General features: G+C 37.1%; 54 protein-coding genes (1 of these 54 running past the window's edge). 3 read left to right on the top strand and 51 right to left on the bottom strand.

What is annotated here, in order from left to right; translation table 11 throughout:
• Positions 1-45: 45 nt before the first annotated feature.
• The 20 genes from ACLIBH_RS03115 to smc all read right to left on the bottom strand — a co-directional run bounded on the left by ACLIBH_RS03115 (position 46) and on the right by smc (position 21,068).
• Entirely contained in the window at positions 46-351 is a 306-nt protein-coding gene (locus tag ACLIBH_RS03115; protein WP_439315231.1) for a hypothetical protein, read from the bottom strand.
• Positions 352-964: 613 nt separating this feature from the next.
• On the bottom strand, positions 965-3,043 hold the full coding sequence (topA, locus tag ACLIBH_RS03120; protein WP_439315232.1) for a type I DNA topoisomerase: 2,079 nt from the start codon (positions 3,041-3,043) through the stop codon (positions 965-967).
• Positions 3,044-3,627: 584 nt separating this feature from the next.
• Positions 3,628-4,521: a DNA-processing protein DprA gene (gene dprA, locus ACLIBH_RS03125; protein WP_439315233.1), complete on the bottom strand. Its 894-nt coding sequence runs from the start codon at positions 4,519-4,521 to the stop codon at positions 3,628-3,630.
• A gap of 85 nt (positions 4,522-4,606) precedes the next feature.
• Positions 4,607-5,509 (bottom strand): succinate--CoA ligase subunit alpha, encoded by a 903-nt coding sequence (gene sucD / locus ACLIBH_RS03130; RefSeq protein ID WP_439315234.1) that lies wholly within the window; start codon positions 5,507-5,509, stop codon positions 4,607-4,609.
• Positions 5,510-5,558: 49 nt separating this feature from the next.
• Positions 5,559-6,722 carry an ADP-forming succinate--CoA ligase subunit beta gene (gene sucC / locus ACLIBH_RS03135; protein ID WP_439315235.1) on the bottom strand — a complete coding sequence of 388 codons (1,164 nt, stop codon included), beginning with the start codon at positions 6,720-6,722 and terminating at the stop codon, positions 5,559-5,561.
• A 94-nt stretch (positions 6,723-6,816) separates the two neighbouring features.
• Entirely contained in the window at positions 6,817-7,089 is a 273-nt protein-coding gene (locus ACLIBH_RS03140) for an EscU/YscU/HrcU family type III secretion system export apparatus switch protein (protein ID WP_439315236.1), read from the bottom strand.
• Complete coding sequence (locus ACLIBH_RS03145) at positions 7,086-8,825, bottom strand: hypothetical protein (RefSeq protein ID WP_439315237.1); 1,740 nt, start codon at positions 8,823-8,825, stop codon at positions 7,086-7,088. The genes ACLIBH_RS03140 and ACLIBH_RS03145 overlap by 4 nt, the downstream gene beginning before the upstream one ends.
• Positions 8,812-9,615, bottom strand: a complete 804-nt coding sequence (locus tag ACLIBH_RS03150; protein ID WP_439315238.1) for a ribonuclease HII — start codon at positions 9,613-9,615, stop codon at positions 8,812-8,814. The genes ACLIBH_RS03145 and ACLIBH_RS03150 overlap by 14 nt, the downstream gene beginning before the upstream one ends.
• Before the next feature lie 536 nt (positions 9,616-10,151).
• Positions 10,152-11,000 (bottom strand): ribosome biogenesis GTPase YlqF, encoded by an 849-nt coding sequence (gene ylqF / locus ACLIBH_RS03155; RefSeq protein WP_439315239.1) that lies wholly within the window; start codon positions 10,998-11,000, stop codon positions 10,152-10,154.
• A gap of 8 nt (positions 11,001-11,008) precedes the next feature.
• Complete coding sequence (gene lepB / locus ACLIBH_RS03160; RefSeq protein ID WP_439315240.1) at positions 11,009-11,542, bottom strand: signal peptidase I; 534 nt, start codon at positions 11,540-11,542, stop codon at positions 11,009-11,011.
• Between the two features lie 173 nt (positions 11,543-11,715).
• Positions 11,716-12,060: a 50S ribosomal protein L19 gene (rplS, locus tag ACLIBH_RS03165; protein WP_439315241.1), complete on the bottom strand. Its 345-nt coding sequence runs from the start codon at positions 12,058-12,060 to the stop codon at positions 11,716-11,718.
• A 247-nt stretch (positions 12,061-12,307) separates the two neighbouring features.
• Complete coding sequence (trmD, locus tag ACLIBH_RS03170) at positions 12,308-13,042, bottom strand: tRNA (guanosine(37)-N1)-methyltransferase TrmD (protein WP_439315242.1); 735 nt, start codon at positions 13,040-13,042, stop codon at positions 12,308-12,310.
• Positions 13,042-13,545, bottom strand: a complete 504-nt coding sequence (gene rimM / locus ACLIBH_RS03175; RefSeq protein WP_439315243.1) for a ribosome maturation factor RimM — start codon at positions 13,543-13,545, stop codon at positions 13,042-13,044. Before rimM ends, trmD begins: the two co-directional genes overlap by 1 nt.
• Before the next feature lie 11 nt (positions 13,546-13,556).
• Complete coding sequence (locus ACLIBH_RS03180) at positions 13,557-13,946, bottom strand: YlqD family protein (RefSeq protein ID WP_439315244.1); 390 nt, start codon at positions 13,944-13,946, stop codon at positions 13,557-13,559.
• A 140-nt stretch (positions 13,947-14,086) separates the two neighbouring features.
• Positions 14,087-14,314, bottom strand: coding sequence for a KH domain-containing protein (locus ACLIBH_RS03185; protein WP_439315245.1), 228 nt, complete (start codon positions 14,312-14,314; stop codon positions 14,087-14,089).
• A gap of 14 nt (positions 14,315-14,328) precedes the next feature.
• On the bottom strand, positions 14,329-14,601 hold the full coding sequence (gene rpsP / locus ACLIBH_RS03190) for a 30S ribosomal protein S16 (protein ID WP_439315246.1): 273 nt from the start codon (positions 14,599-14,601) through the stop codon (positions 14,329-14,331).
• 78 nt (positions 14,602-14,679) lie between these two features.
• Positions 14,680-16,023 (bottom strand): signal recognition particle protein, encoded by a 1,344-nt coding sequence (gene ffh, locus ACLIBH_RS03195; protein ID WP_439315247.1) that lies wholly within the window; start codon positions 16,021-16,023, stop codon positions 14,680-14,682.
• Positions 16,024-16,037: 14 nt separating this feature from the next.
• The gene (locus ACLIBH_RS03200; RefSeq protein ID WP_439315386.1) at positions 16,038-16,370 is read right to left on the bottom strand and encodes a putative DNA-binding protein; all 333 of its coding nucleotides are present in this window, start codon (positions 16,368-16,370) and stop codon (positions 16,038-16,040) included.
• Positions 16,371-16,481: 111 nt separating this feature from the next.
• Positions 16,482-17,474, bottom strand: a complete 993-nt coding sequence (gene ftsY / locus ACLIBH_RS03205) for a signal recognition particle-docking protein FtsY (RefSeq protein ID WP_439315248.1) — start codon at positions 17,472-17,474, stop codon at positions 16,482-16,484.
• A 33-nt stretch (positions 17,475-17,507) separates the two neighbouring features.
• Positions 17,508-21,068, bottom strand: coding sequence for a chromosome segregation protein SMC (smc, locus tag ACLIBH_RS03210; protein ID WP_439315249.1), 3,561 nt, complete (start codon positions 21,066-21,068; stop codon positions 17,508-17,510).
• 508 nt (positions 21,069-21,576) lie between these two features.
• Between smc and ACLIBH_RS03215 the strand changes: the two genes are divergently transcribed.
• Positions 21,577-21,801: a DUF1128 domain-containing protein gene (locus ACLIBH_RS03215; protein ID WP_439315250.1), complete on the top strand. Its 225-nt coding sequence runs from the start codon at positions 21,577-21,579 to the stop codon at positions 21,799-21,801.
• Positions 21,802-22,165: 364 nt separating this feature from the next.
• Here the strand turns inward: ACLIBH_RS03215 and rnc are convergent, their stop codons facing one another.
• The 9 genes from rnc to ACLIBH_RS03260 all read right to left on the bottom strand — a co-directional run bounded on the left by rnc (position 22,166) and on the right by ACLIBH_RS03260 (position 31,681).
• A complete protein-coding gene (rnc, locus tag ACLIBH_RS03220; RefSeq protein ID WP_439315251.1) occupies positions 22,166-22,852 on the bottom strand; it encodes a ribonuclease III in 687 nt (228 codons plus the stop codon).
• A 147-nt stretch (positions 22,853-22,999) separates the two neighbouring features.
• Positions 23,000-23,233 (bottom strand): acyl carrier protein, encoded by a 234-nt coding sequence (locus ACLIBH_RS03225; protein ID WP_439315252.1) that lies wholly within the window; start codon positions 23,231-23,233, stop codon positions 23,000-23,002.
• A gap of 60 nt (positions 23,234-23,293) precedes the next feature.
• Positions 23,294-24,034, bottom strand: coding sequence for a 3-oxoacyl-[acyl-carrier-protein] reductase (gene fabG, locus ACLIBH_RS03230; protein WP_439315253.1), 741 nt, complete (start codon positions 24,032-24,034; stop codon positions 23,294-23,296).
• Positions 24,034-24,966 carry an ACP S-malonyltransferase gene (gene fabD, locus ACLIBH_RS03235; protein WP_439315254.1) on the bottom strand — a complete coding sequence of 311 codons (933 nt, stop codon included), beginning with the start codon at positions 24,964-24,966 and terminating at the stop codon, positions 24,034-24,036. The genes fabG and fabD overlap by 1 nt, the downstream gene beginning before the upstream one ends.
• On the bottom strand, positions 24,963-25,967 hold the full coding sequence (gene plsX / locus ACLIBH_RS03240; protein ID WP_439315255.1) for a phosphate acyltransferase PlsX: 1,005 nt from the start codon (positions 25,965-25,967) through the stop codon (positions 24,963-24,965). Before plsX ends, fabD begins: the two co-directional genes overlap by 4 nt.
• A gap of 7 nt (positions 25,968-25,974) precedes the next feature.
• On the bottom strand, positions 25,975-26,544 hold the full coding sequence (gene fapR, locus ACLIBH_RS03245; protein WP_439315256.1) for a transcription factor FapR: 570 nt from the start codon (positions 26,542-26,544) through the stop codon (positions 25,975-25,977).
• Positions 26,545-26,628: 84 nt separating this feature from the next.
• On the bottom strand, positions 26,629-28,662 hold the full coding sequence (gene recG / locus ACLIBH_RS03250; RefSeq protein WP_439315257.1) for an ATP-dependent DNA helicase RecG: 2,034 nt from the start codon (positions 28,660-28,662) through the stop codon (positions 26,629-26,631).
• A gap of 962 nt (positions 28,663-29,624) precedes the next feature.
• Positions 29,625-31,286, bottom strand: a complete 1,662-nt coding sequence (locus ACLIBH_RS03255; RefSeq protein WP_439315258.1) for a DAK2 domain-containing protein — start codon at positions 31,284-31,286, stop codon at positions 29,625-29,627.
• Positions 31,287-31,318: 32 nt separating this feature from the next.
• Positions 31,319-31,681 (bottom strand): Asp23/Gls24 family envelope stress response protein, encoded by a 363-nt coding sequence (locus ACLIBH_RS03260; protein WP_439315259.1) that lies wholly within the window; start codon positions 31,679-31,681, stop codon positions 31,319-31,321.
• A 272-nt stretch (positions 31,682-31,953) separates the two neighbouring features.
• Between ACLIBH_RS03260 and rpmB the strand changes: the two genes are divergently transcribed.
• Positions 31,954-32,142 carry a 50S ribosomal protein L28 gene (rpmB, locus tag ACLIBH_RS03265; RefSeq protein ID WP_439310981.1) on the top strand — a complete coding sequence of 63 codons (189 nt, stop codon included), beginning with the start codon at positions 31,954-31,956 and terminating at the stop codon, positions 32,140-32,142.
• Between the two features lie 299 nt (positions 32,143-32,441).
• Here the strand turns inward: rpmB and spoVM are convergent, their stop codons facing one another.
• The 15 genes from spoVM to ACLIBH_RS03340 all read right to left on the bottom strand — a co-directional run bounded on the left by spoVM (position 32,442) and on the right by ACLIBH_RS03340 (position 49,467).
• A complete protein-coding gene (gene spoVM / locus ACLIBH_RS03270) occupies positions 32,442-32,525 on the bottom strand; it encodes a stage V sporulation protein SpoVM (protein WP_439315387.1) in 84 nt (27 codons plus the stop codon).
• 51 nt (positions 32,526-32,576) lie between these two features.
• A complete protein-coding gene (locus ACLIBH_RS03275) occupies positions 32,577-33,230 on the bottom strand; it encodes a thiamine diphosphokinase (protein WP_439315260.1) in 654 nt (217 codons plus the stop codon).
• Positions 33,231-33,241: 11 nt separating this feature from the next.
• The gene (gene rpe, locus ACLIBH_RS03280; RefSeq protein WP_439315261.1) at positions 33,242-33,898 is read right to left on the bottom strand and encodes a ribulose-phosphate 3-epimerase; all 657 of its coding nucleotides are present in this window, start codon (positions 33,896-33,898) and stop codon (positions 33,242-33,244) included.
• Positions 33,899-33,900: 2 nt separating this feature from the next.
• On the bottom strand, positions 33,901-34,782 hold the full coding sequence (gene rsgA / locus ACLIBH_RS03285) for a ribosome small subunit-dependent GTPase A (RefSeq protein WP_439315262.1): 882 nt from the start codon (positions 34,780-34,782) through the stop codon (positions 33,901-33,903).
• A complete protein-coding gene (gene pknB / locus ACLIBH_RS03290; RefSeq protein WP_439315263.1) occupies positions 34,783-36,762 on the bottom strand; it encodes a Stk1 family PASTA domain-containing Ser/Thr kinase in 1,980 nt (659 codons plus the stop codon).
• Positions 36,756-37,517 (bottom strand): Stp1/IreP family PP2C-type Ser/Thr phosphatase, encoded by a 762-nt coding sequence (locus ACLIBH_RS03295; RefSeq protein WP_439315264.1) that lies wholly within the window; start codon positions 37,515-37,517, stop codon positions 36,756-36,758. The genes pknB and ACLIBH_RS03295 overlap by 7 nt, the downstream gene beginning before the upstream one ends.
• A gap of 59 nt (positions 37,518-37,576) precedes the next feature.
• Entirely contained in the window at positions 37,577-38,932 is a 1,356-nt protein-coding gene (rsmB, locus tag ACLIBH_RS03300) for a 16S rRNA (cytosine(967)-C(5))-methyltransferase RsmB (RefSeq protein WP_439315265.1), read from the bottom strand.
• Entirely contained in the window at positions 38,933-39,868 is a 936-nt protein-coding gene (fmt, locus tag ACLIBH_RS03305) for a methionyl-tRNA formyltransferase (protein WP_439315266.1), read from the bottom strand.
• 353 nt (positions 39,869-40,221) lie between these two features.
• Positions 40,222-42,630, bottom strand: a complete 2,409-nt coding sequence (gene priA / locus ACLIBH_RS03310) for a primosomal protein N' (RefSeq protein WP_439315267.1) — start codon at positions 42,628-42,630, stop codon at positions 40,222-40,224.
• Positions 42,630-43,835: a bifunctional phosphopantothenoylcysteine decarboxylase/phosphopantothenate--cysteine ligase CoaBC gene (gene coaBC / locus ACLIBH_RS03315; protein ID WP_439315268.1), complete on the bottom strand. Its 1,206-nt coding sequence runs from the start codon at positions 43,833-43,835 to the stop codon at positions 42,630-42,632. Before coaBC ends, priA begins: the two co-directional genes overlap by 1 nt.
• A gap of 434 nt (positions 43,836-44,269) precedes the next feature.
• Entirely contained in the window at positions 44,270-44,467 is a 198-nt protein-coding gene (gene rpoZ, locus ACLIBH_RS03320; RefSeq protein ID WP_439315269.1) for a DNA-directed RNA polymerase subunit omega, read from the bottom strand.
• Entirely contained in the window at positions 44,448-45,083 is a 636-nt protein-coding gene (gene gmk, locus ACLIBH_RS03325; RefSeq protein WP_439315270.1) for a guanylate kinase, read from the bottom strand. The genes rpoZ and gmk overlap by 20 nt, the downstream gene beginning before the upstream one ends.
• A 16-nt stretch (positions 45,084-45,099) precedes the next feature.
• Positions 45,100-45,360, bottom strand: coding sequence for an extracellular matrix/biofilm regulator RemA (remA, locus tag ACLIBH_RS03330; RefSeq protein ID WP_439315271.1), 261 nt, complete (start codon positions 45,358-45,360; stop codon positions 45,100-45,102).
• A gap of 102 nt (positions 45,361-45,462) precedes the next feature.
• Positions 45,463-46,341 carry a YicC/YloC family endoribonuclease gene (locus ACLIBH_RS03335; protein ID WP_439315272.1) on the bottom strand — a complete coding sequence of 293 codons (879 nt, stop codon included), beginning with the start codon at positions 46,339-46,341 and terminating at the stop codon, positions 45,463-45,465.
• Positions 46,342-46,806: 465 nt separating this feature from the next.
• Positions 46,807-49,467 (bottom strand): cation-translocating P-type ATPase, encoded by a 2,661-nt coding sequence (locus ACLIBH_RS03340; RefSeq protein WP_439315273.1) that lies wholly within the window; start codon positions 49,465-49,467, stop codon positions 46,807-46,809.
• A 114-nt stretch (positions 49,468-49,581) separates the two neighbouring features.
• Between ACLIBH_RS03340 and ACLIBH_RS03345 the strand changes: the two genes are divergently transcribed.
• Entirely contained in the window at positions 49,582-51,300 is a 1,719-nt protein-coding gene (locus ACLIBH_RS03345; protein ID WP_439315274.1) for an Rqc2 family fibronectin-binding protein, read from the top strand.
• A 160-nt stretch (positions 51,301-51,460) separates the two neighbouring features.
• On the opposite strand, the gene ACLIBH_RS03350 is transcribed toward ACLIBH_RS03345, so the two are convergent.
• From ACLIBH_RS03350 to ACLIBH_RS03380, 7 genes are all read right to left on the bottom strand, one after another.
• The gene (locus tag ACLIBH_RS03350) at positions 51,461-52,321 is read right to left on the bottom strand and encodes a LysR family transcriptional regulator (protein ID WP_439315275.1); all 861 of its coding nucleotides are present in this window, start codon (positions 52,319-52,321) and stop codon (positions 51,461-51,463) included.
• Between the two features lie 267 nt (positions 52,322-52,588).
• Positions 52,589-53,203, bottom strand: coding sequence for an orotate phosphoribosyltransferase (pyrE, locus tag ACLIBH_RS03355; RefSeq protein ID WP_439315276.1), 615 nt, complete (start codon positions 53,201-53,203; stop codon positions 52,589-52,591).
• Complete coding sequence (gene pyrF, locus ACLIBH_RS03360) at positions 53,193-53,900, bottom strand: orotidine-5'-phosphate decarboxylase (protein WP_439315277.1); 708 nt, start codon at positions 53,898-53,900, stop codon at positions 53,193-53,195. The genes pyrE and pyrF overlap by 11 nt, the downstream gene beginning before the upstream one ends.
• Positions 53,872-54,810, bottom strand: coding sequence for a dihydroorotate dehydrogenase (locus tag ACLIBH_RS03365; protein ID WP_439315388.1), 939 nt, complete (start codon positions 54,808-54,810; stop codon positions 53,872-53,874). Before ACLIBH_RS03365 ends, pyrF begins: the two co-directional genes overlap by 29 nt.
• Complete coding sequence (locus ACLIBH_RS03370; RefSeq protein ID WP_439315278.1) at positions 54,810-55,565, bottom strand: dihydroorotate dehydrogenase electron transfer subunit; 756 nt, start codon at positions 55,563-55,565, stop codon at positions 54,810-54,812. The genes ACLIBH_RS03365 and ACLIBH_RS03370 overlap by 1 nt, the downstream gene beginning before the upstream one ends.
• 29 nt (positions 55,566-55,594) lie before the next feature.
• Positions 55,595-56,875, bottom strand: a complete 1,281-nt coding sequence (locus ACLIBH_RS03375; RefSeq protein ID WP_439315279.1) for a dihydroorotase — start codon at positions 56,873-56,875, stop codon at positions 55,595-55,597.
• On the bottom strand, positions 56,829-57,671 hold the 3' portion of the coding sequence (locus ACLIBH_RS03380) for an aspartate carbamoyltransferase catalytic subunit (RefSeq protein ID WP_439315280.1). The gene runs 87 nt beyond the window's last position; only the last 843 of its 930 coding nucleotides appear in the window; the start codon falls outside the window, past its right edge; it ends in the stop codon at positions 56,829-56,831. The genes ACLIBH_RS03375 and ACLIBH_RS03380 overlap by 47 nt, the downstream gene beginning before the upstream one ends.

A 57,671-nucleotide genomic window follows, 5' to 3' on the forward strand; every position in this document is an offset into this window, starting at 1 on the left:
AAGATTCAATTATTTCACTAAATGAAAAATGTCTACGCTTATTCGTTAAAATAAGCCAAGCTTTCGTATCTTTGCTTTTGTTTCAGTTGTTCCCAAATGATAAATTCGTTCATATACAGTGCGGAGGTTGCGATCATATTTATTTCTCTCTCTATCGACTGATCTCTCATTAAATGGCTTGAAAATATGTTTTAATGCTTCCTTTGATTCGTTTTCCATATTTACAAACATATTGTTGATTTCTTGCACTTCGTTTTCTGTTGCTAAAATCGCATAATTTGTTCCGTCTGGCAAGGGTTCCTTTCGTATCTCTTTTTCTTCAATTTTTACATAATATTTATGACGATTCATTTTAATTACCTCCATGATGAATAAATCATGCTTCTTGATATATTATTCCCTTCCATATTGAAAACAAAACGTCTTGACTCTCTCGATACGTAATACAAAATGGAGTCGGTACATACTTTCCGGTCAATAGTGGGGATCCTTTTTTAATCAGATTTTTACCTTCTCTTTTGATTGAGTCAAGTATTTGTGGGTGTTATTTTAAGAAGTTAAAAAACCTCTCTATGTATTCGTTAATTTTAGTATTGATTCCTACCGACCGCAGTAGATATACACGAAGACTCCAGTGGGAATAGCACGAGTCCGAAGACCCCGCAGAGTGGTTTTCTTCCGAAGAGGCTGAAGCCGTGCCCGCGGAAAGCATCCACCTGCAGTGAATATCAACGGTGTTATTCATGTGTATATCGTTCGAAGTAAAATTGATCACATATTATCTAGTTAGATTCGTGCATCTGTTCCCTCACAAACACTTTACGCATACTTCTCTTTTTATATAGCGTATCGCTCTTAATCGTATATCTATAGACATACAAAAAAGGGATCAACCATCAAAAATTACGTCGATCGATCCCTTTTTGGGTTTTACGTGAGCTATGTTGCTGTCTTTTGTCTTTTCTTATGTTTGAGTATCTTCCTTATAATCACAAGACGTGCATTTAACTTGCGTTTGTTTTTTATTTTTCTTCTCTACTAGAAAAGATTCGCAAACTGGACATGCTCGAGCAATTGGTTTATCCCAAGAAACAAAGTCACAGTCTGGGTACGTATCACACCCATAAAAGGTACGTTTCTTTTTTGACTTGCGTTCAACGACATCCCCTTTTTTACATTTTGGACACGTTACGCCAATCTTTTTCAAAATGGGCTTTGTATTACGACAGTCAGGGAAATTTGAACACGCTAAAAACTTTCCATATCTCCCCATCTTATAAACCATTCCGTGACCACATTTTTCACAGTCAATTCCGGCTGGTTCATCTTTAATTTCAATTTTTTCCATTTCTTCTTCGGCTTTATCTAATCGTTTATGGAAGTCTTTATAGAAGTCATCAATAATTCGAATCCATTTTGTTTTACCTTCTTCAATAGAATCAAGATCGCCTTCCATTTTTACAGTAAAATCTACATCTATAATTTCCGGAAAATATTTTTCTAATATCTCTATAACTATCGCACCTAGCTCTGTTGGCACAAAACGTCGATTGTCCATGCTTACATATCCACGCCGTTGTATTGTATCCAATGTCGGTGCATAAGTTGACGGGCGTCCGAGTCCTTGTTTTTCCATCGTACCAACTAAAGTTGCTTCAGTATATCGAGGCGGTGGTTGTGTAAAATGCTGTTTTGGTATAATTTCCGTTGCATCAACTACCATACCTTCTTCTAGTTCCGGTAAAAACTTTTCTTCATCTTTTTTCTGGCCATCATTTCCTTCAATATATACCTTCATAAATCCTTTAAACTTTATTTTTGAACCCGTAGCGCGGAACTCAACTCCATTATTTTCAAGCTGAACAGTCATCGTATCCATAACAGCTGGTGCCATTTGACTCGCTAAAAAGCGATCATAAATTAATTTATACAACCGATATTGATCCCGAGATAAGATCGCTTTTAACGATTGAGGATTGTTTGAAACAGACGTTGGTCGAACGGCTTCATGGGCATCCTGTGCGCCTTGCTGATTTTGTTTCTTTTGTTGTGTAGCACTATACTCCTTACCATACGTATCTTCTATATACTTTTTAGCGTCTTCTTTCGCTGAAGCAGCTATCCGTGTAGAATCTGTACGCATATATGTGATTAAACCAGTAATTCCACCTGATTTTTTACCGAGATCAATACCTTCATACAGTTGCTGGGCAATCATCATCGTTTTACGAGCTTTAAAATTCAGTTTGCGTGCTGCTTCTTGTTGTAATGACGATGTGATGAAAGGTTTTGCAGGGTTACGTTTTCGTTCTCGCTTTGTCACCTTTTTAATTGTAAACTTTTTATCCTGAACCTTTTCTAAAATTGCCTTCACATCTGCTTCTTTTTTCAGTTCTTGCTTTTTACCATCTATTCCATAAAATGTACCTTCAAATGAATCCTTTTCTCTTTGAAATGCAGCTGCAATCGACCAATATTCTTCTGGCTTAAAGTTTTCTATTTCCTTTTCCCGATCAATAATCATCTTTACAGCAACAGATTGAACACGTCCAGCACTTAATCCCTTTTTAACCTTTTTCCAAAGAAGTGGGCTAATATTGTATCCTACAAGACGATCGAGAATTCTTCTCGCTTGCTGTGCATCAACTAAGTCGTGATCTATTGCACGAGGGTTCTTAAAGGATTCTTTTATCGCATCCTTTGTAATTTCATTAAAGACTACGCGACATTCAGATGCCTCATCTACTTGCAATGCGTGGGCTAAATGCCAAGCTATTGCTTCCCCTTCTCTGTCGGGGTCAGCTGCTAAGTATACTTTTTTTGCTTTTTTTGCTTCTTTTTTTAATTCCTTTAATATATCGCCTTTTCCACGTATTGTAATATATTTTGGCAAAAAACCGTTTTCTACATCAACACCCATTTGACTTTTTGGTAAATCAATAACATGGCCCATGGATGCTTTAACCTTATATTTCTTACCTAAATATCGTTCAATCGTTTTCGCTTTTGCAGGTGATTCTACAATTACAAGATAATTTGACATATGATTTCCTCCCCAAATGAGGTGACATTATATACTTTATATAAAAAAATTAAAATGACAAGAACGTTCTAAATTAAAAATGGAAATCTCCACTAATAGTAAGTACAACGAATGCTTTTGTCAAATTTACAAACACTTTTCTAGTTTATAAACATCTAAAAAGGGGTCTATTATACTTATCATTATGAGCTTTGAATACCAAATGGATACTATAATTCATCTATTTTTAACATAGATTACAATTTGTAGATGTTTAAAATTGTGGATAGGTCTTATATTGGAAAATAAATAATTAATACTCGTCAAGGATCTGCTTCATTAAAATTAAACGTAATTAAAAGTAGTTGACGTGGCTGAATCAATTTTTTACGTAAAAAAAACGGTAAATTAAATCAATTGTATTTCAAACAATTGCTCACAGTATGCTATTGTATTATTACGTTCATTTACTACCTTTCATGCATTCATAAAGTGAACCGAATGGAATACTTGACGACACTTGTCTGTACGGACGAGTAAGACTGCCTCCTTTATAGTCTTGTTCTTGTTATGAAAGGCAAGGACAGAAATTTCACTATTTTCATTTACGGATGCATATGCTTTCCCATTCTTAACCAATCATCATTTATATCATCTGCCTCCATTACGAGCTTTGCACCATCTTGAATCATTTGATGACAGCCACGTGTTTGCGATGCTAATAGAGACCCTGGCAACGCGTATACTTCTCTTCCTTGATCTAAAGCTTGATCAACGGTAATCATTGTACCACTTCTTTCTTTTGCTTCAACTACCAATGTGCCAAAGCTTAACCCACTAATTATTCTATTGCGTTCTGGGAAATGATATTTTCTCGGAGGTGTAGCTGGGGAGTATTCACTGAGGACAAGTCCTTTTCTTCTAATCTCTTGAAAAAGTTCAATGTTTTGCTTTGGATAAATATTTTTAAACCCACTACCCAATACAGCGATCGTCCGCCCATTATGAGCTAATGCGAGTTTATGCGCATAGCTATCCACCCCGGTCGCCATTCCACTGACGAGCAACCAATTGTTTTTAATAAGTGGTGGGAGGACAATCTCCATTTTTTGGAATGCTTCATCACTCGGCTTCCTTGTTCCGATTACACTTAGAGACGGCTCATGATTTAATAGGGCTTTGTTTCCTAAGGCAAATAAAATGAGAGGAGGATCAACAATATTTTTGAGTAAAGCTGGGTAAATGGGATCCAATATTGTAATAATTGAAGTTGTTTTTTCGGCGTTTTTAATTTTTTCAAAACGTTGCTTATCGTGAAGATCTTGATAGAAGAGTGTAGATTGATAAGAAGAAAAGTTTAGATAACGACTAATTTCAGTAGGGGCTAACGTATAGATAGCAGTCAAATTAGAATCGTACTGCATTAGTCGAAAGAGCCTTTTTCTAGTCATTCCTCGACAAAAATATAAAGAAATGAAACGTTCTCGCAGCGTTTTCAAGGATAAGCCTCCCTTATTTTATAGTATATTAATGAAGAACCTAAAAGTGATATGCTTCCTTTTAGGTTCTTCTTGTTGTCAACGATTAATGTGTTTTACATTTTTCAATTAAGTTATTTTCTTCAAGCAATTGAATCATTGTTTTTCCCATTTTTGCAGGGGACTCAGCGACTTGAATTCCACACTCTTTCATAACACGTTTCTTCTCAGCAGCAGTACCTTCGCCACCAGAAATGATCGCTCCGGCATGACCCATTCTTTTTCCAGGAGGGGCAGTTGCACCACCTATAAATCCTGCAACTGGTTTCGTCATGTTCTCCTTTATCCATCGTGCTGCATCTTCTTCTGCTGTTCCACCAATTTCACCAATCATCATTACAGCATACGTATCCGGGTCTTCATTAAATGCTTTCAGCACATCGATAAAGTTCGTCCCGTTAACTGGGTCGCCGCCTATTCCAACAGCCGTTGACTGACCGTAGCCTTCCTTAGAAAGCTGATGTACAGCTTCATACGTTAGCGTCCCTGATCGCGATACGACACCGATATGTCCTTTTTTATGAATGTATCCTGGCATTATACCGATTTTACATTCTTCTGCAGTAATTACGCCCGGGCAGTTAGGACCGATTAATCGAGTCTTTTTCCCTTCCATATATCGTCTTACTTTTATCATGTCTAAAATTGGAATATGCTCTGTAATACAAATTGCTAAATCCAATTCAGCGTCCGTTGCTTCTAAAATTGCATCTGCTGCAAATGGAGCTGGAACATAAATAATGGAAACTGTGGCTCCTGTAGCTTCTACAGCTTCTTGAACTGTGTTAAAAACTGGAACACCAAGAATCTCGGTACCGCCTTTAGCCGGTGTAACCCCTCCAACAATTTTAGTTCCATATTTCAGCATTTGTTCTGTATGGTATTTACCAGCGGAGCCAGTAATCCCTTGAACAATTACTTTTGTATCCTTATTAACATATATACTCATTTTCGTACGTCCTTTCTCTTCGCCTTTGTACGTTCATTACTTTTCCCCATTATTTCGAGACCATTGCAACGATTTTTTCAGCACCGTCTGCCATTGAATCTGCTGCTGTGATGTTTAGGTTCGATTCGTTAAGCAACTGTTTTCCTAAGTCAACATTTGTACCTTCTAACCGAACAACGAGAGGGATTTCCAATCCAAATTGCTCTGTTGCAGCGATAATACCTCTTGCTATAAAGTCACAGCGCATGATCCCACCAAATACGTTAACAAAAATTCCTTTTACTTCTGGATCAGATAAAATTATTTTAAAAGCTTCCGCAACTTTTTCTGGAGTCGCATCCCCGCCTACATCTAAGAAGTTAGCTGGATTTCCTCCATGGTATTTAATGATATCCATTGTAGCCATAGCCAGGCCAGCACCATTAACCATACAGCCAATATTTCCATCAAGGGAAATGTAGCTTAGGTCGTACTTCGATGCTTCAATTTCATTTCTATTTTCTTCGTCTAAATCACGTAATTCCAATACATCTTTTTGTCTATATAATGCATTGTCATCAAAGTTTAACTTGGCGTCAAGAGCTAATACTTCTCCATCACCCGTCGTAACGAGTGGGTTTATCTCAGCGATCATACAGTCCTTATCAATAAATGCTTCATATATACCCATCATACATTTAACCGCTTTTCCTACTAAGTTATAAGGAATATTTAAATTAAATGCCATTCTACGTGCTTGGAATCCAGATAGCCCAATTTCTGGGTTTATAACTTCTTTAAAAATCTTTTCTGGACTCTTAGCAGCTACTTCTTCAATCTCAGTTCCGCCTTCTTCAGAACCCATCATAACAATACGGTTAATTTTACGATCCAATACAAGACCTAAGTAATACTCTTTATCAATATCGCAGCCTTCTTCAATTAATAAACGTTTTACTTCCTTACCTTCTGGCCCTGTTTGGGGAGTTACTAATACTTTACCTAAAATTTCCTTTGCAAACACACGAACTTCTTGTAAGTTCTGTGCCACTTTTACTCCACCAGCTTTCCCTCTTCCACCTGCATGGATTTGGGCCTTTACTACTTTAACGGGGCTGTTTAGTCCTTTCGCGTATTCAACAGCTTCATCAACCGAATACGCAACATGCCCATCAGGCACTCTTACTCCATATTCTCGTAATATGTTCTTTCCTTGATACTCATGAATATTCATCCTTTATCCTCCGATCGAAATTGACTGCAAATCCTATTGTATTAAAAAAAAACAAATTTCACAAAGAATAAGTAATAATTATCAACATATATCATTATTCATTTTCAACTTTCATATTTTTATCCAATTGATAGACAAATGCAAATACTTCAGCAACTGCTTGATATAATTCTTCGGGAATCGTTTCATTTATAGTCAACTCATTTAAAAGCTCTACGAGAGTAGCATCTTCTACTTGTGGAACATCGCTTTCTCGAGCTGTCTCCATTATATTTTCCGCGATCAAACCTTTGCCTGCTGCAACTACTTTAGGTGCCGTATTCCTATTTTCATCATATCGAAGGGCTGCAGCTTTTTTTTGCCTCATACGCGATAATCGACTCCTTTATATAAATTATGACTACTTACTGTAGGCTGTGGTCGATCCTCTTTTGCTTCTTGGAGAGGTTTGACCGTTACACTTGACAGTTGATAATCCAATTTTTTCATACCTGCTTTCAATACCCCTTCAAAGCTTGAAGGACTCGCCTTAAGATAATCATTATAAATCGTGACAGATACGAACCGCTTTTGTATATTCATATCTACAATCGTTTTTTTCATAGTTTGTAATTCCATTAAAAATAGAATACGACAATAATCTGGGTCAATTTTTCCATCTTTCGTTTTTTTACTTTCAAATTCAAGTTGTAAATCTTGATTTAAAGAAAACTTTTCGCCTGGCAACGAAATACTTGCCTGGATAAAATGATTTGATTCGTGGACAGAATCAATATGCAATCCGTTCATAAGATGAATTACTTGATGTGCATGCTCTCGTACAATTGAATCAGAATGTGAAATAAGCTGCATAAGCATTGTTTTAAAAGACAGCTTTAATTCATTCGCCGGTGAATTAGCGCTCGATAATTGGTTAATTTTTTCCATAAATATTTTAAATTGTTCTTTTATTAAACCAACGCTGTCGCTATCTTTAAATTCAGTAATAACTTGATGCATTTGCTCATATGTGTTTGGATTAGCATATAATTGTAATGTTGTTACTAAACGACTTAAGTAAGGCGGTGTATTTTCAATTGTTGCCTTTACGTAATTTTGCTCGTTGATCGACAATACTGGAAATAGATGTTTTATAATATTATTATGTAACGATTGAAACTGATGTTCCGTAAGCGAACGACCAGATTGAACAGCTCCCTGCAGCGTTTTTTCCCATTGCTTAACAATTTGCATAGCGCCTTGCATCCGAAATTCTCTTCCTTGATACATTCTTTCTAATTGCTCCATAATGGAACGCTCATTTAATTGATACGGTTGATTTTCCACCGTTAATAATCGATCTACAGTGAATGGATCCCACGCTTTCTTCCACGTAGAATAGCCAAGCATCGGATCAAGCGAACCAGTCATTTGCAGCATTCGAAAAAGGTGCTTTTGTTCTGATTTAACTTCCTGCAAAATATTGTTAATTAAGGCATTAGCATAGATAGGGTCTGTAACTTGTTTGATTTCACCCATTAACTTGCTTGTTAACGGGCGGACAGTTTGACTTTTTTCAAGCTCGTTTAACAATTGAGTGAGTTGATCTGAATAATTCGTATACATTTTTGCATGCATTGCATAAAAAACATCACGTGTTATCGGTAATTGCTGTAAAATCAACTGTTTTAAAATTGCGTAACCTTCACTCTTGTTTTTTACGCCTGTTAATAAAGAAAATGCGTGTTGTAACTGTTTTATTGTAAATGGGATGTCTTCTTTAAGGAGTTGTTGAACAAACTGTATATTTACCTTGGATGGTGGCAAGTTCAAATCGTTCAATATCCCTTTAATTACTGCGTTTTTATCTAAGTGCGATTGTTCTTGAATTACTTTTAAATGAATAACATCTTCTGCTTTTTCAACTTGAAAAAAATAATTTCTTCCTATTGTTAATGCTGCCTGTAGCTGAGCTGTCATTGTGTGTCTTCCGAGTTGAATACGTGCTTTATTGTTCGGATATAATTTAACAATATCCCCTCGAATAATTTGACCGGGCCGTAACGATCTATTTGTTGCCTGCTGCTTAATCAGGCGTTTGCTTAATAATTCATGTATTTGCACATGTATCTCCTCCAATAGAACGACGAATAGCAGCTTGTACAGGTGCATATGATTTGCGATGGTATGGAGTTGCTCCATGTTCGTTTAAAAGCTTTATGTGTTGCTTCGTACCGTAGCCCATATGTGATGAAAAAGCGTATTGTGGATAGTCTTTATCTAGCTTTTCCATCCATTTATCTCTCGTTACCTTTGCTAAAATACTCGCTGCTGCAATCGAAATACTTTTCTGATCGCCTTTAATGATTGAGCGAGTAGGATAGGGTAATTTTTCTAAACGAATTGCATCGAGCAACACATAGTTAGGTCGAGGATTAAGTTGATTTATAGCATTATACATTGCCTGCTTTGTCGCTTGGAAAATATTTATTTCATCTATTTCTTTATTGCTAATCATCGATATCCCATAGCTAATTGCTTGTTGTTTTATTATCTCAAAGAATGTCAACCGTTCCTGTCGAGTAAGCTTCTTTGAATCGGTTAATCCGAGCAGTTTGAAATCCCTTGGCAATATTACCGCTGCCGCAACAACTGGTCCTGCAAGAGGGCCTCTCCCAGCCTCGTCCACTCCCGCAATCCATTTATACTGTTGTAAATACCCTTCATGTTCATAGTGGCTCATTGCAACAAACATTTTTTCCGCCTCTTGCAACTTTTGTTGTTTTCTCAAGTACCCGCGAATTAATTGTTGCACACCTTTACGCTCATCTTTACGTAAGCTTTCCAATAAATGCTCTGTTATTTTTTCTGATGCAAATAGTTGTCTTAACTCAGCTATTGATCGTTTTTTCATACTCTCACCTAATTCGTATAGTATGTTTTTGGCTTTCTTTTTTCGCCTATAAATTCTTACTAATTTGCCAAAATAATGAAGACCCCTTTGTTGATAACGCCGTTACTGTATCGGAGGTCAGACGCTTACAATATTACACGAAAAAGCATCAAAGAGTACCGAAGTACGAATCATCAACAGAAAAGAGCCCTCGTCTTAACAACAAGAAAATTTGTTCGTTTGGTCGATGCGCTACTACGCAAAAACCAAATCTACACACCCAAGAGGAGCGTAATATATGAAGCATAATCAGCTTCCAAATCCTTTATAATACATACTAGCAATTCCTATTTTTTACTAATTTAGCTTAGCGTTGCCTTTGTTTAGCATACTTTGATAACCAAATAATTATTTATTTTCTCTTAACATATTACAGCAGGTCTTTCTAGCTTTTATATCGGTAAAGATAATACTTTATCAACAGTTAAATTAGTAGCGGGCACTAATTTGCCAATGGTAGACAAACTAAATATGGTATGCTTTAAGTAGCATACCATTTATTTTGTAGCCGATTCTAATGTAATCTGTCCCAACCTCCCTAAACGAAGATCGCGGATTATTATTTCTGCTACTTTATCCATATTTACATGTCCACCACTTTCAAGAGCGCCGCGTTGCTTACCTATTGCTGTAAATACTTCCCACATGTCTGTTTCTGCATCATTAATTTCATATCGTTTATATAAATGTTGCGGATAGTGCGTCTGCATATGTTGAATAACAAAGGCAGCGATATCTTGAAGGGATACGAGTTGATCCTTAATTGTTCCAATAGCAGCAAGTCGTATGCCTACTTGTTGATCTTCGAATTTCGGCCATAAAATGCCGGGTGTATCAAGAAGTTCGAAGTCTCTTTTTATTTTAATCCACGATTGCTGCTTCGTTATTCCTGGTCTATCTCCTATTTTAGCAATTTTTTTATTGGCTAATCGATTAATTAAGGTTGACTTTCCAACATTCGGAATGCCAAGAATCATTGCGCGAATTGGCCGTTCTCTAATGCCTTTCTTTTTTAGCTTAAGCATCGTTTCCTGTCCAATATCTTTTACGTGTTGAATAATTAATTGAATATCTGCTTTATTATTAACATTTACAGCAATTGCAACTTGTTTATCTTGCGCAAAAGCTCTAAGCCAATTCGCTGTTTCTTCTTGATCAGCTAAGTCATTTTTCATCAGCACGACAAGCCGACGTTTATTTTTTATAACTTGTTGAAGCATCGGATTTTGAGAGGAGAGCGGAGCACGAGCATCAACGAGCTCGATTACTAAATCAACAAGCTTTAGTTTTTCTTCTATTTCTCTTTTGGCTTTTGCCATATGTCCTGGAAACCATTGTATTGTCATGTTTTCACCTATTCTTTCACGATTTGTATGCGTTCAAACGGCCAGTATATGAAGGTAGCTTTTCCTACTATTTGATCAATTGGAATGAGACCAAGTCTTCGGCTATCAGTAGAATTAGTTCGATTATCTCCAAGTACAAGCACATAACCATCTGGTATGGATTCGAAGTGACCTGGAAGTAATTCTAGTGTAAAATCATCGGTATGAATATTGTTCTTTTTGGTAAATTTCTCTTCCACTTCTTCACCGTCTATGTACAGCGTATTCTCCTTCATCATAACATGCTCGCCAGGTAATCCAATTACTCGTTTAATAAAATCTTTTTGCTCGGAAGCATGAAAAATAACAATATCAAATCGTTTCGGTTCATTTAAGTGATAAATAAATTTGTTAACAATAATTTGGTCACGGTCGTGTAATGTCGGTAGCATGGATGGCCCATCAACAATTATAGGCGAAAAGATAAACATCCGAATTATAAATGCTATCCCAAAAGCAACTAAAAGTGCTTTCAACCAGTCAAACAGTTCTTTTTTTCGCATCCCAATCCATACTCCTCTTCTCTTTTGGTCAATATACATTCGTATTGTACGCAGAAATTGAATGCATTACACGATACATTATTTACCCTATTATATTTTAAGTGAAACAAAAGAGCTTTGCATAATGATGCGAAGCTCTTTTTGTAAAGTACGTATAATAAATATGTTTAGGCTTAGCGGCGTTCTTTGATACGTGCAGCTTTTCCGCGTAAGTTGCGAAGATAATATAGCTTTGCACGACGAACAATACCGCGTCTCGTTACTTCTATTTGCGCTACTCGTGGAGAATGTAACGGAAACGTTCGTTCAACACCTACACCATAAGATATTTTTCTTACTGTAAATGTTTCACTAATTCCACCATTTTGTCGCTTAATTACAACACCTTCGAAAATCTGAATTCTTTCCCGTGTTCCCTCTACAACTTTAGCGTGAACTTTTACCGTATCACCAGGGCGAAATTCAGGATGGTCTGTACGCAACTGTTCTTTCGTAATGTCTGCAATTAATTTTTGCATCGTTGTTCCTCTCCTTCCAAACCAATGCTCTTGTTCTTACTTTAAAAACAGCGGAACATCGTTTTTACAGCTTAAATCAACTATTTAAGCACAACAATAAATATATCATAATAATTGTAGGAATACAACTATATTTGAATAAAGTCAAGTGTTTCGCGCACACATCGGTTCGACGTTCCACCATCTCTTTTTGTTTCATTTCATTCATTAATTTATTCGTCTTTTCGTGTACTTTGCTCAGTAGTATTTATAATTCTTTTTGCAACTGCTTTAGCATGCTCTTTTCCTGTGGAGTTAATTTATTTTTATCTATTAGTTCTTGACGGCGTTCTAATGTCCGCTTCAACGATTCTTTCATACGCCATTCCTTAATCTTTTCGTGATTCCCTGATAATAACACTTCGGGAACCTCCATCCCGCGGAAGTTTGCAGGGCGCGTATAATGGGGGTGCTCAAGCAGGCCAGTTGAGAAAGAATCCGATTGGGCTGAAGCCTGATTACCTAGAGCTGCTGGCAGCAAACGTACAACACTATCTATTACGACCATAGCGCCAAGTTCTCCTCCAGTTAAAACATAATCACCTATGGAAATTTCATCGGTTACTAAATGCTCGCGAATGCGCTCATCGTACCCTTCGTAATGACCACAAATAAAAATGAGATGATCTTCTTCTTTAAATTGTTCAGCATCTCGTTGCGTATACGGTCGACCTTGTGGGCACATTAAAATTATTCGCGGCTTCGATTTCCGCCTATCTTTAACAGCTTCAACGGCATCAAAAATCGGCTGAGGTGTTAAAACCATGCCAGCTCCTCCGCCATATGGATAGTCATCAACCTTATGATGTTTATTCGTTGTAAAATCTCGAAAGTTGATAAGGTCATAGCTGAAAACGTCATTATCTTGTGCCCGTTTAAGAATAGATGTATTTAAAGGCTGGGAAAACATTTCGGGAAATAATGTAAGTATATCAACGTGCATTAGTCAAGCAACCCTTCCATTAGCTCAATGATCACTACTTTATCATCTACGTTCACTTGTTTTACTACATCTGCAATATAAGGAATTAGTGCTTCTTTTCCGTTTGCTTGTTTTACTACCCAGACATCATTCGCACCTGGAGATAAAATAGATTCAATTATGCCCAACTTCTCTCCAGTAGTTGTTTTAACTTCACAACCGATAATTTCATGATAATAGTATTCATTTTCAGCTAAAGATTTTAATTGTTCTTCCTTTACTTTTAGATAGGATCCTTTAAATTTTTCAACATCATTAATCGTATCCATTTCTTTGAAACGGAGCAAGTCAAATTGCTTATGTACACGATGCCCATCTATTATTAATGGCATATCGTTGCCTTTTTCATCACGAACATAGACGGTTTCGCCAATTGAAAACCGCTCTTCAAAATCAGTAATCCGCTTTACTTTTACTTCACCTTTTATCCCGTGTGTATTAACAATTTTGCCTATATTAAACATAGTTCCACCTTCTATTGATCAATTCGAACGACAATGCCGTCTTTAATAATTATTGCTTTTTCACCTAAAATGTCATCCCACGAGCTCCCGATTTCAACATCCACAATACCGTTAACCTCTTTTTCGATGATTTCGCTTCCTTGCTCCAGCATGTCCAATTGCTCCATTTTAAAATCTAAAAGCTTCATTTTTTCTTTTCGGTTTTTAAGTTCTTTTTGAAACCGATTGGTGACTTCTTGTTTTGATATGCCAGGTTTATTTTGAAGCTTACGCTGCTCAAAGAGTAACTGCTGACATTCTTGTTCTAGCATCATTTTTTCGTGAGAGAAATGGCCGTGTAACTTATTTTTACTTTTCTCTGTCACAATTTGCTTAATCAACACACTTTTTATGATTTTCACAAAAATGTTTCACTCCTTAATAATAAAGTTAGCAAATAATTTAGGAATGATGACGAGGGATAGGTCCGTAGAATAAAATGAGGTAATTTATAAAAATCACGTAGAATTACGTAGAATAATAAGGGGAAAGTGAATTCCCCTTACATAATATCTAAAAACACACGTTTGTTCGAATTCGTTTTTGCAGCATAAACAACTGTACGAATCGCTTTGGCAATGCGGCCATTTTTTCCAATAACTTTCCCTACATCGGTAGGATTTACTGTTAAGTGATAAACAATCTTTGTTTCTTCTTCGGTCTTTTTTATATGAATATCTTCCGGATGATCAACAAGTGGTGTAATAATTGATTCAATTAATTCTTTCATTGGATCACACTACTTTACTTTTGATTTTTTTCATCGTGGAACTTTTTCATAATACCTTCTTTTGAAAAAAGGTTACGAACTGTGTCACTAGGTTTTGCTCCCTTTGACATCCAGTCTAACGCTTTTTCTTCATCAATCTTAACTTCTACCGGATTGACAACTGGATTATACGTACCGATTTGCTCGATTGAACGTCCGTCACGAGGGAAACGTGAGTCAGCAACAACGATACGATAAAAAGGATTTCTTTTAGAACCCATACGTTTTAAACGAATTTTAACAGCCATTTATTTGCACCTCCATTTACTTGATTACACAATTAAAAAGTTTATCAGAAATCTTTTTGTCTGTAAAGTATTTTTACATTACATGAATGGAAACTTCATTCCTTTTCCTTTTTTCCCTTTTTGCATGTTCGTCATTTGCTTCATCATCTTCTTCATATCGTCGAATTGCTTGAGCAGTCGATTTACTTTTGATACTGTTGTACCAGACCCTTTAGCAATTCTCTTTTTGCGGCTTGCATTAATAACGGAAGGATCTTGCCTTTCCTTTTTCGTCATGGATTGAATAATAGCTTCCACATGCACAAGTTGTTTTTCGTCAATTTGTGCATTTTTTAACCCTTTCATTTTGTTAGCACCTGGTATCATAGCTAATAAATCTTCCAATGGGCCCATATTTTTAACCTGATCCATTTGCTCTAAAAAGTCGTCAAAAGTAAAGGACATCGTTCGCATTTTTTCTTCTAATGCTTTTGCCTGCTTTTCATCAACATTTGTTTGTGCTTTTTCGATAAGCGTTAAAACATCTCCCATACCGAGAATTCGAGATGCCATTCTTTCCGGATGGAAGACTTCGAGCTCATCTAGCTTCTCACCCATCCCGACAAATTTAATCGGTTTGTTCGTTACAGATTTAATAGAAAGGGCTGCTCCACCTCTCGTATCACCATCAAGCTTTGTTAGCACAACACCAGACACATCCAGTTGCTCATTAAAGCTTTCAGCAACATTTACTGCATCTTGTCCAGTCATCGCATCAACTACTAAAAAGATTTCATCCGGATTAACTTTATCCTTTATTTGCTGTAATTCATCCATTAATTCATTATCAACATGAAGCCGTCCTGCAGTATCTACAATTACGTAGTCATTATGCTCTTCTTTTGCTTTTTCGATTGCTTTTTGAGCGATTTCCACTGGACTCGTTTCTGTCCCCATAGAAAAAACAGGGATATCCAATTGTTTACCGAGTGTTTCTAATTGCTGAATTGCTGCTGGTCTATATACGTCACAGGCAACGAGCAAAGGAGAACGGTTATATTGTCTCCGTAGCAAATTAGCCAATTTCCCTGTCGTCGTTGTTTTACCAGCACCTTGTAAGCCTGTCATCATAATGACCGTCGGTGGCCGATCGGAAACAGCAATTTTACTCTGTTCACCACCCATTAATTCCGTCAATTCCTCTTTTACTACTTTTATAACTTGCTGTCCGGGTGTTAAACTTTCTAATACTTCTTGACCTACTGCTTTTTCTTTCATTTGTTTAATAAAGTTTTTGACTACTTTAAAATTAACATCGGCCTCAAGTAAGGCCAGTCGTATTTCACGAGCCATTTCATTTACATCTTGTTCATTTACTTTCCCTTTTCCGGTTATTTTCTTAAGTGTTTGTTGTAAGCGATCGGAAAGTCCTTCAAACGCCATGGAAAGTGTCCCCCTTAATCCAATTCTTTTAACTCATTAATAAGTGCAGATAGATAGGAATCTGTATCAGTTGTCATTATACGATCACTTAACTTAGCTAGTAGCTCGGTTCTCTTCTCAAATTTTTCATACAAATGTAGTTTTTCTTCGTACATTTCTAATATTTGTTCTGTACGTTTTATATTATCATACACTGCCTGTCTAGACACTTTGGATAACTGGGCAATTTCTCCCAATGAATAATCTTCAACGTAATACATTTCCATGTATTTTCTTTGCTTTGCAGTTAATAAACGATCATAGAAATCAAATAAATTATTAATTCTTGTCGTTTTCTCTAACACTATTCCCACCTCTTGTTAAGGGTATTCCCTTTACAAACAATCTTAACGAACGTGTAATTACATTGTCAAGCAACTGTTTAGCGTTGATTAAGTCACGGATTTGTGGATGGATAACTATTCCATCATATCTGCAAATAAACCATATACGAAGGCGTGTGCATTAAATCGTTGTAAATCGTTTACTTGCTCACCCAAACCAACGAATTTTACTGGAATATTTAACTCGTGACGGATAGCTAACACAATCCCACCTTTAGCAGTTCCGTCTAATTTAGTTAAAACAATCCCTGAAACATTCGTTGCTTGTTGAAACGTTTTCGCCTGACTTAACGCATTTTGGCCTGTTGTGGCATCCAAAACGAGTAATACTTCATGAGGGGCGCCCGGAACTTCTCTTTCAATCACTCGATTAATTTTTGCTAATTCATTCATTAGATTCACTTTATTTTGTAATCTTCCAGCCGTATCACATATTAATACATCCGCATTACGAGATCGTGCAGCCTTAATACCGTCGAAAATAACTGCCGCTGGATCGCTGCCAGCAGTTTGTTTTATAACATCAACGTCAGCTCGCTTCCCCCATTCCTCAAGCTGTTCAATCGCGCCAGCTCGAAACGTGTCCCCTGCCGCTAAAACAACATGCTTTCCTTCGTCTTTCAACTGGTTTGCAAGCTTTCCGATCGATGTAGTTTTACCAACACCATTAACACCAACGACAAGAATTACGGTAAGCTCACCCTCATGTATATTTAACGTTTCAACTTGCTCGTCATCATCTCCGTAATAAATAGCCACAAGCTTTTCAGATATTACATCTTTAACCTCGGCGGTTTCTTTTATATTTTGCTTTTTCACTTCCATTTTTAATTCGTCAATTAAATCCATTACTGTCATGACACCTACATCTGCTGCAATAAGTACTTCTTCAAGTTCCTCGAAAAATTCTTCATCGACTTTTCGGTAGCGTGCAATTAAATTATTGATCTTACTTGAAAAAGAAGATCGTGTTTTTGTCATCCCTTCTTTATATTTTTCGATTGCTGTATCCTCATTTTCCGTTTGATCGCGTGTGAATTTATTTTTTAGTTTTTCTAAAAAGCTCATCTCATTACTCCCTTTCCTTTTGTGCGCATTTGTTTACACATTTATTAATTCTTCTGTTTCCTCAAGCCGTACAGACACAAGTCGTGATACACCAGATTCCTGCATAGTAACCCCATATAATACGTCCGCTTCTTCCATCGTACCTTTACGGTGTGTTATCACGATGAATTGTGTTTTTTCGCTATACAATTTAACATACTTAGCGAACCGAACTACATTTGCTTCATCAAGAGCAGCCTCGACTTCATCTAAAATGCAGAAGGGTACGGGACGTACGCGTAATATTGCAAACAGCAGGGCTATGGCTGTTAAGGCCCGCTCGCCACCGGATAATAATCCGAGTGATTGCAGTTTTTTTCCGGGTGGACGTGCAACGATATCTACTCCCGTATGTAAAATACTTTGTGGATCGGTCAATGTGAGTTCCGCATAGCCACCACCAAATAATTGTTGAAATACATGTGAAAATTCGGCTTTTATTTTAGTAAACGTTGCTGAAAACAATTGCTCCATTTCTTCATCCATTTCAGAAATCACTGTAAACAACGTTTCTTTTGCACGAACTAAATCTTCTTCTTGAGTCGTCAAAAATGTATACCGTTTAGAAATACGTTCATATTCTTCGATTGCCCCTATGTTAACTGTACCTAAACGATCAATTGATTGTTTAAGTTGCTCTACGTACTGTTTGGCTTCGTCTCGATTCGTTGCCTTTTCATACATTTTTTCTGCCTTATCATACGTAATTTCATATTCCGTTTGCAAATGTGACAATCGATTTTCCAAAGCAACATCAAGTCGATTTGCTTTAACTTCTTTTTGTTGAATTTCTTGTAGGAGCTGTTGCCGCTGTCGACTTATTTCCTTCAACTCACGCTCCTCATCATTTATCCATTTGTTTCGCTTCACCTGTTTTTCTCTGCTCCGTTGAATTTTTTCGGTTAGTATTGTTTTTTCTTGTTTTTTAGCTTGAATGCTTTCGTTCATTTCAGTTTCACTTTTTTCTGATTCGTGCATACGAATTAATTCTATTAAATCGTTCGTATAGGAAGTATTCAAATTCTGTTGTTCTTTAAGTTGGAATTTTAATGCTTCTGTTTTTTCACGTTGATGCTTCAGACGTTCTTCTTGCTCCGCATATTCAATTCTTTTTGCTTGATACACTTGTTGTGTTTTTTCATAATTTGTTTTAAAAGCCGCTTGTTGATCCATTAATTCCTGAATCGTTTGTTGATTTGATATTAGCTGCTGTTCAACACTATTTAATTCATTGTTTAACTGGTTTACTCGATTTTTTAATTTATTTACGTTTCGCTCAAATTGTTGCTTCTCAAGATCATAAACAGTTAGGTTATCGTTTAAGGAAGCCAGCTTTAATTCCATTTCCTTGTAAGAAGCATGTGCATGTTGCAATTCATCCTGCATTTTCGATAATAGCCGCTCCTCCGAGTCAATTAATTCCTCACGTCGTTGAATAGCTTCTTTTTCTTTCTGTACATTCGCTGCAAACTGTTTTGACCTTTTTTCATACTCCTTTAGTTTAACGGATAAACGCTGTAATTCTTTATCTCTTGTGAATAGCGATTGATTTGTTCTTTTTTGAGCACCGCCTGACATCGAGCCACCAGGATTAACAACATCACCTTCCAAAGTCACGACCCGGTATTTGCGCTCCGTTAAAGCAGCGATCTCGTTTGCATCTTTCAATGTCTTAGCAACTATTACATGTCCCATCAAATGATTGACTAGTAAATCAAAGCGAGACGAAACAAGAGCAGATGCGACATCAACCATCCCTTTATGTGTCCGTATCTTTTGTAGCACATCTTTAGGTAAATAGCGTTGTTTAATTGATGCTAAAGGCAAAAAAGTTGCACGTCCCTTCTTTTCCCTTTTCAACCAATTAATTGCTGCTCGTGCCGCTTCATCATCTGCAACAACGATATATTGTGTTTGTGCACCGAGAACTGTATCGATTGCAGTAATAAACTGTTGAGGGACATCAATTAACTCAATTACTGCACCATGTATATTTGCTAGCATATTTTTTTTGCTCGCTTGCAATACTTCTTTTACACCGAAAAAGAAGCCTTGAAATTCTTCTTTCATTTCATGAAGCATTTCTTTCTTTGAACGCACTCGAGCAATATGCTCGTTCCCTTCATATAGCTGTGCTTGCGATTGTTGGTAGTTAGCTCTCTTAGTCGCGAGCTCTTTTTTTAATTGCTGTACATATTCCATTTTATCGTGACAAGCTGCTTGCAAATTCTCATACTCAATTTTTACTGTCCTTTTTTCTTCTTCTTGACGGTCAATTGTGGCTAGTAACGCATCTGACTGATTCACTTGTCCACTCTTTTTCGTTTGTATTCGCTTTAAGTCCGCTTCAATTGAATGCTTCTCATTCCGTTTTACTGCTTGTTTATTTAACAGTTCAATATAGTCGGCCTTCATATTCTCTATTTGGTCTTCTATATTCTCTTCTTCTTTCGTTAATTTAAGTTCTAGATCTTCAATTTCCTTTTTTGTTTGGTTTCTTTTGGCTTGCATTGCTTCTAACTCGCGTTGTTCTATAGCCAATTCAGACTGAAGCAATTCTATTTTTTCGTATACACTCTTTTGCTGCAATTGAAGCTTTTCTTTATTTTCTGCAAAGTGTTTTAATCGTTCATGCAGTAAATTTTTGTTTCCTTCCATTTGTTCGAGTTGCTGTGTTATGGCCAATAATTCGGTTTGCATCTCAGCAATCTCTGCATCTAGATTATTTAATTGCTGACGTTCATTTTCTATATTTGCTTCCATTTTTTGTATTGTTGTTTTTACATCAATTTCTTGAAGTTTGTTTTCCTCTAATTCAGTTAATAAGCTTTGCCAATCCGCATGCAGCCGTTGTATTTCTGTTAATAAAAGCCCTATTTCTTTTTGTTTTAACTGTTCTTTTAACGTTTTGTATTGTTTTGCGGTTTGTGCCTGCTCTTTTAAAGGTTCAATTTGTTTTTCAATTTCATGAATGATATCTTTAACTCGGTCTAAGTTTTCTTCTGTCTCTCCTAGCTTAAATTCTGCTTTCCGTTTACGTTGCTTATATTTCAATACACCGGCCGCTTCTTCAAATATAATCCGTCGTTCTTCTGCTTTCGAGCTTAATATTTCTTCAACCTTACCTTGACTAATAATTGAAAACGCCTCTTTGCCAAGCCCAGAATCAAGAAATAAGTCAACAATATCTTTTAGACGACAGGATTGCTTATTTAGATAAAACTCGCTATCTCCAGACCGGTACACCCTTCTCGTTACAGAAATTTCCTCATAGTCAAGCGGTAGCTGTTGATCTTCATTATCAAGAACTAGTGTTACTTCAGCAAAGTTCAACGGTTTTCTAGTATCGCTCCCCTGGAAAATAATATCTTCCATTTTTGCTCCTCGTAAAGACTTAGCAGATTGCTCTCCTAATACCCAACGAACCGCGTCGATTATATTACTTTTACCACTGCCATTCGGACCAACTACTGCCGTTACACCTGGCACAAATTCTACTCGAATTCGTTCTGCAAACGATTTAAAACCTACACTTTCCAATCGTTTTAAATACATAATCATTCTCCTAGACAAAAGAGTTTACTGTTTCTATTAGTGCAAAACTGTTGTTTTCTTTATATTTTACTTTAACCATATACATACCAGAGGCTCGTTTCGATTCCACACTATCGATTCTTCTTTTAAAGTGCTTCTACCTTCAAAAAAATCACTTAATTGGGCTCATAAAGCGTTATCGTTAGTCTACGTTTTCGAACATAAACCGAATACAAAACGATAAAGCACTTTTCATAAGATTTAATTATCTATTATAAATTAAGTATACTACGTACGAACAATAACCTAATAATGAATGCACGATTCAATTTCAATTTGATACATTGCTTCATTATTTATATGTACACGAAATTTGCTAATAAAAGGGTACAAAAATGCTTCGTAAATCCCTTGGATTATTAACGAATATATTTTATCATAAAGAGAGTTACTTCGTAATATGCTTGTTCCAAGTATAGGAGTTCTAAAGATATCTGTCTTCATAAATAATAAAGAGGTGTTATAAACGATGAATTTAGAAAAACCAACGTTTGAAAATATGCAATTCATACTAAATGCGTTATCTACAAAGTTGACCGTGGCAAATCGTGCGTTAATGGATGCGGAGGATTATGACTTGGAAAAATATAAAGAACTGAAATATATGTATGAAATGATTGCTAAAAAAGGAAGCTTGAGCCCCGCCGAGACACAAGCTTTTATCGAAGAATTGCGTTCTGTTCGAAAGGGATAAATTTCAGTAGAATGGTATAAGCGTAATCATCTAATAAAATTTTAACAATGAGTCCCAACTGCACTCGCTCCAGAAATACACTTTGCTTTGACCTTAAGTGCACAAATGTGGCAGTCGTTTGTGCGTTGCGCATTCATAATGTCTTCTTTGCTCCCAAGCCGCCTTATAATCCTCCGAGTTAACGCTCTTCCTAGGCCACACCGATGTCTTTCCTTCAGAGGACAAGGAACGCTTTGGAGCAAAACCATCGCAACGCACACAGAAAAAGCGTTCTATTTTTTCAAAATAACTACGTATATTTCTGGAGTTCTCTTCCATTTTCGGATTTTTTAGCACCTCGTTATGCTCATCCGCATAATATCCTTTACCCTTCACGATAACGATCAAGCATTTTTTTTGCCGCTCTTTGTTCTGCTTCTTTCTTCGTACGACCTTTTCCTTCTTCTGGAGAGTAATCTTTTACTTTTACTTGAGCAATAAATTCTTTATTATGTGAAGGTCCGATTTCTTCTACTATTTCATATTCAATTGTATATTCTTTTTGTCTCTGAACAAGCTCTTGTAACTGACTTTTATAATCCATCGCATGCGAAAAAGCACCCGTTTGAATAAGCGGAAAAACATACTTTTCTAAAAAATGTTGTGCTTTTGGGTATCCTTGATCCAAATATAATGCACCAAGAAAAGATTCAAACACATCAGCAAGTAAAGCTGGCCGGGTGCGCCCACCGGTCTGTTCTTCTCCTTTTCCGAGTAAAATATAATCGCCAAATTTTAAATGGATGGCAAAGTTTACTAACGATTCTTCACAAACAATTGACGCACGTAGTTTAGTCATTTCGCCTTCTGTCATTTTTTCATACTTGCGAAATAAATATTGGGATACGGCTAATTCCAATACTGCGTCCCCTAAAAATTCAAGACGCTCATTGTCGGTGAACAATTTTTCCCGATGCTCATTCACATACGATGAATGTGTAAATGCCTGCTGCAATAATGTTTTATTTTGAAAGGTAATATTTAATTGTTGCTCTAATTTTTGTACGTGCATATATTAGCCACCTTTATTTCATGTTGTTATCAACTTACGTATAAATGAAAAGTCTCGCACGTGCGAGACTTCTATTAACAACTTTCAGATTACATATATAATAATTAACAAGTTCAGCATACGTTGCTAAACGAATTCAATATTGTATTAGGCTTTACTGTTTATGTATTCAACAGCATTACCAACTGTATTGATTTGTTCTGCTTCCTCATCTGCTATTTCCATATCAAATTCATCTTCAAATGCCATAACAAGCTCAACAACATCCAATGAATCTGCATCTAAATCATCTGTGAAAGAAGCTTCCATCGTAACCTGTGACTCTTCAACATCAAGCTGTTCAACAATAATATCCTTTACTCGATCAAAAACGTCTGACATACTCGCTCACCTCCCTTCAAATAGTATAGAAGAATACGTTTTAAAATTCTAGTATTATTATTACATAACCATACCGCCATCAATATGAATCGTTTGTCCAGTAATATAATTTGCATCGTTCGTAGCTAAGAATCGGACAACTCGTGCAACATCTTCTGCTTTTCCTAGTTTTTTAAGCGGAATCGTAGACAAAATGGTGTCCTTTTGGTCAGCTGTCAACTCATCTGTCATATCTGTTGCAATGAATCCTGGTGCAACAGCATTAACTAAAATATTGCGCGAGGCAAGCTCTTTCGCAGTGGATTTTGTTAAGCCAATTACTCCTGCTTTTGCTGCTACATAATTTGCTTGCCCTGGATTTCCGCTCACGCCGACAATGGATGCCACATTAATAATTCTTCCGCTTTTTTGCTTCATCATTTGACGTGTGACATTCTTAATACATAAAAAGACGCCTTTTAGATTCGTATTAATAACTTGATCAAAATCTGCTTCTTTCATGCGCATTAATAAATTATCTTTTGTAATTCCTGCATTATTAACTAATATATCCAAGCTGCCAAATTCATCCACGACAGTTTTTATCATTGCTTTAACACTAGCTTCATTCGCGACATCTGCTTGGATCTTAAAAGCTTTCCCACCGAGCTGTTTAATTTCTTCTACAACAGCTTCAGCTCTTGCTTCACTCCCAGCATAATTAACTGCGACATTTGCTCCTTTACTCGCCAGCTCTAAAGCAATAGCGCGGCCAATCCCTCTCGAAGCTCCAGTAACGAGAGCATTTTTACCTTTAAGCATTAGTTCTCCTCCTTATACCATGAAACAAAGGTTTCTATTGATTTTTGATCGTTAACTGAAAATGTTTGCACATTTCGATTGATTTTTTTTACTAGACCACTCAATACTTTCCCATTTCCAACCTCTACAAAAGCGTCAATATCTTCTTCCATCATACGACGGATAGATTCTTCAAAACGAACCGGTGAGTACAGTTGTTTAATTAATAACTCTTTAATAGTGTCTTTTCCCGTTACTTCTTCAGCTGTTACATTAGCATAAACTGGGATAGTTGCATTTTGTATCGTTACACTGTCTAAATAAGCTGAAAACTTCTCACTCGCTGGCTCCATTAAACGGGAATGGAAAGGTCCACTTACATTAAGCGGGATTACTCGTTTAGCTCCTGCTTCCTTTAAAATAGTTACTGCAGCCTCAATACCTTCTCTTGTTCCTGAGACAACTGTTTGTCCCGGACAGTTCAAGTTTGCGATATCTATTATTTCATTCGTTTCAGAGAGCGCAGACTCAATCTTTTCTGACGACAATCCTAGCACTGCAGCCATTGTACCTTGACCTTTAGGGAACGCTTTTTCCATCAGTTCGCCTCTAGTTGCTACTAGAGGTAGCGCTTCTTCCAATGTGAGTGCACCAGAGGCAACGAGCGCGCTATATTCCCCGAGACTATGTCCGACAGTCATCACCGGTTTAACCTCGTTTTTTAACAGTTCGTATATAGCTATGCTAGACAGCAATAATGCTGGTTGTGCGTTCACTGTTGAAGTAAGCTGTTCCTCCGGGCCTTCAAACATTATAGCTGTAATGTCTTTTTTTAATATTTCATTTGCGTTTTCATATAATGCATTAACCTCGGAATACGTATTGTACAAATCTTTTGTCATTCCTACCGTTTGCGATCCTTGTCCAGGAAACATGAAAGCTACACGTTTCATTTGTCTTCCTCCTTTGCATCCATCGTAGCAATTGTTGATGTAATTGTTTCGGTTACTTTATATTCAACCATATGCCGTGCTTGTTTAATTGCGTTTTGAATTGCTCTTCGTTTAGAAGAACCATGTGCTTTAATTACGGGGGCAGCTAGCCCAAATAATCCAGCTCCTCCATATTCAGAATAATCTAGTTGGTTTTTTAACTTCACTAAGTCTGATTTAATAAAGCTTGCAGCTAGTTTTGTTTTTAAGGAGCTCATAAACGTTTGCTTTAAAAGTGAAAAAACGTTCATTGCAGTACCTTCGATCGTCTTCAACGTTATATTACCACTGAAGCCATCTGTGACAACAACATCAGCAGCCCCATTAAGTAAATCTCTTGATTCAACGTTCCCTATAAAATTAATAGGTGCGTTATTTAACTGAATGAAAGCCTTTTTAGCTAGCTGGTTTCCTTTTGTATCCTCTGTACCGATGTTTAATAAACCAACCGTTGGATTTGAAATAGACCGTACTTTTTCTGTATAAATCGAACCCATTACAGCGTATTGTACGAGGTGATGTGGATTTGCATCGACATTTGCACCGACATCCAGCAATAAAAACCCTTTGCCATCAATTGTTGGCAACGTAGGGCTTAGTGCGGGCCGGTCAATCCCTGGTGTTCGACCGACTACAAACAGCCCAGCACTCATAAGCGCACCTGTATTTCCAGCCGAAATGCAAGCGTCTGCTCGCTTTTCTTTCACTTCTTTTGCCATTAACACGAGGGAGGCATCCTTTTTACGACGTACAGCACGAACCGGTTCATCCTCTGCAGTAATACGTTCATTCGTATGAATAATTGATATTCTATCTCCATTCGTTAAATACGATCTTATTTGTTCTTCATCACCAATCAAGGTTATTTCTATATCTTTAAATTGAGAAATGGCGTCCATAGCACCTAATACGACTTCCTTCGGTGCATGATCTCCGCCCATTGCATCAATTGCTATTTTCATTTGAACATTACTCCTTTTCATCTGTAGATCGATACATATGAAATTCTCCTGTAAAGACGAGTTCGTTCTGAACAAAACTATTTACGTTAACCTTTGTTAATCCCTTCGCCGTTTTCCCATCAACTACTGCTTTTGCAACTACTTGCTCATACTCTTTTACTTGTCGTATAAACTTGATTACTACTTTCGCCGTCAAAGCTAGATCATCGTTAATGAGAGCGACTGCTAATGAATTGGCTTGAGCAAACAAGTGATGTCCTCGGGCAATTTTATTCCGAGAGAATACATGCTCTCGTTGTATTTTCAAAATAGAAATAGCACGTTGATCCAATTCAAGATCAATAATGTCCCCGATAACATCATCAATAGCAAGTGCTTTCACTTTTTCATTCCAATGATTCGTTGCAACGGATCGTATCCGTTCTCTTAGCTCAGGAATGGCGAGCTCCATCCGGTCGAGTCTAATCGTTTGAATGCTAACGTTAAACTTTTTCGCCAGGTCATCATCTGTTATAAAAGGTGTCTGTTCAATTGTTTCTTTGAGTAATTGTTGACGCTCTTGCTTTGATCTTTTCAATGCACGCACCATCCAAAGTGTATTGTATTAAGACTAGGTACTAATAGTAATATATATTAGTCATTTTTAATATGCAAGCATTTTTTAATCCATCTTATCTGTAAAAACTGGATCATTTTCAAGTATTTTTAACAATGGATAAAACATTTCGTTCTTCTCTAATGCACCGGTTGCAATTATTTCCTCGGCATCGTTACGAGCAGTTTCAAGTGCTCGATAGTCATGAATCATATCGGCTACCTTAAAATCCGGAAGTCCGCTTTGCTTTTTACCAAAAAAATCGCCAGGGCCGCGCAGCTTTAAATCTTGTTCAGCTAATTCAAAACCATCTGTTGTTTCTGTCATAATTTTCATGCGCTCTTTTCCAACTTCACCTTTTGGATCAGCAATTAATATACAGTAGCTTTGCTTATCACCTCTGCCAACACGGCCTCGTAGTTGATGCAGTTGAGAAAGGCCGAATCGTTCTGCGTCATATACAACCATAATTGTTGCATTAGGTACATTTACGCCAACCTCAATAACTGTTGTCGAAACTAGTATTTGCAATTCATTGTCGATAAAACGCGTCATAACACTTTCTTTTTCCTCGGAAGGAAGCCTGCCGTGCATGAGCCCAATATTTATACTTTTGGGAAAATAGATTTGCAGTTTCTCATACAATTCTACTGCATTTTGAATGTCTATTTTATCGGATTCTTCTATTAATGGGCATACAACGTACGCTTGTTCCCCTTGGAAAATTCGTTTTTTAATAAATTCAAGTAATCGTTCCAACGTATTTTCTTTTATCCAGTAGGTTTCAATTTTCTTTCTACCTAAAGGCATTTCGTCAATAACGGACACATCCATATCCCCAAATGCAGTAATTGCCAATGTGCGCGGTATAGGTGTAGCGGTCATAAATAACACATCTGGATATAATCCTTTATTCCGTAAAACCCTTCGTTGCTCCACACCAAAACGATGCTGCTCATCGATGATTACTAAGCCTAAATCAGCAAACATTACTTCATCTTGTATTAGTGCGTGTGTTCCTACAACAATATGAGCTCGATGACCTTCTATTGCTGCAACGATTTCTTTTCTCTTTCGTCCTTTAATAGATCCCGTTAGTAAGGTAATAGTAACACGATCACCAAACATTTTTAGTAACGAATGATAATGCTGTTCTGCCAATATTTCTGTCGGAACCATTAAGGCTGCCTGTTTATTTGCAGTCGTTGCAGCATATAAACAAATAGCAGCAACAGCAGTTTTGCCTGATCCAACATCTCCTTGGAGCAGGCGATTCATTCGAAAAGGAGAAGACATGTCTGTCAATATTTCAGCCAAGGAAGTTCGCTGCGCTTTCGTTAGCTTAAATGGCAAGCGCTGTACAAATGTTTGTAATTCCTTTTCATCGTATTGATGCGGGTAGCCAACAGATGATTCTCTCTTTATTTTTCGCAGCCATTGCATTTTTAATTGAAAAATTAAAAACTCTTCATATGTAAATCTTCTCCGTGCATGTTTAAGGGATGTTTTACGCTCTGGAAAGTGCATCGATCGAATTGCACTACTTCTATTAGGTAGTTTATAAGCTTGCAAGTAATCGTTCGGAAGAATTTCGTCTATCTCGCTAGCGTATTGTTCTAAAGCTGCTTTTATCGCTTTTTTCAATCGGGTATTCGTTATATTTCCCTTCACGGAATAGACTGGATCAATTGTTTCATCTTGTTTGGGTGGTCCTTTTTGATAGTGACTAACCGTGATTTGTAGCCGATGAACGTCCCATTTACCTGTTAGCGTAAAAATATCTCCTTGGTTAATTTGGTTTTTCGCAAAGCTGCGATTAAACATAACTGCTTTTATCGCGACATTTTCTACTTCTACCGTAAACGTTAAACGTGATTTTCGTTTGCCATAAAATTGTACGGTTGGGGGATGGATCACTTTTCCTACAATGGTCGCTTGTTCTTCATGCATCCATTCCTTGAGTGGCTTTAATTCGTATGTATCATAACGATAAGGAAAATGAAACAATAGATCCTCAACCGTAAACAGTTGCATACCTGCTAATTCTTCACTAAATTTTTCGCCAATTCCTTTTATTTTTTGGACTGGAATATCTTGCACATTACGTCACTCTTTCTATCCTATCGTTCAAAGCTAATGGGAATGATTTCATTAAGTGTAGCATATGAGCTGCAGGTGAACAAAAACATTCGGTAATCAAGATTGAGTCACGTATTTGTGGGTGTTATTTTAAGAAGTTAAAAAACCTCTCTTTGTTTTCGTTAATTTTAGTATTGATTCCTGTTGTTTTTAATATAATAATCCAACTCCCGCAGTTGACATATACTTCGCCATCTCATACCGGTTCAAAAAGAGCAAGAGAGCTGACTCGAGTTTATTTTTCCTTTTTCAAAAAGAATTTAAGGTGAAGATTACTAAAGATCCTCGAAGATATACAGCTCCAACTCGGGAATCGTATATCTACTGCGGTCGGAAAAGATTGGGAAATTATCTTTAATCGACGTACAGCCGTTGAACGAATTCATACAGCATTCAACCAAGAAGCAGAGGTTGCATAGCAACACCAACGCGTCTGTGTGGAATCCGGATCCACGCAGACTCCTGCAGGTAAAGCAACAGTCGAAAATCCATTTTAAAAGTTTTGGGAAAAACGTTTAAAATTAGTTGAGGCATTGCCTGCGGAAAGCGGAGTGGATTCGGATGGAACACAGCAGCCACCAATCTAGCTTTAAATTTTTAAGTCGATTTTAAAATTCTGTTCTTTTGTGATTTTTTAAAAATGGCAATGATGAAATTGACTCACTATAAATGAATTGCGAATTCATAAGCTCATATTTGGATTCATTTACAAAAAAAGCAATGATCGTTTAAACCACTGCTTTTTATAGCCTTTTAGAATGTTTTAACATTCTAAAAGGAATATATTTTGATTGAGTTGGCCTACCTTATAACGTATAAAAACAAGTGCATAGAAAAAGACGCTAGCGAATTCCCTTCACCCAGCACGATAAATAAGACTGGGCGATTATCACTCACCAACGTTTTTATTATAAAACCTTTATTTACTCTACCGAAAAGATGTAAGCATAGATCGGTTGCTTGCCATGATGAATCTCTACTTCTATCTCTTCAAATGTTTCCTCAACATATTGTTCCAATAAATCTACTTCATCTGACGTAACTTCTTCCCCATATAGAATAGTCAGTAGTTCGTCATCCTCATTTATTAGCTCATTTAACAATAACTTTACTGTTTCTAATCTATTTTGGTGGGATGCTTTAATTTCGGACTCTGCAATCCCCATGAAATTCCCATTTTCTATTGTAATATCGCCGATTTTCGTATCACGAATCGCATAAGTGACTTGGCCAGTCTTTACTTGCTCACTTGCTGCTTCCATATTACTTTTATTTTCGGAGAGTTCTGCCTCCGGGTGAAAAGCTAGTAAGGCGCTAATTCCTTGTGGTATTGTTTTTGTAGGAACTACAACCGTATCTGTTTCCGCTAAGTTTGCCGCTTGCTCAGCAGCCATAACGATATTTTTATTATTTGGTAAAACGATGACTTTTTCAGCGTTTACCCGCTTTATAGCATCTGTTATATCTTGTGTGCTAGGGTTCATCGTTTGGCCACCCTCTATAACAATCGTGGCGCCTAAGCTTTCAAACAACTCCTTAACACCTGATCCCATAGCTATCGTAACGATCCCATAGCTCGCTTTTTCTCTTGATGTGTTATCCGGCTTGTCCCCTACAATACTTGTATGTTGTTCACGCATATTTTCTATGTCAATATTAATCAAACTACCGAACCGTTGCCCAATTGTCATTACATTACCAGGGTATTCCGTATGTACATGAACTTTTACAACTTCCTCGTCCGATACAACTAATAACGAATCGCCATGCGTACTTAATTCGTTACGAAATTGATTTTCATCAAATGGGTGTTTTGCCGTTTTTTCCTTTTCGAACTTAACCATGAACTCTGTACAGTACCCAAATTCAATATCCGCTGTATCCATAAAATCCTGCGCTACTTTATGATGCTCAGCCTTTACAAGACTTTCCATTTCTTCAGTATCCAATTCAACGCTTGGCAATTCCTCGCCCTTCAATACAGCTAGAAATCCTTCATAAATCGTAACAAGCCCCTGACCTCCTGAATCAACTACACCTACTTCTTTTAACACTGGTAACAAATCTGGTGTCCGTTTCAAAGATTGTTTCGCTTCTATCACTATTTTCTCCATTAATTGAACAAGATCTGTTTCAGTTTTTGCTGTTTTAACCGCTTTATTAGCCGCGTCTTTAGCAACGGTTAAGATTGTCCCTTCAACAGGTTTCATTACAGCTTTGTAGGCGGTTTTTACACCTGATTCAAATGCAGCTGCAAAATCTGTAGTATTTACGGTTTCTTTTCCTTCTAACCCTTTGGAAAAGCCGCGAAAAATTTGCGACAAAATTACTCCAGAATTCCCTCGTGCGCCCATTAAGAGCCCTTTGCTGAATGCTTGAGATATGTCTGCAACATTATGATTACTTAATTTTTTTACTTCACTAACCCCAGAAGTCATTGACAAGTTCATATTTGTTCCTGTATCTCCATCTGGTACTGGAAAAACATTTAATGCATCAATTTTTTTTGAGTTATTGGATAAATGTTGGGCCCCTATTAAGATCATTTGGGATAAAGTTTTCCCATCCAATGTCTGTTTTGTCACAATACTTCCTCCTCATTATCAACAAAAAATAATTACTCCTTCGCTACACGCACACCTTGAACATAAATATTAACAGAATCAACTGTAAGTCCGAGAGATTGATTCAAAGTATATTTAACCTGCGATTGAACATTGTGGGCAACTTCGGAAATTTTTGTACCGTAGCTCACTATAATATACATATCAATGTGAAGGGATCCCGCTTCCTGTCTCACTATAATCCCGCGTGAAAAGTTTTCCTTTCTAAGGATCTCAGCTATCCCGTCCTTAATTTGACTTTTGGAAGCCATCCCAACAATTCCGTAACATTCTATTGCTGCACCTCCGGCAATAGTAGCAACTACTTCGTTCGTAATCGTTACGACACCATCATTTGTATGAAGCTCTATGGACATAAATATCCTCCTCTTTAGTCTAAACCATTATATTGATCGAATGTTCACTTTACATATTAATCGTATATATTGAGCAATGATGTCAATTGTATCTGTTTAGCACGATACTTTAAAAACATTTTACTACATACATTTCATTTTTAAAAGCAGTCCTATCATATCATTGCTTTTAATTAATAAATATTAATCGAGCAAGTTATTGCAATCTACACGGACGTATGGTAAATTATATAAGTATTGAAATGACACATGTTGGATTAGGAGGGATTTACATGGCTAGAAAATGTGTTATTACTGGTCGTAAAACTGGCACTGGAAACCATCGTTCACATGCTATGAATTCCAATAAACGTAAATGGAAAGCAAACGTCCAAAAAGTTCGTATAATGGTTGATGGAAAGCCGAAACGTGTTTATGTTTCTGCAAGAGCACTTAAAAAAGGCAATATCGAACGCGTGTAAGCTTTTTCGTACGAAGGACACTAAGTATTTACTTTCACACTTAGTAGCATTTGTAAATAAGAACTTTCTTATATACAAGTACATGCAAGCCGTTAGTTACGGGCTTGCTTTTTGCTTTTTCAATTACTTCTTTAAATGGAACCTACAAGTGAATATCTTCCATGTTAGTTGGTCAACGTATCGACACAACTCTAAAAAGCACCCACAACATAAATATTGGGTGCTTTTTTTCATTTCATGAAGCGCAATAACGGAGCAATAATAAAAACATCCTTATAAGTGCGTTAAGAAATTAGTAGTTATTTATCCTTTTTAAAAACGCCAATAACTACACGTACAAATCCGCCAATAAATCTTGGGAGTTTTATCGTATAAAATTTCATAATTTCCCCCTCCTCTGCATCCAACAAGCACCCTATTGGAATTGCTTCAAATTAAAAGGTTGCGTCACGACTCTTTATTACTAATAATATGCCTGCTTCGTAATAAAAAGTACCACTTTTTGCATTTAGCTTATTTGAAATACAGCGGGTAGATCCCCAAGAAATGGTTTTATTGTTCAAAGGATAGTAGAAGCCAGTTAATGTTAACCCTTCTACTGTTGGCGAAAATGGCACGAACGAAATCGTTGGAAAATCGCCTTCATTGTATACGGTATGTGTCCCAGGAAAGGTTAATTCCAATTCATTAAACTTATCTACAATAACAGCCTTTATATTTCTTTCGGCCAACGAGTATAGTAACTGGATATTTATTAGTTCGTGATCTAAGCGACCACCTGTCGCTCCAAAAATGTAAACTTTTTCTGAAGTTAATTCCACAGCTTTATCGATAGCTAGCTCCAAATCGGTTTTATCCTTTTCGGTAGGGAATAACGCAAATGTTTTCACCGATTTTTTAATACTTTCCTTTTCCTTTTTGGTGATCGAATCAAAGTCACCAATCGCATAATCCACCTGTATACCATTCTTTATTAGTGTCCAGGCACCTCCATCGGCACCGATCCACACATCGATTTTATCCTTATACGTAACTATGTCGGGCACTAACCCATTCGGCCCATTCGCTACTATTCCAACTCTTATCATATTAATTACTCCTAGCTTTGAGTTGCTTTAACAATATTATGCAACGCTTGCTGACGATTATCTTTGTTAAAAATTGCACTTCCAGCAACGAGCACATCAGCGCCAGCTTCTGTACATAGTTTTGCCGTTTGTTCATTTACTCCACCGTCTACTTCGATTTCAAAATTTAAATTGTTTAATTCTCTTAATTTATGGAGTTCTTTAATTTTATGAACGGTTTCATTTATAAACGATTGACCGCCAAAACCAGGATTTACAGTCATTACTAAAACTAAGTCTACTGCATATACAATATCTTTTATCGCGGCAACAGGGGTTGCTGGGTTAATTACTATGCCAGCTTTTACATCATGACTTTTTATTAACTGAATTGTTCGATGTAAGTGTGGGCATGCTTCTTGGTGAACGGAGATAATAGATGCACCCGCTTCAGCAAACATCGGAATATACGCGTCCGGATTTTCAATCATTAAATGAACATCTAGGGGCAATTCAGTAATAGGTCGAATTGCCTCAACTATAAGTGGGCCGATCGTAATATTCGGAACGAAATGTCCGTCCATAACATCAACATGGATATAATCAGCACCGGCTTTTTCTACTTCTATTATTTCAGCGCCTAATTTTGAAAAATCGGCTGACAAAATCGAAGGGGCTATTTTTACCATTGTTAATACCTCGCCTTTCTAGCTTGTATTTCTTGTAAAAAACTTATATAGTGCGCATAACGTTCTTTGCTTATTTCTTCTTCATCTACTCCTCTTTTAATTGCACAATTTGGTTCTTTATAATGCACACACCCTCTAAATTTGCAAAGATGCGATTTAGAGCGCATTTCAGGGAAGCAGTCAGCAAGCGTTTCTGCTTCGATTTCTTGGAATTCAAGCGAGCTAAATCCGGGTGTATCTGCAACTAATCCATCGTTCACTTCCACTAGTTCAACATGTCGGGTTGTATGTTTTCCACGACCGAGACTCTTAGAAATTTCATCCGTTTTAATTACTAATGAAGGATTTAATGCGTTTAATAGCGATGATTTACCTACGCCAGATTGTCCAGCAATCACTGTTACGTGATTAGTCAACATTCCCCCTAAAGAGCTTAAATTATCCTTTTCTTTGGAGGAAATAATTTTTACAGTGTATCCAATTTTATCATATGTTTTTTTATACGATTTAACTTTATTTAATTGCTCTTCCGTAGCTAAATCCTTCTTCGTAATGAGTATTATCGGCTGTAACCGTTTCTCCTCAATTAAGACTAAAAATCGATCCAAAAGCACCGAGCTAAATTCTGGCTCGACTACAGAGCTTACAATAATCGCTTGTGTAATGTTAGCAATTGGCGGACGAACAAGCTCGTTTTGCCTTTTCTCAATTTTAATTATATAACCTTCTTGATCATTTGTTTTATCAAACTGCACAAAATCCCCTACGAGAGGGGTGATTTTCTTTTTGCGAAATACCCCTCTCCCTTTACAAGTAAAAATCTCACCATTACTTTTTACGTAATAAAAACCGCTCATTGCACTAATAATTCTTCCTTCTGGCATTTATCCACCCTCTTTATAAGAAACTGTTTCATGGATGATCACTTCATCATCTCGTATTACTTTGTATTCAGCTTGTTTATTCTGCTCGATTGTTAACGTAATTGAATAATCTTTATCATTTGTAATCTCATCTTCCATATAGACCTCAGACAATTGATTATTCATATCGCCTATATAAATAATTACCGTTTGTTCATCTCTATCTTCACTATCTTCCTCATCTTGTAACGTGTAAGGCACTGTGAAAGAAACAGGATAAGAAACAGGAGGCTTTTTCTCTGGACCAATAGAGAAATAAACATTTACCGTTTCCCCTTTTTGTAGCTCCGCATTTGCAGCTGGATTTTGCCGAATCACATGCCCTTTTGATACATCATCAGAATTTTCCTCTAGCTTATTCATTTTTAATCCTTGACTATCCAAGTAATCTTTTGCTTCTCTTTCTGTCAAACCTTTTAAGTTGTTTAATTGGATTAATTCCGGCCCGCTACTAACTTCAAAAATTACTTTTGTATTTCCAGGAACTACGTCCATCCCAGGATTAGGTTGAATTTGTGAAATAATTGTTCCTGCTGGCTCATCCGAATATTTATCATAATCAATCACCTCGAAGCCTTTTTCTGTAAGCATCCGGTTTATTTGATTAAAGTCTTTGCCTGTGTAATCTTCGAAAACGACTGTTTCTTCTCCTTCGCTCACAAAAATTGTAATCGTTGAACCTTCCTTTACTGTTCTACCTGCTTGAGGAGAAGTTTTAATAACAAGTCCTTCTTCATATTCTTCAGAAACCATTAGTTCCCGCTCTGTTTTCAGCTTTAACTTTTCCAACCGATCAACCGCTTCTTCATATTCCAATTCTACAACATCAGGAATCATCACATCTTTAGGACTCAGCATTGACAGGACTAATAATGCCATAAGCAGTACTAAAATAAAGCCAGCGAATAGAAACAGCCACTTTTTCTTTTTACCTTTTTTCTTTTTTGGTTTTTTCCCTGTATTTTCATTATTCGTTACTTTCTTTGTATCTTCATTCTGATGAACTATTGTATCTTGGAGTTCCCTATCATGATGCAACGCTTCATTTGTAATGATCGGGATTGCTTTCGTTTCTTCTCCTGCTTCAACTGGTGGTGTAAAAACGTCTTCATTTACACGTAGTGGATCAAGAGCAGTTACTAATGCGTTTTCCATTTCGTACACTGTATCAAATCGGTGAAAAGGATCTTTTGTAGTAGCTTGCAAGACAATATTCTCAATGCTTTGAGGTATGTCCGGATTGATCTGTCGAACAGAAGGTGTATCATTTTGCAAATGCTTTAACGCAATAGATATCGGAGATTGACCAGAAAATGGAAGTCGACCAGTAAGTAATTCAAATAAAACGATACCAAGGGAGTAGATGTCCGACTTTTTTGTTGCCATTCCGCCTCTCGCTTGTTCCGGAGATAAATAATGAACCGATCCTAGTATTGAATTCGTTTGTGTCAATGAAGTGGCACTTAGAGCAACAGCAATGCCAAAATCAGTTACTTTAACATTACCATAAGAATCAATCAAAATATTTTGCGGCTTTATATCACGATGGACGAGATCGTTCGCATGCGCATGTGCAATTGCAGCAGTAATTTGTTTCATTATATCAATAGCTTCGATAACATCTATTGCACCGTAGCGTTGTATGTATTCCTTTAACGTTAAGCCATCGACATACTCCATCACCATATATAATATATGATCCTCTTCACCTACATCGTATATATTCACGATATTTGGATGGGATAAACTTGTTGCCGCTTGTGCTTCTCGATCAAACCGTTGAATGAATTCCTCATCATTCGCATATTCTAGCCTTAGCACCTTTATAGCTACATCTCGATTCAAAATAATATCGTTTGCTAAGTATACATTCGCCATTCCACCGCCGCCTATTTTTGCCTTAATGCGGTATCTTTCGCTAAGTAGGTGCCCTTCTAGCATGATGATTCACCTGCTCCCTCTACAGGCTGTCGTACGATAATAGCTAATGAAATATTATCTTCTCCTCCCCGATCATTTGCCAAATCAATCATGCTTTTACCTAATTGTTCTAATGGTTGTTGAGAACGTATAAGTTCATGCAGCTCTTCGTCACTTAATTTATTAGTCAATCCATCCGAGCATAGTAACACTTTGTTTCCTGCTTCCCAGCTAATCGTCTGAATATCTGCCTCTACTCTTTGTTCTGTTCCTATTGCCTTAACAAGTACATTTTTCCGCGGGTGAATTTCCGCATCATCTTTAGATAGCTGACCAGCACGAACCAATTCATTTACGAGTGAATGATCTTCTGTTATTTGTTTAAACCCATGTTCATTATATAAATAGCAACGACTATCACCTATATGCGCAATCGTTATGAACTCATTTGTACATAGTGCAATTACAATTGTCGTACCCATGCCTTCATATTCTTTTTTCTCTTGGGCACACTTATAGATGGAAGCGTTTATTTCTTTAATTAAATGCAGCAACCATGTCTCGGCTTGATCAGGAGATTCGATTTGGTTTTGTTTCACCCATTGCTCTTCAACAATAGAAATTGCCATTTTACTTGCGACATCTCCTGCTTGATGGCCTCCCATTCCATCCGCAATCGTTGCAATAATTTGGTTCGATTCATTATAAAACGTGCCACCTGCATCTTCATTATGTATTCGTATACGTCCACGATCTGTTAAAAATTGGCCCTGCATCTTTTCACCTCTTTAAAAGCACAAATATTTATTGTTTAAAAAGTGATTATCTATTTACATTAAACATGCTTCAGACGAGTTAAAAAAAAGCCGTCCGTTTGAAAGGTTTGCGGAAACAGCTGTAAGCCATATGCGCTTCGACCTTCCGAATGTTGAACTGGTTTTGGCAGTTGTTCAAAAAAAGACGCATCAACATGAAAATCGGTATTTCTTTGAATGAACGCTTGTACTACACTTTCATTTTCTGTAGGGTCTACAGTACATGTGCTATACATTAACAAACCATCTTTTTTTAATAATGGCGCTACCGATTCTAATATTTCAAGTTGAATCGATGCTAAGCGCACAATATCTTGTTCACTTTTATTATACTTCACATCGGGCTTTCCTTGAATGACGCCTAATCCTGAACAAGGTGCATCAACAATAATTCGATCAAAACTAGAAGCGTCGTGGACGGTAGCCAGTTCTCTGGCATCCTGCTGTTTTGCATGAATAATTGTTAGATCAAGATCATCAGCCTTATCTTTTATCAGCTTAATTTTATTTTTATGTAAATCGTATGCGTGAATTTCACCTTTGTTTTCCATCATTTCAGCAATATGTGTTGCCTTGCCACCTGGTGCACTGCATGCATCTAGAACGACCATATTTGGACTTACGTTTAGCATTTCAGCAACTAGCATGGAAGCTTGGTCTTGTATTGTTAGACAGCCGTCCAAAAACAACTGAGATTTCATAATATTTCCACGTTCAATTATTATACCATGCTTTGCTAAAAGGGAAGGCTTTATTTCATAGCCTTCTTTTCTTAATTGATCCATCGCTTCATTACGTGTGAGCTTCAATTGCTGGACACGTACCGAAATCGGATTGTGATTTAAGTTCGCTTCACACATTTGTTTCGTTGTGGCAAACCCATAATTTTGTACCCACCGATTAACAAGCCATTCAGGATGACTCGTTTCAATCGCTAATCTTTCTCTTTCATTTTTTATTTCATCTGTATTTGGCACGCCATTACGAATAATGTTTCGCAATACACCATTTACTAAGGAAGCGATCCCTTTGTGGCCTCGTTGCTTTGCAATTTCAACAGCTTCATTAATTACTGCATAGTCAGGTACTTTATCTAAATAAACAATTTGATAAACGGACATTCTTAATAGCATTCTAACCCATGCTTCTATTTTGCTACTTTTTTTAATAAACGACTGTAAATAAAAATCTAACGTTAGCTTTCTCTCCATTGTACCGTATACAATTTCTGTAAAAAGCCCTTCATCTTTTACTAATATATTTTTCCTTTTTATTTCATTGCTTATTAGTAAATGGCTGTATCCTCCACCTTCTTCCATACGTAGTAGTAAGTCCAATATACTATTTCTTAAATTATATTTCGCATATTTAGCCATTTAATCACCTAAAACCATTCCTAGCTTAATATAGTCACCATTAATAAATTCAGTTGCAGCCATTCTTCTTTTCCCCTCAGGCTGAATTTCAGTAAGGCGAATGCCCTTATTGTTCCCACATACTACAACAAAGGCTTCATTGTCTACAGAGACGACTTCGCCTGGTACTGAATCAAAATAATCGTTGTTGTCTAGCTCTCCATGCCATAGCTTTAATCGTTTTCCTTCCAGCATACTAAAAGCTACCGGCCAAGGCCGCAACCCTCTTATATGGTTATATAATTCCAAATTACTTTTAGTCCAGTCTACCTTCTCTTTTTCCCGCGTAATATTTGGTGCATAAGTCGCTTTTGACTCATCTTGCTTTATTGCTGTTAATTGATTCGCAAATAACTGCGGGATCGTTCTCTGCAGTAAATCCGCCCCTTTATTCGCTAGCTTGTCATGAAGCGTTGCTACATCATCCGTCATTTCAATTATTACCTTTTCCTGCGTTAATATATCCCCTGCATCCAACTTTTCTTCCATATACATGATTGTTATACCTGTTTCTTTTTTCCCTTGCAAAATGGCATAATGGATCGGTGCACCGCCGCGAAGTTCAGGTAACAACGATGCATGGACATTAATACAGCCATATTCTGGATGTTCAAGAAGCGCCTTCGGTAGCAGCTGTCCGTAAGCTGCTGTTACAATCAAATCGACATCCATATTTAAAATAGTTTCATAGCTATCCTTTAACTTTTCCGGTTGATAAATAGGGAGATTGTATTTTTCCGCTATTACCTTTACTGGAGGAGCTGTTACTGTTCTTTTTCTACCTTTTGGTCGATCAGGCTGTGTTACAACGAGAACGATTTCATAATCTTGCTGTATAAGTGTTTCTAATATAGGTACTGAAAATTGTGGCGTGCCCATAAAAACAATCTTTTTCATCCATCTATCTCCTCGTATAGTATGTTTAGGCTTTCTTTTTGCGCCTTTAATACCTCTGTTTTTAACGGAGTCGGACGCTTTCCGTGGGCATGGCTTGAGCCTCCTCGCTCGCAAAGACAGCTCGCTATGGGGTCCCAAGACGCATGCTTTTCCGTTGTTGAAGACTCCATTGATACAACATTGGCAACTTCCATCCATTTCATTCGCATATTTTGAAAAACAAATCAAAGAACTTAATAAAGCGGCTGAGTGAATTATAAAAGGTGTTCCTCAAACATTACAATCGATTCCTGGTCTAGGTTCAGTTTACACAGCTGGAATCATAGCTGAAATCGTGTATTTCCGCAGGTCTTCTACATCAGTTGATATGGTTGCACATCAACCGTTAATTGCAAGTCGTTTTTTCGCATGTCTTCTCCATAATGTTCAATTATCTTTTTAATGTAAGATTTTAAAGATGGTTCATTTTTATATTTTAACATAAGCTGATACCGATATTTATCTTTTATCCGTGCAATCGGTGATGGAGTAGGTCCTAATATTACGGTATCTGATCGTATATGTTTCATTAACAACTTCGCAATTGCTTGTGCAGTTTGAACTGTATAAATTTTGTTCTCATGTGCAATTGTTATGAGAATAATAAATACATAAGGGGGATATTGAAACGACCTCCGCATTGCCATTTCTTTTAAATAAAACGTATTATAATCGTATTGGCTTGCAAGCTGGACGCTATAATGATCTGGCGTATACGTTTGAATAACGACTTCACCAATCAATTCATGTCTACCCGCACGACCACTTACTTGGGTTAATAGTTGAAACGTTTTTTCTGATGACCGAAAGTCAGGTAAATTTAGCATGGAGTCTGCAGTTAATACACCGACCAATGTTACGTTTTCAAAATCCAGCCCTTTTGCGATCATTTGTGTCCCAAGTAAAATATCAGCCTTCTGATTTGAAAAATCATTTAACAATCGTTCATGTGATCCCTTTCGCCTCGTTGTATCTACATCCATACGAATAACGCTCGCATGAGGGATAAGCTCTGTTAAAGCTTCCTCGACACGCTGTGTCCCAGTACCAAAGAATCGAATTAAGTTGCTTTCACAGCTTGGACAATTTGAAGGCATTGCTTCTTCATACGCACAATAATGACATTTTAATCGATGATTATCTTTATGATAAGTGAGAGCTATATCACAATGTGGGCATTCCTGCACATGACCACAATCTCTGCACAGTGCAAACGTAGAGTACCCTCTTCTATTAAGCAAAAGTACAATTTGTTCTCGACGATTTAATCGCTCATTTATTTTTTCGACTAATGTTCGAGAAAACATCGTCCGATTTCCTGCATGAAGCTCTTGACGCATATCGATAACGTCCACCTGTGGCATTGCTTGCTTATTCGTACGTTCTGTTAATGACGCCAGCTTATATACTCCTTTTTGTGCTCGTGCATAGGACTCGAGTGCAGGTGTAGCACTGCCGAGAACTACGGGGCAATTATGATTTTTTGCACGTTTAATCGCCACATCCCGTGCATGATAGCGAGGATGATCTTCTTGTTTATAGGATGCCTCATGTTCTTCATCAATAATAATGATTCCTATGTTTTCAAAAGGAGCAAAAATAGCTGATCTTGCACCAACTACCACTTGAACTTCTTTTTGATGTATTCTTCTCCATTCATCGTATTTTTCTCCAGCGGACAAGGCACTATGCATTACTGCAACATTTTTACCGAATCTGCCCTTAAAGCGCTTAACCATCTGTGGAGTTAATGAAATTTCAGGCACGAGAACGATTGCTTCTTTTTTCTTATGTAACACATCTTCAATAGCTTGTAAATATATTTCAGTCTTACCACTTCCAGTTACTCCGTGCAATAAAAAAACTTCGTGGGCCTCTTCGGCAATTGCTTCTTTAATCGGGCCGATTGCAGTGGCTTGCTCCTCAGTCAAGGACAGCTTCTCTGTTTTCTCAAAACGATGATCTGCATACGGATTCCGATACGTTTCTATCTTTACTTTTGTTAATAAAGACTTATCAATTAACGATTTAATAACAGCGGTAGATATGTTCAGCTGGTTCTTTAATTGATTGTGCTCAATGGCAGCAGGGTGTGAAATGAAAAACGAAAGAACTTCCTTCTGTTTTGTTGCTCGATCGTTTAGGTCATTAAATGCTTCCTCAAGCAAATGAATTTCCTTTGCAGGTTTTATCATTGTTTTATATTTTTTTGTCGTTCGTGATTTAACGACATAATTTATATATACTTCTCCATCTTGAATTGCCTTTTGAACGTTACGATAGTGATCGCGATCGTTTGCAAGCTCCCTATAATCAATCACATCTCTACCAGCAAACAATTGTTCGAGATCGTCTGCTAAGCGGGAATCGGTTAAACGAACAATTTCTTTTTTGTAGGCTGTTTTTAGCGCTTGTGGAAGCATTGCTTGATATGTGGTAATATACAAGCTAATTGTTTCATTAGCTACCCATTTTCCAAGCTGTAGGAGCTCTTCCGTTAGTACGGGGGTTAAATCTAATATATCTATTATTTCCTTTAATTGATTAAATGCTGAATGATGACTAATAGCCACGACAAATCCGCTAATCTTCCTTGGCCCAAACGGAATGACTACACGCATACCTCGCTTCAAAATCGCTTCGAATCGTTCTGGTATGATGTAGTCGAATGTCTGATTTACTTGACTTGCCGGAACATCGACAATAACCTTGGCGATTCGCACTATTTTTCACCTTGATTCAGCGTATAAATTATTTTTTCAAATACTTTTTCTGCAATTTCGTGTTTTGAAGCAAGTGGGATTTCAGTCGTTTGCATTGTTTTATCGATATACGTTACCACATTTGTATCGCCTGCAAATCCTGCACCCTTCATTTTGACATCGTTTACTACAATTGCATCAAGATTTTTTCTTTCTAGCTTCCCTTTCCCATTTTCAATAGGATTTTCCGTTTCTGCTGCGAATCCAACAAGAAATTGATGTTTTTTTTGCGCCCCTAATGACTGTAATATATCCTTCGTACGAATCATTTCGATATGCAAGTCACCGGGTTGTTTTTTCATTTTTTCATCGTAAATTTTTTTCGGGCGGTAATCCGCAACTGCTGCTGCCTTAATTACAATATCCGCCGCATGAAAATGGTGGTGCATTGCTTCGTACATTTCTTCAGCAGTAGTTACATCCACTCGGTTTATGCTTGGATGCTTACTCCGAAGTGAAACTGGACCTGAAACAATTGTGACGGTTGCACCAAGCTGTGCTGCTACTTCAGCAAAAGCAAAACCCATTTTACCTGAAGATCGATTTGTAAAAAAACGAACTGGATCTACTTTTTCTCGCGTCGGTCCTGCAGAAATAAGTACATGCTTCCCTGTTAATAAAAGATCCCGTTGCATATGCGTAGAAATTGCATCAATAATCGTTTGCGGCTCTTCTAAACGGCCTTTTCCTATCCAACCGCATGCTAAAAAGCCCGCTTGCGGTTCAATAAAGTTGTATCCCCATGCTGCAAGCTGTTCCATGTTCGCTTTTATTGCTGGATGAGCGTACATATTTACATTCATTGCAGGTGCAATATATACGGGTGCTTTCGTAGCCAATAGTATTGTTGTAAGCATATCATCTCCTAACCCATTTGAAAGCTTACCAATAAGGTTAGCTGTAGCAGGTGCAATAATAACGATATCTGCCCAATCGGCTAAATCAATATGGGCAATTTTTTGTGGATCTTTTTCATCAAACACAGCTGTATGTACTGGATTTCTTGATAATGCTTGAAATGTTAGCGGGGATACAAATTCCAGCGCGCTCTTAGTCATAACGACCTTCACATGTGCACCGCTTTGAATGAGTTTACTCGTTAAATCGCATGCTTTGTACGCAGCAATTCCCCCGGTAACCCCTAAAACTACCTTTTTATTACGCATAAACCGGACAACTCCTTTCGAATTTATATCAATTGTTCAGATGCTTACCTATCGTGTAGGAGCGTATTATAATCTTAATCTATGTAACCAAAGTACTGATCTGTTTTTTTTCGTATCCTCTAATATTGTTTTTCGGTAGTTGTTAATTCGCCAGAATAATTCATGTCAATAATAATGAATTATTACACACCATATACATGCTATTTATCTCGTTAACATCAACTTATATGTCGTACATTATCACACACAATTACTTTTCTTACACTAAAGAAAAACCTTCGCAAAAACAAATATTAGCGAAGGGTCCTTTTTTCGTGTATGCGTACATCAATTTCACTGGCTATTTTTTAACTTAAAAAGCGAGATAAGGTTATTTTAATCCGATTGTGAAAATCTCGTTAAAAGGCATTTACCTGTAAATAAAATACGGTTAGTTATTCACTTTTATCAACTGTTAATTTTTCATCTAATATTTCCTCTAACGCTTTTCCAACAAATTTCAAAGATTTAGGTTCTTCTATTAATAAATTGTCTTCCTCTAATAGTTGTCTTGCACGTCTTGCAGATAACGTTACTAATGTATATTTAGATTTTATCTTTCCTTGTAAAGCATCAATCGAAGGTTCCAGCATTTAATTCATCCTCCATTACTTTTTTATATTGCTTTTCGATTCGTTCTCGTTTGCAATGCTCACTTGCAATAATTGCTTTCACTTTTTCTACAGCACGATCGACATGATCATTAACGACTACATAATCATAAGCACTCATCATATCTATTTCTTTTTTCGCTTCTTTTAATCGGTTACGCACTAATTCAATTGATTCTGTACCCCGATTGACAATTCGGTTTTTTAATTCTTCCAAACTCGGAGGAAATAAAAAAATAAAAACACCGTTCGGGAAATTTTTCTTCACTTGCAAGGCACCTTGTACTTCTATTTCTAAAAACACATCGTTGCCTAGAGCCAGCTGCTGCTCCACATAATCCCTAGGGGTTCCGTAATAATTGTTCACATATTGAGCATACTCCAGTAATTTGTTTTGTTCAATTAAATGTAAAAATTCTTCTTCAGATTTATAAAAGTAATCAATCCCATCTCTTTCACCTGGTCGTCTTTGTCTCGTTGTCATTGATATGGAATACTTTAAATTTGTATCTTGCTCAAATAGTCTCTGCCTAACCGTCCCTTTGCCTACACCGGACGGGCCGGAAAGAACAAATAAAATTCCTTTTTGTTCAAACAAGTTGCTTCCTCCTAAATTATTCATCCGTTATTTCATCATGGCTTAAAACACGTTGCCCGACCGTTTCCGGCTGGACTGCTGACAAGACTACGTGTCCGCTGTCTGTAATAATAACAGCCCTCGTCCGTCGTCCATATGTTGCATCCACGAGCTTATTATCATCTCTCGCTACGGTTATAATTCGTTTTATAGGTGCTGATTCCGGTGAAACGATAGAAATAATTCGATTAGCAGAAACAACATTTCCGAAACCTATATTAATTAATTGTAAACCCAACCCGGTTCCCCCTTGGTTATTTGTCTTTTCAACAGCTTTGTTTCATAAACAGTTATATCATTATGTACATTATAGAGAAAACAGCTTATTAAATTCAAATATCTACTCAATGTTTTGGATTTGTTCTTTTATTTTCTCAATGTTGCTTTTAATCACGACGACGGAAGCGCTAATTTCGGGATCCATCGATTTTGCACCAACTGTATTTGCTTCACGAAGCATCTCCTGTAAAATAAAGTCTAATTTCCGACCTATCGGCTCCTTTGCTTCAGTAATTTCCCAAAAGTGATTTAAATGGCTCGATAACCTTGTAATTTCTTCTGTAATATCACCTTTTTCAGCTAAAATAGCAATCTCTTGTAATAAATGACTATGTTCAATTGCTATCGTTGTACCTGTAAATTCTTCAATACGCTGTTGAATACGTTCTCGATATTCATCAATTACATGAACGCGCCGTTCTTCAAGTCCAAATACGTGTTCCTTTATTACAGCAGCCCTTTTTTTAATATCTTTAAAGAGAAACTGCCCTTCTCGTTTTCTCGCTGAAACAACTTGCATACATGCCTTTTCTACTCCTTCTAATACGGTCGGTTCAATGGTGCTCAACTCTGCTTCTTTTTCACTAATCCGCATTATATTCGGTAAGGAGAGAATAGATGAAAGCGGTACTTCGCTGGACAACTGAAAACGTGATTTTATTTCTTGAGCTTGTTCCATAAATTGCTCCAACAAATCCCAATCTGTATCTAATGCTTGATTCTTTCGTTGGCCTTCCTGTTCAATATAAACTTCAATTCGCCCTCGATAAAAATAACGTTGAATCATCTTTCTTATTTTGTCTTCCATGCTTATAAATGTACGAGGAATTTTAGGCGAAAAGTCTAAATATCGATTGTTAATCGTTCTAATTTCAACAGTAATTGTCGTATTCGCTGTTGACACAGAAGCAAAACCATAGCCGGTCATACTTCTAACCATCTAAATCCCCCCATTAAGTGTTATTATACCTTGCTTAACAAAATATCTCTAGAAAATAATCTAGAGAAGATGAAGCCACGTATTTGTAGGTGCTTATTTAGAACTTTTAAAAACACGTTTTTGTATCAATTAATTTATTTTTTTACTACGATGCAACTGCTACTGTTGTTATAATAATCAATGATAGACCTTATCTGCAAGCATTCTGAAGCATCGGATTGAGTCAAGTATTTGTGGGTGTTATTTTAAGAAGTTAAAAAACCTCTCTTTGTATTCGTTGATTTTAGTATTGATTCCTACCAACCGCAGTAGCTTTAATTAATAAAAACAGCAGCCAAAAGATGAAATTCTTCAAATTTACTTAAAGCGAATTATAAAAATGGCACGCTTTAACACATAGAAGAACCCATCCTTTAGCTACTTTTTTCACAACAAAATGCGAACAACCGCTTTAATTACCGCCGATCATTGTTCTTTTTTCTTTTTAGGAAATCCAAATAAAACGGTTGGCAAGGCTGCCAGTGCAATAATAAACATCCAATCCCAGCCATTTATCGCCGTTGTATGAAATACAGGCTGTAACGGCTGCCAATAAATTACTACGAGTAGTAATAATAAAGAAGAAATAACAGCGAAAACTAAGTATATATTTTGAAAAGGGTTACGAGCAAATACACCTTCCTCACTCCGACAATCGAATACGTGAATTAGCTGTGCCAAAACAAGCGTGGAAAATGCTAATGTTTGTCCATAAACAAGGTTTTCTGGATTATTGTCATATCCGATGACAAATGCAATCAATGCAACTACTCCGATTACTGCACCTCGACTAATAATTTTAAAGCCGAGCCCTCTCGAAAAAACACCTTCCTTTGGATCTCTCGGTGGTCTTTTCATAACGTCGGCTTCTGGTTTGTCAAGACCAAGAGCCATTGCTGGCAGTCCATCTGTAACTAAATTAACCCATAATATTTGTACAGGTACGAGCGGAAGTGGCATTGCCAAAATCATCGCCATTAGCATCACTAATATTTCCCCTACATTTGAAGCTAATAAATAGCGGATAAATTTGCGAATATTATCATAGATGTTTCTGCCTTCTTTTATTGCTGCTTTTATTGTTGCAAAATTATCATCCATTAAAATTAAGGAAGACGCTTCTTTTGTTACGTCCGTGCCACTAATTCCCATACTTATTCCAATATCGCTCGCTTTTATTGCAGGGGCATCATTAACACCATCGCCTGTCATAGCGACAACATGTCCTCTATTTTGTAAAGATTGTACAATTTTTAACTTATGCTCTGGAGTAACTCGAGCAAAAACATATACATTATCAATTACTCGATCCAATGCCTCGGTAGACATTTCATTTAAATCGGAACCTGACATTACGAGTCCATCCACTGGGAGTAGATTTATTTGTGTTGCTACTGCTCTTGCAGTCTCTTCATGATCACCCGTTATCATTACCGTTTTAATTCCTGCCTGCATACACTCTTCTATAGCTGGCTTCACTTCTTTTCGAGGTGGATCCATCATACCGTATAATCCAACAAATGTAAGGTCTTTTTCTAAAAATGCCGATTCTAGACCATCGGTTTTTGAAATAGGCTTCATAGAAATAGCAATTGTTCGATACGCCTTCGCTGCCATTTCATTTACTGCGCTTTCAATTATATGCTTATCTTTCAAACGCTTTCTGCCATCTTTCGTCAAGTGATACAGACAGCGAGGCAGTACGATTTCTGGAGCTCCCTTTGTAATGAGAAATCGCATATCGTTCTCATCTTCCACAATAACACTCATTCGTTTTCGCTCGGAATCAAACGGTATTTCTTTTATAATCTTGAATCGCTCTTCTGTCCGGTGATTAAAGCCGATTTTCCGACTCGCAACAAGCAAGGCTCCATCTGTTGGATCTCCGTCAACAATATACCTCCCTCGTTTTACTTGTAAGGTGGCATGATTGCAAAGCGATCCATATAGTAACATTTTTTCTAAATTTGGATGACTATCATTCAGTTTTTTATCCTTTAAATAAAAGTCGCCTTTCGTAGTATATCCTTCTCCTGTAACTTCAATTGTTTCTCCGTTTAAATACAATTCCTTTACCGTCATTTGATTTTCCGTTATTGTTCCTGTCTTATCTGAACAAATTACAGAAGCGCAGCCTAATGTTTCCACTGCAGATAATTTACGCACAATAGCCTTTCTTCTAATCATCCGCTGAACACCAAGCGAAAGTGCTACTGTTACAATTGCGGGTAACCCTTCGGGAATAGCCGCTACCGCAAGTGAAACACCTGCCAAAAACATATTATAAACAGGATGCCCTTGATATACACCTATACCGACAACAAGTGCTGTTAAAAGTAATACGGTAATAATTAAAATTTTTCCAAGCTCTGCTAGCTTGTTTTCAAGCGGAGTTGGGGCTTTTTTTGTTTCAGCCATTAATGACGCAATTTGACCCATAAACGTATTCATACCTGTATGAACAACAATACCGATTCCTGATCCTTTCGTAACCAATGTGCCCATAAAACCCATATTCACCTGATCCTGTGCTTCTAGCTTATCCCGATGAATTGGCGCAGCATGCTTAAGAACAGGAACAGATTCACCTGTGAGGGCCGATTCCTCCGTTTCTAAATGATTTGCTTGGACAATTCTTATGTCAGCAGCAATTCGATCGCCACTGTTTACACGAATTACATCCCCAACAACTGCTTCTTTCGAAGGGAGGCGTTGCCATTCGCCATCCCGTAAAACATGTATCATCGGAGCAGATAGCTCTTTTAGCTTTTCCATTGATTTTTCTGCTTTTTGTTCCTGAAAAAAACCTATGATTCCATTCACTAAGACAATAACCATTATTGCAATTGCGTCAATAAACTCTCCGAGCATACCTGCAATTAATGTTGCGGCTAACAAAACAATTACCATAAAATCTTGAAATTGCTTTAAAAACAACAACCAACGTGCTTGATGTTTCTCATTTTCAAGCACATTTAAGCCAAATCTTTTTTGGCGCTGTTTAACTTGTGCATCATTTAATCCTTTATTCGAAACAACATGCAATTTTTGCTCTACACGCTCAACATCAAGTTGATACCATTTCACATCGCATTCCTCCAGCATTATTACGTAGCATCCAAATCATTTTAGGTACATCCCTTTAACGAATATGTATGCAGACTTGTCCGAAATAATGCTATAATTACACGAGAGGTGAAAATGATGCCCTTTGATGGAGTCGTAACGAAAGCAACAGTAGAAGAATTGCAAAAACACATAACATTAGGTCGAATTTCAAAAATTTATCAACCAACAGATACGGAGATCGTCTTTACAATAAGAAACAATCGAAAAAATTATAGCTTCGTATTATCCATTCACCCATCCTATGCCCGTTTTCATTTAACGGAGAGCACGTACCAGAACCCAGATGAACCGCCTATGTTTTGTATGGTATTGCGCAAGCATATTCTCGGGTCAACGATTGAGCTCATCGAGCAGGATGGACTAGAAAGAATTGTTTCAATTACATTGAATACAAGAAATGAAATAGGCGATGCATCGACTAAAACACTTGTTCTTGAGTTAATGGGGAAGCATAGCAATATTATTCTTCTTAATGAAACAAAAGAACAAATTATAGATAGTTTAAAACATGTCCCACCATATCAAAACCGATATCGTTCTATTTTACCTGGAATTGAATATAGGCGCCCACCTATCCAAAATAAATTAAATCCTTTACACATTGATGCTTTTGATTTTATTAAACAATTAGATTTCAATGCTGGTAAAATAGATAAACAAATAGTAGAAGCACTGGATGGAATATCTCCAATTTTAGCAAAGGAAATCGTTTATCGGGCCCATCTTGGCTCAGAAAAAACGTATATGGAAAAGTTTTCTGAAATCCAAAAACTTATTTTAAAGCGTAAATACACACCTATAATTTATACTAACGATAAAGAGGATTTCCATGTCCTACCTTTGACATCGATTCATGGAGAAAACAAATCATTTGAATCAACGAACACGATGCTTGATTACTTTTATACAGGAAAAGCGGATAGAGATCGTGTAAAGCAACAAGCAAAGGATCTTTATCGTTTTCTAAAAAATGAACGGGATAAAAACAAGCGTAAGCTTTCCATACATGAAAAGACAATTAAAAAGGCAAAAAAGGCACAAACGTATCAAAAGCTAGGCGAGCTATTGACAGCAAATATGCATCTCGTTAATCATGGGGATACGAATATAAACGTTATTGATTATTATGATCCAGATCAAAAACAAATAACAATTGAATTGCAACCTAACAAAACTCCTAGCGAAAATGCGCAAGCCTTCTTTAAAAAATATCGAAAATTAACGACATCGAAACAAATTGTTGAAATAGAAATAAAGAAAACTACAGAAGAAATTACTTATTTGGAGCAGCTGCTACAACATCTCGAGCATGCTCGAGATGAGGACATCGAAGAAATACGTGAGGAATTGCGTGATGGTGGATATTTAAAACGGAAAAAGCAGAAAAAAAAGCGCAAGCACGTACGAATAACGCCTGAAAAATTTTATGCTACGGATGGAACGACTATTTATGTTGGCAAAAACAACAAACAAAACGAGTATGTAACACATCGACTTGCACATCGTGATGACGTTTGGCTTCATGCCGTTGATATTCCGGGTTCACACGTTGTTATACGCAGCAAAGAGCCCAGCGAAGCAACGCTATTGGAAGCAGCCTTATTAGCAGCCTACTACAGTAAGGCGCAACAATCCGCATCAGTACCAATTGACTATACAAAAATAAGACATGTCAAAAAAGCGAAAGGGGCTAAACCAGGATTTGTTACGTACGATCAGCAAAAAACTATTTATGTTACACCTAGTAAACAAGCTATCGAACGTTTAAAAAACAATGCGATCGAAAATTAAATTTTAAAAGTTATTTATCTGTTATAGTAGTTGATCCCTCTCTTATTAATCGTTCGTTCCTGCCCACTTCTTTAATTATAATTTATAAAAGAGTGGTGCATATACACAGTAGAAAACACACCATTTGAGAGGGGTCACTTATGCTTTACAGTACCTGTCGTTAAATAAACTTCTCACTTAAAAGCAGCTTAATAAAACTATCTACTTGAGGGAGATCACTTACTCCTTCTTGATAACTTAACCACGTACTACGTGCTACATTTTTATTGTCTACCGTAAAAGGAATATGCGGATAGTCACACATCAATGAGTCAGATACACTTTTTGGCAATACAGCCATTCCGATCCCCTGCTTCATAAATTGTTTACACGTTTCAATTTGATCAACACGTATTGTTTTCAAAGCGCTTACTTTCCCTTGGTGATCATAAAACCAATGATCCGCAAGCTCGTTCATATGATCATCACTTTTAAAGGAAATTAATGGGCGATCTTTAACTTTTCCTTCTATAAAAGGTTCAATATCAAATATATATAACGGATCGTCAAATAAGTGAATACATGTGCTTTCAGTCAACTTCTCCCCGCGTATTATACACACATGATATTTTTTATGTGCTCGTTTAATATCTTCACTAAGCCCGGTCACTAAATCAATTGAGACGAGTGGATACATTTTCGTATATTCAGCCAAAATACTTGGAAGAAATCGCTGGCTAATTAAAGAAGAGCATGCGATGGATAGCGTACCACGAATCTCTTTGCTCGATTGAGCTAATTTATTTTTAACTTGACCTTCTTGCTGGATAACTTCCTTTGCATGCTCTAATATAATTTCACCACTTGGTGTTACGACTAATCGTTTTGGCGTACGTATAAAAATTGTTTCCCCAAAGTAATCTTCAATATATTTCAATCTCTGAGATACAGCCGGTTGTGATATTAATACAGCTTTGGCAGTGCCCCGAACTGTACCAATTTCATACAATTTAAGAAGCAATTCATAATCATCAATTTTCATTATAATCTTCCCATCCAATAAGTAATACGAATTACATTTTATTATATAGTATTATTTTACCAATTGCATTATAAGTTATAATAAATAAGTAATCGAGATAAAGGATATACGCATGAAAACCAAAAAATTAGCTTGTAATAGGCTGTCGGCGTATGTTGTATGTGAAAATCATCGTAAAGTAGGAATTGATTTGGAGAAAAAAGCTAAACATGAATCGTACGAGCCACTTCATATTTGTTATGGCTTGTACAATTCAAATTTAATCCGTTATATTTGGTCTCGCCATTGTAGCAATTCTTCCTTATCTTGCAGTGTAATTTCTTCATCGGCAACCAATGCATCAATAAGAAGCTCAAAAGTCGTAATCGTTTTAAAAGGTATGGTTTCTTGAGCAAAACGTCGAGTCGATTCAGCTAAGCCATATGTAAATATGGCCAATACACCAGTTACATGAAGTCCTTCATCCATAAGTACTTTTGCTGCTTCGATGGATGAACCACCAGTCGATATTAAATCCTCTATGACTAGTACATTTTGCCCTTTCTCTACCTTACCTTCAATCTGATTCCCTTTTCCGTGTCCCTTTGGCTTCGATCGGACATATACCATTGGTAAATTTAATTTATCTGCAACCCAAGCAGCATGTGGGATACCAGCAGTTGCACATCCTGCAATAACATCTGGTTGAATATCCATTGCTTTTATTTCTGCAATAAAAGCTTTAATCAGTTTATTTCGAACATCCGGATAAGACATCGTTAGTCGATTATCACAATATATAGGTGATTTAATACCAGAAGTCCACGTAAAATAGTTATTTGGTCTAATTTGGACTGCTTTTATTTCTAATAAATCTCTTGCTATTTCAACATTAAGCTTCATTTTCCCACTCCTTGACTGCTTGTTCGTATGCTTTGTAAGGGTCGTTCGCCTTCGTAATACTTCGACCGATAACAATTGCATCAGCACCGTTTTTACGCGCGAATGCTGGTGTAGCGATTCGCTTTTGATCATCCTGACTTGATGCTTGAAGCCGTATGCCTGGGCTAACAGTCATAAATGAAGCATTGCAAGCTGCTTTTATTATATTTGCTTCATGAACAGAACATACTACACCGTCTGCCCCGCTTTGCTCAGCAAGCTTGGCGAAGTGTTTTACACTATCCTCGAGACGATTAGAGAGCGATAATTCCTCGTGAACTGTCCGCTCATCCATTGAAGTTAAAATTGTAACAGCAATTAATTTCGTTTCATGGCTGCTCGTCCGATAATTTAAGCCTTCTTTCGCTCTTTTAATCATTTCACTTCCACCAAGTGCGTGCACATTTACAATGTCGACCTCGAGTTCAGCAAGGTTCCTCATTGAACGGTAGACAGTCGTTGGGATATCATGGAGTTTTAAATCAAGAAAAATAGGATGATTATTTTCTTTTAATTTCTCAATCACCCGGGTTCCTTCTTTATAAAATAATTCCATGCCAACTTTTACAGGGATCCCTTGTAATTCATACGTACTAATAAACTGATTGGTAGACCGCCAATCAGGAAAGTCAAGTGCAAGATAAATTGGATTCGTCATGTATATTTGCTCCTTCTGTTGTTGCTTCTCTAACGGAAGTAAAACCATATTTCTTTAATGTGTCGGGCAGTGCTTTAATAACTTCTTCACAAATAAATGGATTTTGAAAGTTTGCCGTACCGATAGCGATCGCATCCGCTCCGGCAAGCAAAAACTCCAAAACATCGTCCGCATTCGAAATCCCTCCCATACCGATAATGGGAAGCGATACATGTTGATTCACTTCATAGATCATCCGAATGGCGATCGGCTTAATTGCACTACCTGATAATCCACCCGTCTTATTCGCAAGCAACGGCTTTCTACTTGGTAAATGAATTTGCATACCCGTTAATGTATTTATCATTGATAAGCCATCTGCACCTGCAGCCTCGACAGCTTTAGCCACTCTTACAATATTCGATACATTTGGCGACAGCTTTACATACACCGGGTGTTTACTTATTCTTTTTACCTTTTCAGTAACATATGCTGCCAATTTTTCATCTGTCCCAAATTGGATACCACCTTCTTTAACATTTGGGCATGATATATTTAATTCCAATGCGTTAACGGCATCTGTTTCATTAAAAGCTTCTGTCACATATTCGTATTCTTCCAGTGTACTACCAGCAACATTTGCAATAATCGGTAAATCAAACTTGCTTAAAAATGAAATCTCCGTATTTATTATCTTTTTTACTCCCGGGTTTTGCAAGCCAATTGCATTCAACATTCCTGAGGAAGTTTCTGCCACCCGAGGGGTAGGATTTCCGAACCGTTCTTCGCCTGTTGCTGACTTCATAATAAGTGCTCCAAGCACACTTAAATTAAAAAATTCACTATATTCGCGACCAAAGCCAAAACAACCCGAGGCTGGCATTACTGGATTTTTCAAATGAAGGCCTGGTAGCTTTACAGAAAGGTCAATCATACAATCACCTCGCTTGCTGCAAACACCGGTCCATCTTTACATATCTTTTTATAACTAGAATAGTCTGAAGTTTGAATTACACAGGCAAAGCAAGCACCGATGCCACAGCCCATCCGCTCTTCAAAAGATAAATAGCCTGTTGTATTTTCTAGCTTGTTCGCTACCGCTTTTAACATTGGCAATGGGCCACATGAATAATAACGATCAATATGTCCTAGACGATCAATTTTAGTCGTAACTCTCCCGCGCTCACCATATGAACCATCATCCGTCATTACATATGTTTTTCCGAGTGCTTGAAATTGTTTTTCATAAAACACAGCTGATTTTGTTTGGAATCCGAGAATATTAATAATTGTTATATTTTGCTTCACCAATTCCTCCCCTAAGCAATACAGTGGAGGGACACCAACCCCTCCCCCGATTAGAAGAACAGTTGAATCGTTAATTTGTTCTATATTAAAGCCGTTGCCACAGGGACCTAGAGCATCAATATACGTTCCTTTTTTATAGGATGCTAATTCATGCGTACCTAATCCGCTCTTTTTAAATAATATTGTTATTGATTCGTTTCTTTGATCTATATGTGCAATCGATATTGGTCTTCGTAGCGTATGACTTTTCGTCAATATATGGATAAATTGCCCCGGACGCGCATGCTGACTAATGTAGCTATTTCGTAACTTCATTTCAACCGTATCCAAAGCGATTTCTGAGACAGCTATTATTTCAAGCATTTCTTTTTTCATCATTTATGCGAGCCCCTTTTCTAGATCATTCACTATTGGATCTCTTTAAAAACAATCTCACCTTCATAAATTGTCATGATTGGCATACCATTCACTCGTTGTTGATCAAAGGGCGTGTTTTTTCCTTTAGATAAAAATGTATGCTTATCAATTGTATATGCTTTATTCAAATCGATTAGCGTAATATCAGCAGAATACCCTTCTTCTAAACGTCCGTATGGAAGTTGAAACACGTGTGCTGGCTTTATTGTTAACCAATCAATTAGCTGGTGTAAAGTTACTATGCCTTCTTTTACTAATCCGGTATATAAAAGTGAAAAGGCCGTTTCCAATCCGACGATACCGAAAGGAGCATTTAAAAAACCTTTTGCTTTCTCTTTTTCAGCATGTGGTGCATGGTCAGTCGCAATAAAGTCAATCGTACCATCTAATAACCCTTCTATTAATGCAAGCTGGTCCGCTTCACTACGTAAGGGCGGATTCATTTTATAATTTGCGTCATCTTCTATAATTGATTTTTCATTTAACAATAAATGATGTGGTGTAACTTCAGCTGTTACATGGATGCCTGCATTTTTTGCATCTCTAATTATTCGAACAGATTCTTTTGTGCTTACATGACATACATGGTAATGGCAACCCGTCATTTCAGCTAGGAGGACATCACGAGCTATTTGTACGGATTCACAAGCAGATGGAATTCCAGGCAACCGTAATCGATCGCTTACTTCACCTTCATGTAAAACACCGTCATAAAGAATCGAGTTATCTTCACAATGAGCGACAATTGGCTTATTAACTGCTCGTGCTTCCTTCATTGCTTCGAGCATTGTATGTGCCGTTTGTATTCCGACACCGTCATCTGTAAAAGCAAAAATTGGGTAATCAACTATTTCTTTAAAATTTGTTAGTGCTTCCCCTGCTAAGTTTTTTGTAATAGAGGCATATGGTAAGACACGGATTACAGCGTTCTTTTCTATTTTGGTTAACAAACCTAATATATTTTCTTTTGAATCTGGAACTGGGCTTGTATTTGGCATAGCACATACCGTAGTATAGCCGCCTCGAGCTGCAGCCTCCGTCCCCGTGTTTATCGTTTCCTTATGCTCCCCGCCAGGCTCACGTAAGTGGATATGTACATCAATAAAACCTGGTGTTACTAAATTTCCTTTGCAATCAATAACTTGATCTACATTTTCAGCAGTAATTTCTGGCATTATTTGTTTTATTTTTTTATTTTCTATTAATACTTCACAACGTTCTATCTTATCTTGCGGCAACAACCGTTTTGCGTTTTTCAATAAAATTTTCATCGTTTAGCCCTCGCTCTTTTAGTAGTTTTGTTATAATTGCCATTCTAATCAACACACCGTTAGACATTTGCTGAAATATTCGAGACCGTTCACATTCGATTAACTCGGAGGCAATCTCTACGCCCCGATTAATTGGTGCAGGATGTAAAATAATCGCAGACTTTTTCATTCTTTTCTCCCTATCTAGTGTTAGTCCGAATGCTTGGTGATAATTTTCTACACTTGCAAATTGGTCATGCCGTTCATGTTGAATACGTAGAAGCATCATAACGTCGCATATCCCAACAGCTTCATCCATTGAAATATAAGGGAAATCAAGTGTTTTATCCATAAATGTAGGAGCTGCGCAAAAGTATACATTTGCTCCCATTCTTCTTAATGTTTGGGCATTGGAACGAGCTACTCGACTATGCTTAATATCTCCAGCTATTACGATATTAAGTTTGTTAAAATGGCCAAATTCTTGGTAAATTGTGTGCAAATCGAGCATGCATTGAGTAGGGTGTTCCTTCTTTCCAGCACCTGCGTTAATTACTGGGATATTGAGTGATGAACATATTTCTTCCGGCCAATCATCAAACTCATGCCGAATGACAAGTATATCCGAACCAATCGCTTCAAAGGTTTTTGCCGTATCATACAACGATTCTCCCTTTTTCATGCTCGATGTTTCAGAGTGAAAATCTAGTGACTCTATCCCGAGCTTACGTTGAGCAACGATAAAACTCATCTTCGTACGTGTACTTGGCTCAAAAAACAAATTCGCTGCAAACAACTGTTTTTGTGTCTTTAAATG

It is taken from the genome of Virgibacillus sp. W0430 (genome assembly GCF_051846935.1).
Taxonomy (GTDB): domain Bacteria; phylum Bacillota; class Bacilli; order Bacillales; family Amphibacillaceae; genus JBPYCR01.

Coding starts and splice junctions, on each gene's coding strand:
- ftsY (WP_439315248.1), bottom strand. CDS start 17,474: ATGAGCTTTTTAGAAAAACTAAAAAATAAATTCACACGCGATCAAACG.
- trmD (WP_439315242.1), bottom strand. CDS start 13,042: ATGCACGTTGATATACTTACATTATTTCCCGAAATGTTTTCCCAGCCT.
- fabD (WP_439315254.1), bottom strand. CDS start 24,966: ATGAAACGTGTAGCTTTCATGTTTCCTGGACAAGGATCGCAAACGGTA.
- rsmB (WP_439315265.1), bottom strand. CDS start 38,932: ATGGCTAAATATGCGAAATATAATTTAAGAAATAGTATATTGGACTTA.
- lepB (WP_439315240.1), bottom strand. CDS start 11,542: ATGCGAAAAAAAGAACTGTTTGACTGGTTGAAAGCACTTTTAGTTGCT.
- coaBC (WP_439315268.1), bottom strand. CDS start 43,835: ATGCGTAATAAAAAGGTAGTTTTAGGGGTTACCGGGGGAATTGCTGCG.
- ACLIBH_RS03115 (WP_439315231.1), bottom strand. CDS start 351: ATGAATCGTCATAAATATTATGTAAAAATTGAAGAAAAAGAGATACGA.
- ylqF (WP_439315239.1), bottom strand. CDS start 11,000: ATGACAATACAATGGTTTCCAGGACATATGGCAAAAGCCAAAAGAGAA.
- ACLIBH_RS03225 (WP_439315252.1), bottom strand. CDS start 23,233: ATGTCAGACGTTTTTGATCGAGTAAAGGATATTATTGTTGAACAGCTT.
- topA (WP_439315232.1), bottom strand. CDS start 3,043: ATGTCAAATTATCTTGTAATTGTAGAATCACCTGCAAAAGCGAAAACG.
- ACLIBH_RS03335 (WP_439315272.1), bottom strand. CDS start 46,341: ATGGTTAGAAGTATGACCGGCTATGGTTTTGCTTCTGTGTCAACAGCG.
- rpsP (WP_439315246.1), bottom strand. CDS start 14,601: ATGGCTGTTAAAATTCGTTTAAAACGTATGGGTTCTAAAAGAAATCCT.
- spoVM (WP_439315387.1), bottom strand. CDS start 32,525: ATGAAATTTTATACGATAAAACTCCCAAGATTTATTGGCGGATTTGTA.
- ACLIBH_RS03140 (WP_439315236.1), bottom strand. CDS start 7,089: ATGAGGCAAAAAAAAGCTGCAGCCCTTCGATATGATGAAAATAGGAAT.
- fmt (WP_439315266.1), bottom strand. CDS start 39,868: ATGAAAAAGATTGTTTTTATGGGCACGCCACAATTTTCAGTACCTATA.
- ACLIBH_RS03150 (WP_439315238.1), bottom strand. CDS start 9,615: ATGAAAAAACGATCAATAGCTGAGTTAAGACAACTATTTGCATCAGAA.
- pyrF (WP_439315277.1), bottom strand. CDS start 53,900: ATGACGAATCCAATTTATCTTGCACTTGACTTTCCTGATTGGCGGTCT.
- sucC (WP_439315235.1), bottom strand. CDS start 6,722: ATGAATATTCATGAGTATCAAGGAAAGAACATATTACGAGAATATGGA.
- plsX (WP_439315255.1), bottom strand. CDS start 25,967: ATGAAAATAGCAATTGATGCAATGGGCGGAGATCATGCACCGAAGGAA.
- rpoZ (WP_439315269.1), bottom strand. CDS start 44,467: ATGCTGGAACCTTCGATTGATGCTTTACAAGGAAAGATAAAATCTAAA.
- ACLIBH_RS03295 (WP_439315264.1), bottom strand. CDS start 37,517: ATGCAGGGCCAATTTTTAACAGATCGTGGACGTATACGAATACATAAT.
- ACLIBH_RS03345 (WP_439315274.1), top strand. CDS start 49,582: ATGATGCCCTTTGATGGAGTCGTAACGAAAGCAACAGTAGAAGAATTG.
- rimM (WP_439315243.1), bottom strand. CDS start 13,545: ATGTTTAATATAGGCAAAATTGTTAATACACACGGGATAAAAGGTGAA.
- ACLIBH_RS03370 (WP_439315278.1), bottom strand. CDS start 55,565: ATGATGAAAAAAGAAATGCTTGAAATAATAGCTGTCTCAGAAATCGCT.
- ACLIBH_RS03275 (WP_439315260.1), bottom strand. CDS start 33,230: ATGATAAGAGTTGGAATAGTAGCGAATGGGCCGAATGGGTTAGTGCCC.
- ACLIBH_RS03260 (WP_439315259.1), bottom strand. CDS start 31,681: ATGTCCATAGAGCTTCATACAAATGATGGTGTCGTAACGATTACGAAC.
- rnc (WP_439315251.1), bottom strand. CDS start 22,852: ATGCACGTACAAAAATTAGAGCAACAATTAAATATTACCTTTCAAAAT.
- fabG (WP_439315253.1), bottom strand. CDS start 24,034: ATGCTTAAAGGTAAAAATGCTCTCGTTACTGGAGCTTCGAGAGGGATT.
- rsgA (WP_439315262.1), bottom strand. CDS start 34,782: ATGCCAGAAGGAAGAATTATTAGTGCAATGAGCGGTTTTTATTACGTA.
- pknB (WP_439315263.1), bottom strand. CDS start 36,762: ATGCTAGAAGGGCACCTACTTAGCGAAAGATACCGCATTAAGGCAAAA.
- rplS (WP_439315241.1), bottom strand. CDS start 12,060: ATGCAAAAATTAATTGCAGACATTACGAAAGAACAGTTGCGTACAGAC.
- rpmB (WP_439310981.1), top strand. CDS start 31,954: ATGGCTAGAAAATGTGTTATTACTGGTCGTAAAACTGGCACTGGAAAC.
- sucD (WP_439315234.1), bottom strand. CDS start 5,509: ATGAGTATATATGTTAATAAGGATACAAAAGTAATTGTTCAAGGGATT.
- ACLIBH_RS03375 (WP_439315279.1), bottom strand. CDS start 56,875: ATGAAAATTTTATTGAAAAACGCAAAACGGTTGTTGCCGCAAGATAAG.
- smc (WP_439315249.1), bottom strand. CDS start 21,068: ATGTATTTAAAACGATTGGAAAGTGTAGGTTTTAAATCGTTTGCAGAA.
- pyrE (WP_439315276.1), bottom strand. CDS start 53,203: ATGAAGCTTAATGTTGAAATAGCAAGAGATTTATTAGAAATAAAAGCA.
- ACLIBH_RS03215 (WP_439315250.1), top strand. CDS start 21,577: ATGAATTTAGAAAAACCAACGTTTGAAAATATGCAATTCATACTAAAT.
- ffh (WP_439315247.1), bottom strand. CDS start 16,023: ATGGCGTTTGAAGGACTTTCCGATCGCTTACAACAAACACTTAAGAAA.
- rpe (WP_439315261.1), bottom strand. CDS start 33,898: ATGGTAAAAATAGCCCCTTCGATTTTGTCAGCCGATTTTTCAAAATTA.
- ACLIBH_RS03185 (WP_439315245.1), bottom strand. CDS start 14,314: ATGAAAGAATTAATTGAATCAATTATTACACCACTTGTTGATCATCCG.
- ACLIBH_RS03350 (WP_439315275.1), bottom strand. CDS start 52,321: ATGAAAATTGATGATTATGAATTGCTTCTTAAATTGTATGAAATTGGT.